We start from the raw sequence: 55,084 nt of genomic DNA on the forward strand, positions 1-55,084 counted from the left end.
TGAGGATGTGCTTTTGGAAGAAGTAGCTGATATCCTCGTGCAAGTAATTCTGTACGAGACTTAGAAACCGCTCGTCGGTGAATTTCTGGCCCGGCTGCAGGCAGGCTTGGCGCAGTTCACGCATCAAATCATCAAGGGAGCGGGTGTAATTAGACGTTCGCAGAATGCGGTTGTCAAGCCAGAAAGCAAACAGAGCGCCGCGGCGGTAAGGCAGCTTCTGGAAGGCGTTGCTTTTCCAGTAGTTATCCTTGATTAAGTAGTTGGGTTGATTTCGTTCGGCGTTGTTGTACAGGCGCTTAATGACGTCCGTGTTGAAGGCTTGCACCCACTGATCCATGGTAAGGTCGCCGCTGCGCAAACGGTTCTTGTAAGCGTAGTAATCGGTAAATCCTTCCGTAAACCAGTAGTTGAGCTCTTCGTGGGCTGCCCCGATCTGTCCCGCTATCCAATGGTGCATCATCTCGTGGTTAAACATAAAGCGCAGCAGGTCCCAGCTATTGAATGGGTTGTTGGAGGATTGCAGCACGAAGCCTTGATGGAGGGCCGCTCCCTTCATGCTCTGCCCACGCCAAGCACTGTCGGTAAGCGTCACGGTAGGACTCATAAACACGGTGTAAATGGACGGACCGGCATCGTGCCAGAAGTCGCGCTGGGCACTGAGGGCCTGCTGGATAGTGCTGAGCACCCGAGAGTCGTCATACTGCTGCCACTGCCCGCGCAGGACCACGTACACGGCACGGTTGGCGTATTTGAACTGGTGCACTCGGTAATCGCCGCCGACAAAGAGCGAACGGTAAAACTGCATCCATAGCTTGCCGCGGTAAGTTTGTTCGGCGGCGCCCGAGGCGAAGGTGTTGTGCAGCACGTAGTCTTTGGGGAAGCCCACCCAGCGGATGCGGGCCGTAATGTCGGGCGACGTTGGGGAACTGGTCACGTACTCCGGCATCATGAAAAGCGATTCGCCCAGTACGTGAAAATACGTGTCTGTGACCCGGGGCCGGTTGAACTGCTCGCGCGTGTATTCGGGAGCATCCTGCTTCACGCGGTAAGAAAAGCTCAGCTCGCGGGTACGCGGGTGGTACACCACGATGCGGCTGCTGTCGGGCACTACGCGGAAGCGGTAAGCGGCGCCTTCGCCCGTCAGCCCGCTCACACAGCGCAGTAGGTCTTTTTCGCCGAATACCTCGTTGGCAAAGTGGAAGTAGGTGGAGTCCGTTGCCCGGGGCGTACGCACGCTCACCTGCACTCGCAGGCCTTCCGTGCTCATGCGCGGCGCGTAGTGTACTTGGTACTCAACCCGGTTTTGAGCCCCGGCCAAAAACGGCAGCAGGTAAGCGAAAAACAGCAGGATCCTCATGACGACGGTATAGGTTATGCAAGTCGCTAAAGGTAGGCCTGCTGGTAATCAGGGTGTTTCACATAATAATGTGAGGATGCAGAAGCAAGCGGTGGCTGCAGGTAGCGTAGTGCGGAACCATCAGCCGCCGCAGCAGTTCCTCCGCTACGGTACGACGCAACTAGTCATCCCGGCATTGGGAAGCACCACGATGCTAATGCCGGCTAGGGAAAAAAATCTAATTCTAAGAGCCGCTATACCGCCCGCAAGCATGATAAGCCACACCAGAAAAAAGTGCAGCACTGATAATCCCAGCAGTAAAGCTCTGGCGGGCAACCCACGGCGGTACATACCCGCCAGCACCAGAGCTGTTAGCGCAAAGCCCGAACCGTAGTTGCCGGCTCGCTCACGAACTAGAGCTTGTTTATGGCAGGTAACAAATGAACTGTTAACAGGCTTGAGCTATCAGCCCCAGATGACACAGCGCTTTTCGTTTAGAACAGAAAATGGGCAACGCTACTGCGCCGTAACATGCTCGAAATTAAGCATCCAAGGCATGCCAAAACGGTCGATCAGCATACCAAAAGTGGCGCCCCAGAACGTGTCTTCAAGAGGCATGCTTACTTGCCCGCCTTCGGAGAGGTGCGCAAACCAAGTGCTGATTTCCTCGCGGGTGGTGCAGTGCAGCGACATCGTCATGGAGTTGCCCTGCGTGACGGGTTGCCCGTTGGTATCGGAAGCCATCAGTACTAGTGAGCCGCTGGTCAGGCAGGCGTGCATGATACCCTGCCGGGTGTGGGCCGGTACGCGCCCGGCTGCCGGTGCATCGGCAAAGGGCATCATGTGCAGTTCGCCGCCAAGGCACCGCTGGTAAAAGGTCATGGCCTCGCGGCAGTTGCCGTTGAAGGTCAGATATGGGGCTATTCTAGCTTGTTTCATAGAAGTAGATGGAATGGTGTTACTTGCTAACAAAATTAGTAAACCGTTTTGTAAAGCAAAGCATATTAGCTTTTTATAGTGGCGAGGATGGTAATACACATCTAAGGGGCTGGCAAGCAACGGGTAACTTAAATGGAGGAGTGTGGTGCGGCGAGTAACTAAGCTTGGTTTTCTTCCTCGGTTGCGCAGGTGAGCCTGCAAGGCGTAGTAGCTGGCAGTTGTTGGATAACTACTCCGGAATGTCGTATCGAGCGCAGATTGGGCAATCGACCGATAAAAGTCCTGGGGTTGGTGAAGCCGGCTTTATCTTCCGGCCATGAACTTCCTGCTCCACGTTGCGCCCGTGCTCTTGTTCCTTGGCCTCGGCATGGCGTACAGCTACCGGGCCCGCAAACTCACGCTGGCGGCCGTCTGGACGGGTGGCATCTTAGGTTTAGGCATCTTCCTGGGCGCAGGGTACTTAGGATTATCCTTGCTGGCGCTGTTCTTCGGGTTGGGCACGGCGGCTACGGCCTGGCGCGTGGCCGACAAGCGCCGGCTAGGCCTGGCCGAAGAAAACAGCGGCCGTCGCACTGCCGGGCAGGTAGTGGCCAATGCCGGCGTAGCCGGCGGCCTTGGCCTGCTGAGCTGGTTTTTTCCCGCCTTTACCTCTTTGGGCACGCTGATGCTGGCCGGCAGCTTTGCCGCCGCCGCCGCCGACACGCTCGCCTCGGAGCTGGGCAACGTCTACGGCAGCCGGTACGTGAACATCCTCACCTTCCGACCCGATGTGCGCGGCGAAAACGGCGTAGTGAGTGTGGAAGGCACATTACTAGGTGCGGCAGGCAGCACTATCATTGCCGCAGCTTATTGCCTGGTGCACGGCTGGGGGCCGTGGGTATGGTGGCTGCCGGTGGCCGGCACCGTTGGAAACGTGGTGGATTCGGTACTCGGGGCCACGCTGGAGCGGCGGGGCGTCCTGGGTAACAACACCGTAAACCTGCTCAATACGCTAGCCGGAGCCTGTGCTGCGGCGGCTTTCAAACTGCTGGTTTAGAGCTACTTATTTACTTGTTGTTCAGTCGTGCGGGTTTGTGGTTGGTCAGCAGCGCATTTACCGACCCTCAATATTTCCTGGCGAAGAAAACCGTTGTCAAAGTTGGGGCGATACACTGTCAGGCCAGTTTAGAGCTTTCTCTGAAGCAATGTGCCAATCATCAGTACTTTGACCATCGGATTATACAGCGGCCGTGGGGTCGCTTCTCAAAAAAAATTGCGGAGCTGGCTCTAGCCTCGCTCCGCAATTTGCTTTCGGTTAGATTTTGCAGGCTTTCACTTTGTCGGCCTCAAATAGGTAAATCAGCCCGTCCACCGGGTCGAAGATGTAGTCCGGCGTCCGGCTATTCACCTCTACCTGCCCCTCTACCTTCCCGTTGGCTTTGTTGAACTTCACCAGCTTGAAGCGGCCGTCATCGTTGCGGTCCGACTTCGTAAGCATGATCTGGTAGTTGAGTGCCTGGGCCGACTTCGAGTAACGTTTGCGCAAGTCCTGGCCCGCCACCTCGCCGGCGCCTTCAAAGGCTTTCTGCTTGGTCAGCCAATCGTTTTTGGTAGCGGTGCTGCCAGCCGACTTGGCTTGGCTACCGGCTGCATCGGCCAAGTACGCGGCGGCGGCCACCTGGGCCACGTTGCCGATGACGCGACCGGCCGATTGACCAGGGGGCGCGAAGTACTGGTTGTACACCAAGTTGCCCTTGAAATCCACCTTCGCTACCGACTGCGCCGCCAGCAGCAGCACACCGTCGTCGACCACTTCCAGTTCCGGTACTTCTTCCTCCTGCAGCTTGAGCGGTAGCTTGTCCTTGAGCAGCAAGGACTCTTCGCCCTTCTTCATATCCACCCGGCCTACATAGCCGCTGGCGTAGAAGTACGTGTCGTCATCTACGCTTGCCTTGGACGTGATATTGGGCGCGTAGTACTTCGTTTTGCTGACGGTGGCGTAGGTTTTAGGGTCGAAGAAATCCACCGAGTAAGCACTCAGCAGGCCGATGCCGTTGTTGGTGTTGATGATGTTTCCGTAATAGCCACCACCGGTTTTAAACGTCTTTTCCGCTTTCAAAGTCAGCGTGGTCAGGTCTACTAGCTTCACGCTGGAGCCACCCATCGTGGTGGTGCTGATGACGAACAGGTCGTTGCCCAAGTGCGTCATGGCGCCGCCGTTGGTAATGCTCAGCAGATTGGACTTTACTTCCTGGCAAGTGTTTTTGTCGATCAGGTGCATGCTGAGGCCTTTTTTGGCAGGGCTGCCGACCAGTAGGCGGTCTTGCTCCAGCTCGTGAAAGTTTACCTGCAGCCGCGGCAGCTCCCGCTCACCTAGTACCTGCCCGGTTTGCAGGTTCAGCGTGGTCAGGTAGCCGTCCTTCAGCACGCAGACCTGGCCGGGCTTCTGGGTCTCGAACAGCTGAAATGTGGGTTCCCCATAGACGGGCACCTCGCTCGGCTTCGTCAGCTTCTTCAGCGGTACTTTGTACAGCAGCGTGCCCGCTACGGGGTCGAGCCCCACCAAGCCTTGCGAGGTGAAAAACAGCAACTGCCCATCCGGGCGATGCACGACATTGCCCGAGCGGTAGCGCGAATCAGCAATCAGAATTTCACTGACTTTGGCACCGGTGTTTTGGTCGAAAACCAAAGCCTTCGTGTACGTGTCGGTAGCTTCCCACTGCACGATGTTGCCAGCGTAAACTACCCGGTTGCCGAGCTGCTTGGTGGCAGGGGGGCTGTAGAGCACCTTCCCGTTGCGCGTGTCTATCAGCGTCGACTGGGAGAATTCCGAAGTGGGCTTTTGGCTCGTTACTTCCACCATCGACGTCTTGCCCACGCGGGCGGCCTTTAAAGCCAGCTCGACATCGGTGCGCCACAGTTGCCGGCCGGTGCTGCGTGCTACGCACTGCAGCGAATTGCGGCGCAGCAGCAGAATGTTGCCGTCGGCATTCACGTATTTCTGCAGCACTTCGCCATCCAGCGTAGCGGTCCACAACACTTGGCCTGCGCTTAGCGCCGGCAAAGCCTCCCGGGGTGCCGGCCCCGTTTTGGCCGGCTCGGCGGGCTTGGGCGCAACTACCGCAGGCTCTTGCACGGCCACCGCAGCCGCCTTGGGCTCCTGAACTACTACTGGAGCGACAGGAGCTTCAGCCTGGGCTACCACTGGCGAGGCTCCCGCCGGTGCCGTCGCTGGGTTGTCCTGACTCGCCGGAGCTTCGGTCACTGGCTGTACTGCTACTGGTGTGGCCGGGGCCGGGTTTGCTGCCACGGGCGCCGGCTCTGCTGGCGTAGCTAAGGCCGGAGCGGCTGGCGTGGCTGCTGCAGCCGTTGTGGCCGCTGCTACTGGTGCCGGCGCAGCGGCCGGAGTTGTCGGCGTAGCAGCCAAGGCAGGCTGATTAAACTTCTCCCGGCGGCCTTTTTCGTAGATAATCATCCACACCTCCGCCTTCTGGATATTGTAGATTGGGCCATCCTGGTGGTCAAAGAGCCTGTACTTCACGTGCTCTTCGGTAATCTCGACCACTTTGGTGTTGATTTCGGACTTGTCGTTTTTGATAATAACGTCCTGACCTTGCGCTGAGCCGCAGGTTAGCGCCCCCAGGGCCACCGCGGCCAGCCCCTTCCGCAAGTCAGACATGCGGGAAGGCCCCTCGGCGAAGTTAGGACGGCCGTTAGCCGTGCGGGAAGGAAACAGCAGGGTAAAACGAGCTTTCATAAAAGGCTAACAGGTGTGTAGCACAGGGCAAAACAGGGCGAACAAGCGTCTCAAAACCCAATTGCCACAACGGCCCAACTTTGGACAATACAAATATAATGACGCGGTATGGGCTTGCCTGCTTTTGCCGTTGTTTCTCGAACGGTTTGCCTCGTTGGCGAGTAGGCTGTAGCTGACTAGAATAGCTGGCGCATTACCCGGTAGGCAACCTAACGTGCGCGTCACTACCCCACGCAAGGGTAGCCGGCAGAGTTTGGCGGGCGGGGAAACTTTACCCCCAGCCTCAATTTTTCAGGAGTTACTGGACAGCACCGCGCGGGAGCAGCGTCAGATTAGTTTTTCGCCTAATCGGGTGCGCGCTTTCAGGGCCGCGTGCCGGCAGGGCTGATGCTTATTTGCCTATCCGCAGTTATAATGGTGGTTCGTGGCTGACCTTTTACAAAGTCGAAGGGCCGCAGCACCAGCGCGGGCGCGTTGCGCTCGTGGTAGAGTACTTGCACTTCCAGGCTCCGGCTAAACAACTTCTGTGTTTCCGTCGCTTTCGGATCCAGCGTGAGCTTCAGGAGCTTGCCATCGTCGGTTTTTAGTAGCACCGTGGCGCGCTTGTCGTCGGTGCGGTTGGTGAATTCCACGATGGTGTGGTCGCCCGGGAACCCGCCGGGCATGGCTTCCAGCCGGAACGTGCCCATGACGCCGCCGAAGTCGTGGGTGACTTTGCGGCGGGGCGCCTCCGCCGGAGCCGCCGACCCGGTTCCAAACCGGTATAGGATCCAGCTGGCACTGTCCGTAAGGGTATTTTTATCCGGGCTCAGGTACAGCTGCCGCACCTCGGCCTTGGCCCAGTAGCCTTGGTCGCCGCTGGGGCCGACGCGGGGCCGCCAGCTGTTGCGCCGGGCACGCCAGGTGTTGTTGCCCACGTAGCGGATGCTGTCGTAGATGTGGCCGCCGACCATCACCTGGCTTACGCCCTTGCCGCTGACGGCGCGAATGGTGGCGGCCGAGCCCGTCACGTCGATAATAAACTCCGACCCAGCCTTGACCGTTTGCCAGCGCCCGTTCAGACTGCTGGCCTGGGAAGGCGCTTGTGCAGAAGCGGCGATGCCCAAAAGCAGTAAAGCGCACAAGAGAAGGAGGTGGGGCATGAGAAAGGAAGGGTTGAAGCCAGCAATGAGCAGACGCGGAGCCGCGCCCAAACAAGGCGTAAGGTACGCGCTGCCATTCAGCAATGAAGCACTAGGCATCGGGGGCGAAAGATGCAATGGCTCCGGACGCGCGTCGGTAGGTTCCGTTTACCATCTCACCCCGCGTCCGCCAACGAGCGAATCACCCAGCACGGGTTACCAGCGGCCACCACATCGGCCGGAATATCGCGGGTGACGACGCTGCCGGCCCCGATGACACTGCGGGAGCCAATGCTGACGCCCGGGCAAACCACCACGTTGCCACCAATCCACACGTCGTCGCCAATGGTGATGGGCTGACCTGCTTCCAGGCCGCTGGCCCGCACGCGGTGGTCAAGCGGGTGGGTAGCGGTATATAGCTGCACGTTGGGCCCGAGCAGGGTGCGGCTGCCGATGATGACCGGAGCCACGTCCAGCACCACGCAATTGAAGTTGAAAAACACCTGTTCGCCCAGGCGGATGTTGGTGCCGTAGTCGCAGTAAAAGGGCGGCTGCAGCCACAGCCCAGGCCCGGCCTGCGGCAGCAACTGCTGCAGGATGCGCTGCCTGTTCTCAGGCTCATCTTCCCGTGATTCGTTGAGTTCCTTCAGCAGCAAGCGCGCCTGCACCCGTTCCGCCGCCAGCTGCGGGTCCAGTGCGTTGTAAAGTTCTCCAGCCAGCATCTTCTCTTTCTCGGTTTTCATCTAAGGAAGATAGGAGCTGGGGCGCTGACGCAGTAACGAAGTCAGGGTGTTGCTCGGACGGCTGGGAGGTACAGTTCTCCGCTGTGCCCGACACGAGCGGCAAGCTCACACCAGTTGTGAAGTTTTGTCTTTGCCAGCAGCGGCATGGCCTGCCGACTGCTGTGGGGGCCGCGGGGCCAGCCGCAGCAATGCTTCTTCCACCGCCTCGGCGAAAAGCGCGGCGCCGTGGCGGTTCAGGTGTACGCCATCGATGGTCAGGTGCAGGCCGCGCTGCCGGCTGAGCGCGTCGCAGCGGCCAAGCAGGGCCTGCACCTTGTCGCCCAGGGCGGTATTCCAGAAGTGGTAAGTGAACGGCGCTGGCGTTGCTACCCGCCGCAGCCGTTCGTCGAAGCGGAGGGCTACTTCGGCCAGGGCGCACTGCCGGTCCGCAGCCACCCGCCGGATGGCGTCGTTGAAGATGTCGCGCTGGGGGTTGAGGCCGGCATGAAGGTCTTCGCCCATGCAGCCCATTGTCGTAAGCACTACTGGAGCCGGGGTGAGGGCCTGCACCTGCGTCACCAATTGCAGCAGCTCCTGCTCGAAGCCCACTGCATCGAGCGGCTCATGCCCTTGTCGCCGCATGTGGGCTAGGGCCTGCCGAAACCAGAAGCCCTGCCCGGCATAAGTAGGCAAACTGATGTCGTTGCCGCCGCCCTGCAGCACAATGATATCGTAGCGCTGCCCCGCTTGCAGCCGCTGGAGCAGGCGGCGGCCGATGCTGCGGATGGGTTCGCCGTTGATGCCCGCGTTGGTGATCTGCCAGTCGGGGTGACGGCGGGCTAGCGGCTGCACAAAGCTTTCCCCCTGCTGGCCGCGCACGATGCTGTCGCCGATGATAAGTACTTTCATAACTGCCGATGCTGAGGCCAGAACAAGTGTAATGGATCGACGCCGAGCAGATGCCGGACATTATGTTACCCGTGGCGGGCGGCGCTCCAAAGTGCTTCCGTCGTCGCTTGAGCAGGTCTGGGTGCCGGCTCAGGAGCGGCGGTGGCCCAAAACTACCTGCCCGCGTTAGTACTGCCGAAAATGACTCATCACATGATGATGTGGGCGGCACCAACTCGAAGCCGGAGCGCGTTTGCCTACATGCGAACAACAACCGCTGTTTCGCCCAGGGAGCCTCGGCCCACACCTTATTGAAGCTCATGCTAGCCCGCCCTTCTCTGCTTACATCAAAAAAGTAAACGGGCCGACGGCTGCCGTTGGGGCGGCGAGGAGGCGCAACTGCTGCCAAACAACCTACATGCTCGCGCTAGGTGAGGAAATACGATGCTCACTGACCAATGTCCGCAATGCACTCGGCGAACAAGGGAAGACGCTCTTATCAGCCGTAATTTGCGGGCTCATTAGGCAAGCGCAGCACGTGGTAAACGCAACGGAACAGGAAGAGCGGGAATACCTGGAAGAGGTGAAGGAAAAGATTACGCTGGCCATCCGGCGGGTAGATGATGCGGTAAAGCAGTTTTCCAGCGAACTGCGGCAGCAAAAGCAGTACCTCCACGAGCACCAGTCCGGGCTGGACGAGGCCGACATGGTGGCCGCCGACCAGTCCATCAACCGCATGGCCTTTACGGGCGAAGCGGCCGTGGCCCGTAAGCGCCGCCTCAACAAGCTGGTGCAGTCGCCTTACTTCGGCCGCATCGACTTCGCCACCGCGAATCAGGGCACCACGCCGGTTTACATCGGCGTGCACGCTTTTGCGGGCGAGGGGCAGCGTCAGAACCTGATTTACGACTGGCGGGCCCCCATTTCTTCCTTGTTCTACGACTTCGAGCTGGGCGAGGCTTCCTACGTCACACCCTCCGGCCGCATTCAGGGTCGCATCGAGCTGAAGCGGCAGTACCGCATCCGCGACGGCCGTATGGAGTTTTTGCTCGACAGCGACGTGAACATCCACGACGACGTGCTGCAGCGCGAACTGGCCAAGTCGTCGGACGACAAGATGAAAAACATCGTGGCCACGATTCAGCGCGACCAGAACGCGGTAATCCGCAACGAGGAGGCCTCGGTGATGGTCATTCAAGGCGTGGCGGGCTCGGGCAAAACCTCCATCGCCCTGCACCGCATTGCGTTCCTGCTCTACCGCTTCCGCGACACCATCGGGGCCAAGGACATCCTGATCATCTCGCCCAACAAGGTCTTCGCCGACTACATCTCGAACGTGCTGCCCGAACTGGGCGAAGAGCACATTCCCGAGATGGGCATGGACGAGCTGGCGGCTGACTTGCTCGGCCCGCCTTACACGTTCCAGACCTTTTTCGAGCAGGTGTCCCAGCTGCTGGAGCGCCCCGACCCGGCCTTCATCGAACGCATCCAGTTCAAGTCCTCGTTTGAGTTCCTCACCCAGCTGAACCAGTACCTGCTCCACGTCGAAAACCACTATTTCACTTTCACAGAGCTGCGGGTAGGCCGCACAGTGGTGCCCGCCGCGGTTATTCAGCAGAAGTTCCGGACCTACCACCGCGTGCCGCTGCTGAAACGTGCCCAATTGGTGGCCAACGACGTACGGGCCTACGTGCGCGACGCCGTCGGCCGCAAGCTCACCGGCGGCGACAAAAACGCCATTGCGGAGGGCCTGCAGCGTATGTTCCGCTTCCAGCACGTGCTCGACCTCTACCGCGACTTTTACCGCTGGATCGGCCGGCCCGAGCTGCTGAAGCTCAACCAAAGCCTGCGCCTGGAGTACGCCGATGTATTTGCCCTGATTTATCTGCGCCTGCGTCTGGAAGGCATCACCGCCTACGAACACGTGCGGCACTTGCTCGTCGACGAAATGCAGGACTACACGCCGGTGCAGTACAGCGTGCTGTCGCGCCTGTTCCACTGCCGCAAAACCATTCTGGGCGACGTGAGCCAGACGGTGAATCCCTACAGCGCGTCCTCGGCCGAAACCATCGAACGCGTCTTTCCGCAAGCCGACGTGGTGAAGCTCTACCGCAGCTACCGTTCTACCGTCGAAATCACGGGTTTTGCGCAGCGCATCAGGCCCAATCCCCACATCATGCCCCTGGAGCGGCATGGCCCGGAGCCGGCCCTGCTGTGCTGCCCCAGCCCCGACGCGGAACTGCAGGCCCTGCAGCAGCTGGTGCAAGACTTCCGACACGCCGGCCACCAGTCGCTGGGCATCATCTGCAAAACCCAGCGCCAGGCCGAACAAGCGCACCAGGCGCTCCAGGCTCCCGGCGTGCACCTGCTCACCGAGGAGTCCACCGCCTTTGCCGAAGGCGTGGTCATCACCACGGCGCACCTGGCCAAGGGCCTGGAATTCGACGCCGTGGTGGTGCCCTTCGCCTCTGCCCGCAATTACCGCACGGAGGTGGACAAGAGCATGCTCTACGTGGCATGTACCCGCGCCATGCACCAGCTCACGCTGACGTATGCCGGGAAGCTGACGGCTCTTATAGGTTCTTGAATAGGGTTATGGCTAGAATCAAAACTAGTTCCCCTCCTCAGATGGATTCCGCGTATCGAGCGGCGTGGGCTAGAGGTGGTTGAACAAGCGTTGTTTCCCAGAACGGTCCTGCTGAGCGCAGTCGAAGCATCTCTACCGCTTCGTTGAGGTCACTATCAGTAGAGATGCTTCGACTGCGCTCAGCAGGGCTCCCGTCCTAAACCTGAAATTTTTGTGGGCTGGAAAAAGCGTTAGGGCTCATTGGCAACACTCACTAGCTACAAGTCCGCGTCAGTCAGGGCAGAGGTCACCTTCAGCACCCCACATTGATTAGGGAGTCGGAACAGTCAGCTTTTTCAACAATCCTTCCGCCACCGTGCGGCTCCAGGTGTTGCCATTCGGCTCGCCGGCGTTGGAAAGCACCACAATAGTTAGCTCGCCTTGCATCACGGCAAAGCTGTTGTGCCCCAGCCAGTCTTCGGCGCCGGTGTGGCGCAGCAGGGTAGGGCGGCCGGGCTGCCGGACCACCACCCAGCCGTAGCCGTAATGCACCTGCGCTTCGCCTTCCTGCCGCACCGGTACGCTGGGCGCAAACAGCTGTTCCAGGCTGGCCTGGCTCAGCACCCGGCCGCCGCGCAAGGCTTGTAGCCAGCGGTAGAAATCAGCAGTGGTGCTGTACATGCCGGTGGCGGCGCGGTAGCCGTAGTTGGGCTGGCTGCGGCCGTCTTTGTACACCTTGGCCGAGACTCTGCCGACCCGCTTGGCATCCTGCACCGGAGCCAGGGTCACGCCGCTCGCTATTTCCTCGCCCCAGAAACCAGTTTGCTGCAGCCCGACCGGGGCGAGCAGCTGCGTGCGCAGGTACTGTTCGTAAGGCACGCCGCTGGCCTTTTCCACCACCAGCGCCAGCAGGTTATAACCATCGGAGGAGTAGCGGTAACCGGCCCCCACGGGGGCTACTAGGGGCTTGCTCAATAGTACGGCGGCCGCTTTGTCGGGCTGGGTAACGCCATCGGCAGAATTCTGGTCGGCTAGGCCGGCGCTATGCGTGAGCAGCTGGTGCAGGGTAATGCGTTGCTTGTCGGCCGGCGTGTTGGGGAAAAACTTGGGCAGCGCGTCGGTGAGCTGCATGCGGCCTTGCTCCGCCAGCTTCAGCACGGCCGCTGCTGCGAACTGCTTGGAGGTAGAACCCAGCCAGTAAGCCGTGGGCAGGGCCGAAGCCGCGTTGGGTCCCGTCTGCTGCTGAAGCAAGACGGTGTTGCCGCGGGCCACCAGTACCGCCCCGGCAAAGCCGCGCTCCACCTGCTGCTGCACGTAAGCCCGCAAGGCTGCTTCCGTTGCCTGTCGGCTGGTATCCGTTGGGGCTGCCTGCGGTAGCGTTGCGGCATGCGTGCTAGCCGGGCCACAGCCGCCGAGAAGGGAGATGAACAACAGGTAGCGCAATGTCATGGGGAACGGGGAATAAGCAGGATGGCAGGGTTGCGGGTGTCTGCCGAACAAGATAAGGAAACCGGGCCTCGCCCGCCTTTCTTTGGGTAAGCTGGGCGCGATTTGCAGCCGCACGCCAGTTGAGGAGACAGGAATCCGGACGGGAGCGACAAGCCGCCGGACCGAGCGGCGAGAACGGCCCGGAGCGCGGCAGCGGCGTAGCTTACTCCGTGTTGTGGACCCGGCCACTGGCGAGGCGAGTGCTTTGACTTGCTATGTATATATATTAATATTGATACTTAATACACTTATCCACCTATTCTGCTGCATGATAAAACAGCTTTACCCCCTTCTGGCTACCCTGTTTATTGCCTCCATCGCCACCGCCCAAACCACGCCCGGCGGGGTACGCATTGGCACGGCCGGCACCCCCAACGACAAAGCCATCCTCGACTTGGACGCCACCGGCAAGGGCCTGCTCATCCCGCGCATGGACTCCGCCACGCGCGCCCGGATTGGCACCCCACCCGACGGCCTGATGGTGTTTCAGACCAACGGCCGGCAGGGCTTCTGGTACGCCACGGGCGGTACCTGGCTTTACATTCCCGACAAAACCAAGTCCGGCGACAACCTGGGCAACCACACCGCTACCCAGGAATTCAACCTGAACAACAAACGCTTATCTGCAGTAGCGACCAGCGCGCTGGGCGACTCCGTGGCCCAGGTGGAAATCCGGTCGCTGGTGCCCTCCAAAAGCGTGGCCCTCATGACGCGCAGCCTCTACGGGCGCCACTACACCCGCACCATGCTCTCGGGCTACGGCACCGGCCCCACCGGCGTGGATATCGACTACGCCGTGTGGGGCAATGCCTACCGCTCCGATGGCTGGGCCGGCATTTTCACGGCCGGTCGGCCGGGCCAGACGCCGCTGCGCTGGGTGGGCCTGGCCGGTCACCCCGGCTACGTCAATGCCAACGCCGCCATTCGCATCGTCGACGGTACCCAGGCTGCGGGCCGGGTACTTACTTCCGACGGCGTGGGCAACGGCAAGTGGCAGCCCATTACCGCCGCCGGGGGCAACTTCAACCTGGGCGCTTTCAAACTGGTGGGCAACGGCGGCAGCCAAGGCCTGACCATCAGCAGCGCGGGCGAGGTGGAACTGGGCGGCATGGCCACCCCCTCGCTGGTGCTGCACTCCAACGCCAACAACAACGTAAATGGGGCCACGCTGCGGTTTCGCGAAGACAACCTCAACTACGGCTGGAACCTGCGCCATAACACCGGCGGCAGCGAGGGCGGCACCAACGCCGACCGCCTGATTCTGGACCGCCTCAACGGCGGCGGGGCCGTGCCCGTGATGAGCTGGGACCAGGGCACCGGCAACGTGGGCGTGGGCACCACCAACCCCGCCTATAAGCTGGACGTGAACGGCGTTATCCGCGGCTCCAACGTGTCGGCTTCCGACGCGCGCTTTAAGCAGGACGTGCGGCCCCTGGCCGGGGCGCTGGCCGCCGTGCGGCAGCTGCGCGGCGTGCGCTACCACTGGAACGCGCTGGGCGTGCAGCACGGCGGGGTAGCCGGCGCCGAACAGCTAGGGTTCCTGGCCCAGGAGCTGGAGCGGGTGTACCCCGAGCTGGTAAGCACCGATGCCCAGGGCTATAAGGCCGTGAACTACGCCCTGCTCACGCCCGTGCTTCTGGAGGCCATCAAGGAACTGGAGGCCGCGCTGGCTGCCCAAACCCGCCGTGCCGAGCAGGCTCAGGCGGCCCAGCAAGCCGACCACGCCTCCCTGCTAACCTTGCAGGAGCAAGTGGCGGCTTTACGCGCCGCAATGGTGCCCGCCGCGCAGGTCCGGCGTTAAGCTAACTTTTTGTATGTAAAAGAGTCGGTTTGAGCACGTGCTGCGCTATCCGGCCGAAAGCCACAATTGCGAAAAGGCCGCCGTAGACAGCCTGGGGTTATAACGGCCGGCCGGCGTCACCTTATCCGGCCTTCTTCGCTTTCCAAGGCAGAGCTGCGGGTACGAGGACCTTTCAAGCTGCTGTTCACGAAGGCGTAGGTGAAGTTGAGCCGCACTTGCCGGGTTTCGTAATAGCCGTAGTTATTCAGCTCAAAGTCGGGCATGCGCTGCGTGGAGCGGACCCAGCTGCCCTTGTATACGTCGTTGACGACCAGCCGGATCGTGGCGGCTTTGTTCCAGAAGCTGCGCTGCAGACCCAGGCTCAGCTGGCTGTTGTTGCGCGTGAACACGTTGGCCCCGGTCAGGCGGCGCGAGACGTAGAACCCCGAAACCTCGCCGGTGAACCCCCACGGCAAGTCGATGGTTTGTTGCACGTTGATGCGGGCGGCTACTTGCTGCAGGTCGAAGCGTCGGTAGCCTTCCCAGTTCACCCGGTTGCGAAGCTGGTAAAGCGTGCCGTTGAGGGTAAGCTTACTCCAGTCGGCGAGCGTCGCGGTGTGCGACACCGTCAGGGCCACGTGGCGCTGCTGGCCCACATTGCGTTGCATCATCACCAGCCTTCGCGCCGCCAGCGTATCCGTCACCCGGGCGCTGAACTGCTCGGTGTGCGCCAGCGTCAGGCCAACCACGGTGGTGGCTTTGCGGGCGTACTGCAGCGTGGCGCGGTGCGTGAGCTGCGGTTGCAGGAGCGGGTTGCCCTGCCAGAAGGAGAGTTCGTCGAGCAGGTAGACGAAGGGGTTCAGGTCCTCGTACGCCGGGCGGTCGATGCGGCGCCCGTACGCCAACGAAAACCGATGGTCGGCGTGCGCCCGAAACGACGCGCTAAACGAAGGAAACAAGTTCCAGTAGTTGCGGCGGATGGCGGTGGTAGAGTCGCTGCCCTGGTGGACAAACTGCAGGGTGCCGCGGGCGTGGGTGTTTTCGAGCCGCAAGCCCGCCTGCAGCGTCCAGCGGGTCAAGGGCCGTTGATAAGTGAGGTAGCCGCTGCTGATTTGCTCGCGGTAGTCAAACAGGTTGGAGCGTCGCTCGTCGAGGCTGTCGCCGCGGGGCCCGACGTGCCAGAACCTACCGTCGTTGGCCGTGCCCACCTGCGCGTATTTAGCCCCCGCTTCCAGCGTACCGGGCCCGACCTTGCGGGTATAATCAGCTTTCACCGCGCCCAAGTCGATGTCGATGTCGTTGATGGTGCGGTAGGTGCGCTTGGTCAGCAGGGCGCGTTCGGGCGTGAGGTAGGCGTTGTTTTGCAGGTTCTTGTTGCCCTTGCGAAAGAAAGCGTAGTCCGCGTCCACGCTCAGGGCGGTGCCCACTGAGTCTTCGTACCGGTAATTCAGGTTGACGTTCTGGCGGCTGGTGCGTTGGAAGTAATAGTCGTTGTCGGCTTCCAGCAGCTGCTCGATGCGGTCGGCCGCCGGAGCCCCGATGGCCGTGCGGGTAAACGTATAACCACCGCCGAACACGGCGTTGCGGGTCAGCAGCAGCCCCACGGTATGCTTGCGGTTGAGCTGGTAGTCGAGGCCCAGCCGGCCACCGGCGTTTTGGCGCTTGTCGGTGTCGTCGGTGGCGCTTTGCAAGGCGGTGCCTTGTTGCAGGCGGTCGGAGCCGTAAGTGTAGTAGCGATAGCCGAAAAAGTGGTTGTAGCTACCGAATGCGTAGAGCTTGTTGCGGCGGTGGTTGAGGTTCGCGTCGAAGTTGTGCTTGGGGCTCTCGCCGTAAGCCACCCCGGCCGTAGCCGTGCCGCTGAAGCCCTTTTTCCAGGCCTTGGCGGTTTTGAGGTTGATAATGCCCGCCGAGCCCGCCGCGTCGTACTTGGCCGAGGGGCTGCTGATGATTTCGATGGCCTGCAACGAGGACGCCGGCATCGACTGCAGCAGGTCGGCCAGTTCGCGGGCGGAAAGAAAGGTTTGTTTGCCGTCGAGCAGTACCAGCACGCCCGGCTTGCCGTTCAGCGCAATGCTCTGCCCGTTGTCGACCTCCACGCCGGGGGCCTTCCGGAGCATGTCCAGCGCGCTGCTGCCCTTCGCGTCGATGCTGCGGGCCACGTTGAATACGATGCGGTCGTCCTTCAGCTCCACCAGATCTTGTTTGCCCTGCACCACCACGCCCTGCAGCACGCGGGGCGCCGGCGTCAGGGTTATCACTCCGACGTCTTTGTCAGAGGTCAGTGGGAACGGCGCCGAGCGGTAGTTCTGGTAGCCCAGGTAGCGCACCACGAGGTGGTACTCACCGGCCCGCCCGAGGCGGATGATAAACCGACCCGTGGCATCGGCCGTGGTACTGGCGTGTTCCGTGCTTTGCGGGTCTACCAGCGAAACGGTAGCGAATGGCAGCGGCGCCTGGGCTTCTCCCACAATCTGGCCTTGCAGGCTCCAGGCCGGAGCCTGAGCATACAGCTGCCCAACGATACCCAGCAGCAAGAATGCCAGCGCCGTTACATATCGGGTATTCAGAGCCGAGCGGTGCGGCAAAGCCTCGCTAACAGACCAAATACATTCCTTGTCCGGATCCATGTTGCTGGTGAAGCGCGGCGCTTCATTAGAAAACAACAAGGTACACCAATGCCGCGAGCAGATTACGCTTTTGCAGAGCCACGCTTTACCAGCAACATTGAGCTAGGTATTCTGCGCCGCTTACTTGCATTCGGCCACCAACATCGAGGAGTTGGTAATGTGGCTGCGCAACGGGGAGCGGAGCAGAAAATGTACCTCAGCGGCGGCGACATAGACTTCGCGGCGGGTGACACGAATCCCAACGCTGGTGCCATGCGCCTCGACATGCGTGGCCTGCACGTTAACACCCGTGACACGAACCGCAACGCGCGTGACTGGGGCTTCCCAAGCGGCGGCGAGATGCTTGCGCAGGGTGGTTGCTTCTGTTACTCCACCATTAAAGCACAGGCGATGCGCTGATTGCCGGATCGTACCTGCAGCCTATACAGTCCTGGATTGAGCCCCGTGATGGACAGTTGTTCTGCAGTTCCGTTGGGTAGTAACCAGCGGCAGCACACGGCCACGGGGCCGGATGCTGCGTACCACGGTAGCTCGTGCCGCCGGGAAAGGCTCGGCGGGCGACCTGCTTGTTTCGCACTGTATCCCATGGAACTACACCACATTCGTCGCGGCAGCGGCCGGTCGCTGCTGCTCATTCACGGCATCGGCAGCAGCTGGCGGGGCTGGCAAACCATCCTCGATGATTTGGCCGCTGAGCGCGAAGTCATTGCCATCGACCTGCCGGGCCACGGCCAGACGCCTGCCCTGGCGGGCGAAAACTCCATCTACACCCTGGCCGACACCCTGGAATCCTGGTTGCGGGCGCACGAGCTGGTGGGCGTCGACTGCGTGGGCTCGTCGATGGGGGCGCGGCTGGTGCTGGAGCTGGCCCGGCGCGGGGTGCTCGGCGCCGCCGTAGCCCTCAATCCCGGCGGCTTCTGGGAGGGTTGGGAAAAGACGTTTTTCTACTACACCGGGGCCGGCGCCGTGCGCCTGATTCGCTTGCTGCAGCCGGTGATGCCCGCCATTACGGGCAGTGCGCTGGGCCGTACGCTGCTGCTGCCGCAGTACTCGGTGCGCCCGTGGCGCGTGCCCGCCCAGGCTGCCCTCGACGAAATGCGCACCTACGCCCGCACCACCAACTTCGACGAGCTGCTGTGGCACCTCGCTTACGGTCAGAAGCAGGAAGGAGCCCCGCGCGGCAGCATCCGCCACCCGCTGGTCATCGGTTGGGGGCGGCAAGACCGGGTATGCTTCCCGCACCAGGCCCGCCGGGCGGCGGCCGCTTTCCCCGACGCGGCCCTGTACTGGTTTGACCGCTGCGGACACCTGCCGCAGTGGGACCAGCCCGCCGAAGCCGTGCAGCTGATCCTCTCCGTAACGGGGCGGGATAAGGCATCCGTCGCGGCCGCCGCTGGCGCGGCCGCCAGCGGCGCGTAAACCTCAAGTCGAAGCGCCCGGCTTCCTTGCATCTGGAACGCCGGGCGCTTCGACTTGGGGGCATGTGCTAGCGTTGGGCCTGCGGGGCGAGTTGGGCTTCGAGGCGGCGCAGGCGCTCTTCCAGGGCTGCGGTAGCCGCTGCAGCCTGTTGGGTTTGCGGTTGGGTGGTGGGCCGCTGCACTTGCCGGCGCAGCTGGGCGTTTTCGGCTTCCAGGGCCAGCACGCGGCGGTACAGGGCCTGGATGGCAATCAGGTTCACGCCGTCGAAGTCGGCTTGGTTGATGGTGGTGTCGTTGCCGATGGTGCCGACGCCGTCGTGGCCGAAGGCAGTGTGGAAGTCCTGGGCCATGGGGCCGTAGTGGCGCAGGGTGCGGGAATCCTGGCCGCGGTAGTTCCACGAGCCCAGGCGCATGCGGTTAATACGCTCCAAAAACAGGTTGCCGTCGGCCAGGCGCAGGCTCTCCTTCTTCGTGGAGTCGGACACGGTAGCCCAGGCGTTCTGGTTGGCCGTGATGGTGACGCCCGAGGTCAGGCTGGAATTGGTAAAGATGCGGAAGCCGCCCGCCACGCGGAAAGTTGCCTGGTTGTTGGCGCCGGACAGGATATTGTCGGGTGTGCTGAAGTCGCCGAAGACGAAGGAGCCAGGCCGGGCGTTGGAGTGCGCCCTGAAGCCCAGGGTTACGGAGGCGTAGGCGTTGGAGGTGTTGCTTTCGCCGATGGCTACCGCCGAGCCCTGGGAGGCCACGCTACCGGGTCCCATGGCAATGGTGTTGTCGCCGCTGGCGCGGCAGTTAAAGCCCAGCGCGACGGAGTACATGCCCACGTTGTTGTCGTTCCACTGCACGCCGTTGACGCGTCCGGCGCGGAAGGCGCCCTTGCCCGGGTACCACATCAGGCGGGTGCCGGGGCCCTCCTTCGGAATGTTGCCCACGAAGTCGTCGCCCTCGGTCAGCAGGCCGTTGCGGTCCACGCGCAAGCGCTCCTGCCAGCCCGCGCCTTCCCCCGTCAGGATGCGCAGGGCACCCGAAGCTCCCACGCTGCTGCCGGCATATATATCGAGGTTGTTGCCTGTGTACTGGACGATTTTGGCGCCGTCTGCTCCGTCGGGCGTAAAGTGGATTTTGTCCCCGTCGTAGGCGCTGTACTGCAGGGTGCGGGTGGCGGTGTGGTTGCCGAGGTTGTCGCCGGCTGTGGCGGCATTGGGAATATTAAGCCAGCTGCCGCCGAAGTAGTACCAGAAGCCGGGTTGCGTGCCGTTGGTCTGGAACACCATCAGCCCGTCGGGCACGCTGGTCATGGCCGTGCGCTGGGCCTGCGTCAGGCGCGGAATGAGCAGGCCTTTGTCGGTGCTGCTGATGTCCAGGGCTGCTTTCGGGTTGGGCGCGGTAGTGCCGATGCCCACCGAGCCGGGGATTTGGGCTAGCAGGGGAGAGGTAAGCAGGGCAGCGGCGGCGGATAGGAATAGCTTTGTCGTCATCGATAGGGGAAGGAAGGAGGGGTAAAATTAGAAGTTCTGCATACAAAGCGTTCAGCGCTGAATCGGGTAATGAAAGAGGCGAAGAAGAATGGGCCCCCGACGGAAAGCCGAGCGTAACGTGGGCCCCAACGGCGGGAATACCGACCTCAACGCAGGTGACAGGAACTTCTCAAGCGGCGGCGAGACGCTGGGACGAAGTGGCGAGGCGTAGCGGCAGCGGCGCGCTGAAGCGGCTAAGGATTCTGATGAAGCTAGCAGAGAGGGTAGGGTTGCATTTCCCTGCATGGGGTCTTGCAAACCCTGCTGATGCCAGTCTTGCGGATTTACCTCTGGTATAATATGCCCAGGCTTTACCACCACAACTATCCTTTTGGACAGGGCCGCCATTGGTTACACTCCTAATCAGCCGCAAAACAGTTGTCACACTTCAACGCGCGGCGCCGACGCTTCAACCGCCGGGAATTACGCTTCACGCCAGGCAGGCGCAGCCAGGCGGGCCGCCGCAGAATCTATGCAAGCAAAATCCTCCAAAAGTGGCAGCAGTTGCCGCTTGAGCGCACCATTCTCTGCTTGCTATGCGAAACATCCTTCCCCTGATCTGCAGCTTGCCCTTGCTGCTTACGCCCGCCGCTGCCGCGTGGGCACAGTCCCCACCCGCCGCGGCACCCGCAGCCCGCGGCACCTTGCGGCTGCAAGGCCAGGTGCTGGACGTCCAAACGGGCCAGCCCGTCCCTTTTGCCACCGTGGCGTTGCTGCCCGCCGGCGGCGGCCCGGCCCTCGACGGCGCGCTTTGCGACGAAAAGGGCCAGTTCAGCCTAGCCCGGCTGGCCGCTGGGCGCTACGAGCTCCACGTCAGTTTCCTGGGTTACGGCCGGCACGTGCGCCCGGTCGAGCTGGCGGCCGGCAAGGCGGAGCTGGACCTAGGCGTTATCGAGCTTAAGCCGGAAGCCCGGCAGCTGAGCGAGGTAACCATAACCGGCGAGCGGCCCGTGGTGGAAGCCCAGCCCGACCGCCTCGTGTATAACGCCGCCCAGGATGCCACCAACCGCGGCGGCACCGCCGCCGACGTGCTGCGCAAAGCCCCGATGGTGACTGTGGACCCCGACGGCAACCTGCAGCTGCGCGGCGCCGCCAACGTGCAGGTGCTCATCAATGGCAAGCCTACCGCCGTGGCCGGGGGCGTGGGCGACTTGCTGCGCCAGCTGCCCGCCGACCAGATCAAGTCGGTGGAAGTCATTACCTCACCCTCGGCCCGCTACGACGGCGAAGGCTCGGCCGGCATCGTCAACATCGTGCTGACCAAGGCCACCCTGCGCGGCCTCAGCGGCACGGTGGGAGGGGCGGTCGGTACGCGCATCAGCAACCTGAACCTGGGCTTGAACCTGCGCCGCGAGCAGTTGGCCCTGACCTCGGCCCTGAACGGGCAGGGCTTTTACATTCCCGGCCGGCAACACGTGGACCGCACCGACCAGCTGCCCAACGGCGGCTGGGGCCTGCTCACGCAGCGCAACACCGGGCGCAGCGACGGCGGCCTGGGCAGCGGCCGCCTCAGCCTCGACTACGACCCCGCGCCAAACCACGCCCTGAACCTGACCTGGCAGGGCAGCACCTTCCAGAACCGCCTGCTCACCGATGCCGATACCCGCTACCAGGCCAGCAACCCGGACCTGGAGCAGGCGTTCCTGCGCAGCTTCGTGGACCGCGGGCGCCGCCTGAGCTACGACCTGACCGGCTCCTACGTGCGCACCTACCCTGGCAGCCGCCGCGAGTGGACCGTGCTGGCCCAGCACGCCCGCACCCAGAACCGCCGCCGTTACGACATCGAGCAGTTTGCCGCCGACCCGAGCACACTCCGGCCTTACTACCAGGAAAAGGGCCGCAACCTGGCCCGCAACGTCGAAAACACGCTGCAAACCGACTACGTGCACCCGCTCACCGACAAGCAGACCGTGGAGCTGGGGGCCAAGCTGATTCTGCGCGAGGTGTACAGCGACTACGGGGCCGGCGTGTTCGACCATGCCACCGGAACCTTTGTGCCCCAGGGTGCCGTCACCGGCGAGTTTGACTACGCGCAGCGCGTGGTGGCCGGCTACGCCACCTGGGCCACGCCCCTGGGCCAGCACTACAACCTGCGCCTGGGTGGCCGCCTCGAGCACACCAACGTAGCCGGTCGCTTCCAGGACCGCCCCGACCGCATCCGGGATACCTACTTCAACGCCCTGCCCAACGTGGCCCTGACGCGCAACCTGAAGCAGCCCGGTGCGGCCGTGCGCCTCAGCTACTCGCGCCGCATTCAGCGCCCCGGCTTGTTTTACCTCAACCCCTTCGTCAACCGCCTCGATCCGCGCAACGTGCAAACCGGTACGCCCGCCCTGGCCGCCGAGGTGACCGACAACGCCGAGCTGGGCTGGACCACGTTCGTGGGCACTTCTACCGTCAACTTCGGCCTGTACACCCGCCAGACCAACAATGCCATTGAGGGCGTACGCGTCACCGACGCGCAGGGCGTGACCACGCTCACCTACCAGAACGCAGCCCGCAACCGTACCGTGGGCCTCACGGCCTTCGGCTCGGTGAAGCCTCTGCCGAAGTGGGACCTCAGCGGCAACCTGAACGTGTACTATGCCCGCCTGCACAGCCGGGCCCTGGGCATCCGCAACGACGGCGTGGCCTACACGGCTTCGCTCAACTCCAGCTACAAGTTCGATCGGGGCCTGAGCCTGCAGTTCTTCGGCCAGCTCAACTCGCCGCGGGTGCTGCTGCAGGGGCGGCTTTCGGCTTTTCCCTTCTACGCCCTGGGCTTGCGCCAAGACCTGCTCAAAGGCAAAGCCGACCTAACGCTGAACGCCGACAACTTCCTGCGCAGCCGCTACCGCTTCGTCAACGACTTCGAAACGCTGCAGTCGGTGCAAACCAACCACCTGTTCATCTATAACCGCGGCGTGCGCCTGACCTTCAGCTACCGCTTCGGCAAGCTCGATAACAAGCAGCCCCGCCGCCCGCGCCGCAGCCTGCGCAACGACGACGAGAAACCCGCTGAAGTGACGGGGCAGTAAAGGCCATGCAGTGCGTATGGCCAGGGAAGCGGGGCCGGTTCGTGGCAGCTGCAGTCTGCCGAGAAGCGCAGAGTGGTTCGAAATGTCCGCTGTTTGGCTCTTTAGTTAATTGACGCAAAAGCAATTAATGGTGGCCGGGCGGCGCGGGCTATTAGGAGGCGGGGGAGCTTCAGTAGCTGTTGAGAAGCGGGATTACCGCGGCAGCTTGGGTACTACCGTCCAGATTACGGTATTTGATCCGTACTCGAACTCCGCAACGGCCAATATGCTCAACACGGCGAGGTTCTCGAGCTTGGCTGGTATGAGCTGAGCAAGTTCTTCGTGCCGGAGCCGGTCTTCCGGCAGAGCTGGGTGCAGCTCCTGCGTGGCGCGTCCTTCCTCGTGTGCGGCGCGGTAGCGCAACGAAATGGCCCAATCCTCCATCAGCAACTGGTAGGTTTCATCATCGAGGGGCGTCAGCCAGTAAAAGGCCGATTTGTCAAATGGTTCGTCGTCGGCTAAGCAGCGGTAGTGGTAAGGCTGGCCTTGGTAGTCAGCCACTCCCTCGCGCGGACCGTCGTACCAATCAGTGATGGTGTAAACCTTGTCTGATGGAGGAGGCATAAGCTTGAAGTGATGCTGACTTTTCATTGAGAGGCGGTAAGATACCCCGCATTCTGAGCTACTAACTATATGTACGCGCCAGCAGGATGCTTGTCTGCCTAAGTATTAACTCCCGCCCGCAGGTACCGCCTGCTTGCGTGCCGGCCAAGTGATGAACAACAGGAGTAAGCCCGCCGCCACGAGTACCACACCAGTTACCCCAAGTCTAATCTCAAGGCTAAACGCATACAAGGGACGACACAGAAAATGAATTGTTTCCACGAGCCAGTCAGCATTGTAAAAGCCGTATCGGTACAGTAGTATGCCAACCAGGCAAACGAGCAGCGGTATGACGCGCCGCTCCCGGCGGACGCTCACAATTAGCCACGACAAGACGCAGCCACCTACCAAGGCAACGAGCGTGGCCTTGGCTTCCCACGTGTACAGATCCGTCATTAGCTCACCCACGGAGAGCTGCTGCCATTCGTCGCGTTTGAGGAAGTTCACGCCGTACTGCTCATAGCTGCGCGCCAAGCCTGTGTACTGGATAAACCACAATTCGCGTATTCCGATAACCAAGCAGAACACAGCCAGCTGATGCAGAGCAAGGAGCCGCCAGTTGATAATGTTCTTAATAGAGATACTCGGCATACTGATAGGCAAATAGGAGGCGTAACGCGGCAGCCCCAAAGATATGTGCAGCCCAAGGAGGTGGCCAAGGCCGCCGGAGCCAAGCACCGCTACCACTTCGTCGCGCTAAGTACCCTCTAGCTCTGCCTGGCACCCGTGGAAGTCTCGACGCGTGTGCCTTGAGCTTCTGTAGCGGCGGGGAGAAGATGGGGTGGCAGGGCGTGGCGGCAGCGGCGCGCTGAAGCGGCTTAGTTTTCTAGTGAAGACCAAAGCAAGAGTAGGACAGCCATGCAAGGGCGCTCAAGCAGGTTATAAGCTTAGGATGATGCCCTGTTGTTCAAGCTCGGCTGCACCCGGTAGAATGCCGATGCTCCCTAGCTTCTTGACAGCGCGCTTGGAATGTAGCAGGTGCTTCAGCTTACGAGAAGTGAGATTTATTTCTGACCAATTCCAAGCCCCTACCATACCTAGACGGGAGCTATAAGCATCCTCTTGTGCCAACGCCCCTTTCTCGTTGAAATGCCCAAGTTCGGACTGAGCTAACCTTCCGTTCTGCTGACCGCCGAGATAAAGTTGAATCAAGCCCCAGCCTTCAGTAGCGTAGCGGAAGGTGTGACCTTGGCAGCTTTGCGGATTAAGTTCTATTCTTCTGAGACTTGGTGTAGCACCGAAGCGAGGTGACCAAAGTTTGAAGCAGGCGGCGTATTGACCGCCGTACTCCATGTCATAATCAGCAACTACAGTTGTGGTGCTGCTGTAGGCCTTGACTTCCGTGTCAAAGGCTGAACTGAGTTCATATAGGCGTAGGTCTGTCTCTGTGAATAGGTAGTCCAGTAGCGCCAACTTATCAGCTTTGCTGGCAAAGAAATTATAGTTCATGTCTTTAGATAGCGAACGAGTCGCGGAACCATATTTAGGCGACACTTGCCTTTGAAAGGCAGGGAGGCTGTGCCTTCCTGCCAAGCTGGGTACGAGCTATAAGCTCGCGCCAGTTGTACAAGTTCTTGTACACTTTTTACTCACGCTCATAAGTGAGTGTCAGGGGCTAGTTCAAGGATGATGCAACTTTATAGACGGTTTTTGAAAAGCTGACTTTGAACGCTTTATATTCTTATTTCTCTACATAAGTAGCAAATCCGCCGCTTACACATCCTCCTCATCATCCGTGACCGTGGCCGCTACCACCGGCGGCATGGACTCCACGCTCAGCTCGTTCATCAACTCGCGGGCTTGCAGCACGTTGCCCACGCCTTCGATGGTGATGATGAGCTGCTGCTTGTGCTCCTTCATGCGGGCCGAGCGCGGGTGCGTCTGCACGTAGTTCAGAATCTGGCCGAACTGCTCGCCCTGGAAGTAGGCTTCGCGGCCTTCGCCGGCGTCGAGGTAGCCCTTGAGCGTGCCTTTCTTGAGGGTGAGCTTGCTGAAGCCCACGCGGGAGCCCTGCCAGCGCAGGCGCACGATGTCGGCCAGCTGCTCCACCTCGGGCGGCAGCGGGCCAAAGCGGTCCGCCATGCTCACCAGCAGGCGGCGCAGCTCCTCGGGCTCCTTGGCGCGGTCGAGCTTGGAGTAGAGGCGCAGGCGCTCCGAGACGTTGCTCACGTAGGCATCGGGAATGAGGATTTGCAGGTCCGTTTCGATGCTGCACTCGCGGGGGCGGGCAAAGTCTGCGGCTTCCTTGAGGCGGCCGGTCGTGTCGCCCAGGAACAGGTCGCGGAACTCGGTTTCCTTCAGCTCCTGCACGGCTTCGTCCAGAATCTGGTGGTAGGTTTCGTAGCCCAGGTCGTTGATGAAGCCCGACTGCTCGCCGCCGAGCAGGTTGCCGGCTCCGCGGATGTCCAGGTCGCGCATGGCCACGTTGAAGCCAGCCCCAAGGTCGGAGAATTCCTCCAGGGTGCTCAGGCGCTTGCGGGCGTCAGAGGGCAGGCCGGCCACGGGCGGCGTGAGCAGGTAGCAGTAAGCTTTCTTGTTGGAGCGGCCCACGCGCCCGCGCATCTGGTGCAGGTCGGAGAGGCCGTGCATGTGGGCGCGGTTGATGATGATGGTGTTGGCGTTCGGAATGTCCAGGCCCGATTCGATGAGGTTGGTGGACACCAGCACGTCGTAGTCGTGTTCCACAAACTTCATCATGCGCTTTTCCAGCACGTCGCCTTCCAGCTGCCCGTGGATGCTGGTGATGCGCGCATCGGGCACCAGGCGCTGAATCAGGGCCGCCTGCTCGTCGAGGTCCTTCACGCGGTTGTGCACGTAGAATACCTGCCCGCCGCGCTTCAGCTCCCGCGCAATGGCGTCGCGCACCAGGTGCTCGTCGAACACGGCCAGCTCCGTCTGCACCGGCTGGCGGTTGGGCGGCGGCGTGCTGATGACGGATAGGTCGCGGGCGCCCATCAAGGAGAAGTGCAGCGTGCGCGGAATGGGCGTGGCCGTGAGCGTGAGCGTGTCCACGTTCACTTTCAGCTCCTTGAGCTTGTCCTTGGTCTTGACGCCGAACTTCTGCTCTTCGTCGATGACGAGCAAACCCAGGTCCTTGAACTGAATGTCCTTGTTGGTAAGTCGGTGCGTGCCGATGAGGATGTCGGTTTTGCCCTCGGCCACCTTGCCCAGCGTTTCCTTTACCTGCTTCGTGGTTTTGAAGCGGTTGATGTAGTCCACCGTCACGGGCAGCTCGCCCAGCCGGTCGCGGAAGGTTTTGAAGTGCTGCATGGCCAGAATGGTGGTGGGCACCAGCACGGCCACCTGCTTGCCGTCGGCCACGGCCTTGAAGGCCGCCCGGATGGCCACTTCCGTCTTGCCGAAGCCCACGTCGCCGCACACGAGGCGGTCCATGGGGTGGGGCTGCTCCATGTCGTTCTTTACGTCCTCGGTGGCCTTGGCCTGGTCGGGCGTGTCCTCGTAAATGAAGCTCGATTCCAGCTCGGCTTGCATAAACGAGTCCTTGGCGAAGGCATGGCCCGGCGCGGTTTTACGCTTGGCGTACAGCCGAATAAGGTCGGCCGCAATGTCCTTCACCTTCTTCTTGACGGCCTTCTTCTTGTTTTCCCACTCCGGCGAGCCGAGCTTGCTCATGGTGGGCGGCGTGCCCTCCGAGCCCGAGTACTTCGCGATTTTGTGCAGCGCGTGAATGCTCACCGTCAGCACATCGTCGTCGCGGTACACCAGGCGGATGGCTTCCTGCAGGTGGCCGTTTATTTCGACCTGCGTCAGGCCCACAAAACGCGCAATGCCGTGGTCCTGGTGCACCACAAAGTCACCGGGCTGCAGGTTGCGCAGCTCCTTCAGCGTGAGGGCCTTTTTCTTGGAGAACTTCCGCTTTTCCTGGGCGCGGTAGTACCGTTCAAAAATCTGGTGGTCGGTGTACACCAGCAGGCGGCGTTCCTCGTCGATGTAGCCTTCGCGCAGCCCCAGGGCCAGGTGCTGAAAGCGGATTTCGCGGCCCAGCTCGTCGAAGATGGTGCGCAACCGATCTAGCTGCCGCATCGATTCGGCGGTGATGATGGTGGTGAAGTCGCGCTGCTGGTTTTCGAGCAGGTTCTTTACCAGGCGGTTGAAGTCCTTGTTGAACGAGGGCTGCGGCTTGCTCGTGAACTGCACCTGCTCGGCCTCTTTGTAGTAGAAACGCTTGCCGAATTCCAGCACCGGAAAGCGCTCCAGGTGCTTTTTTAGCGTCTTGGTCGTCTCAAACAAGTCTTCGGGCGAAGACTTAATCTGCACGCCGTGCGCCTCCTGCATCATCTGCTTGAAGCCTTGCTCGGCCTTGTCGAACTGCTCGCCCACCACGTCCAGCAGCTGGCGCACGTCCTTGGTCCAGATGGCCGTGTTCGGGGGCAAAAACTCCAGAAACGACTCGCGCTTTTCCGTCAGCAGCTTGGTTTGCACGTTCGGCACGATGCTGATCTGCTCCTTTTTCTCCACCGATAGCTGCGACTCGGGGTTGAACGTGCGCATGCTCTCGATTTCGTCGCCGAACAGCTCGATGCGGTACGGCAGCTCGTTGGCGTAGCTGAATACGTCCACGATGCCGCCGCGCACCGCGTATTGCCCCGCCTCGTACACGAAGTCGGTGCGCTCAAAGTCGTACTCGGCCAGCAGCTCACCCAGGAAGTTCACGTCCAGCCTATCCCCGATACGGCAGCTGAAGGTGTTCTGCACCAGACTCTGGCGGTTAATCACCTTCTCGCTCATTGCCTCGGGGTAAGTCACGATGAGCGCGCCCTTCGGCGGCTTGTCGGCATCCTTCTGCTCGTCGGCCTTTTTGGCGGCCGCTTTGCCGTCGGCCGTCTTGCCTTTCTCCCCCGATTTGCCCGAGAGGCGGTTCAGCACCTCGGCGCGCATCAGCACGTTAGCGTTTTCCGTCTCGTCGAACGCGTAGGCGCGCTTGTAGGAGCTGGGGAACACCAGCACTTCTTCCCGGTCGCCCACCAGGTGTTGCAGGTCGGAAGCGAAGTAGGTGGCCTCTTCCTTGTCGTGCAGCACAAACACGAGGTGCTCGTCGGGGCGCTCCAGGTGCACCACGGCGGCCACCACAGCATCCTGGCTGCCCACCAGGCCGCGCAGGTGAAAGCGCTGCCCGCCCGCTGTCCCGTTGCCGGGCTTCAGGTTCAGGGCCAGCGTCTGGATATCGGTATCGAGCGAGTAAAGGCGGAGAAATTCGGAGGTCTGCACGGGGTATCGGCTTCGGCGAGGAGCAAAGGTAGAAGCCCGGCCGAATGGTATTTCGGTCGGGCATGCGGTAAGCAATACCACCGCAGCGCCGCGAAAGTTTCCGAGCTGCGGCGAGGATTAAGCCACGAAATGCCTGGTTTCGGAGAGGAATACTAGCTTCCGGTCCAAAAAGCCGGCGCTGCTCCGAAATGCTTGCTTTAATTTCGCAGCCTTTCTCCATTCCGGATTTGCTGTGCGCGGTTCTTCTCACTTAGCTATTGGCCTGATTACCGGCGCCGGCATTGCCGCCGTGGTGCCCGATGTGCGGCTCTCGCTGCCCGGCATTGCGCTGGCCGGTTTTTCGTCCCTGGCTCCTGATCTGGACCATCCCAGCTCCCGCCTGAGCAAGCGCCTGGGTTTTGCACAGAACTACGTTCGTTGGGCTTTTGCGGTGGGGGCAGTGTTGCTGGCCGTATACACCCACTTGAACCTCGTAACGCCCGGCCCCGAGCGGCGCATGGGCTTTACGGCGGCCATGGCCATGTTTCTCATCGGCATGGCCATGCAAAACCAGTCGGCCCGCAAGCTGGCCCTGCTCTTTACCGGGGTAGGGGCGGTGCTGAGCGGCTTGTACTGGGAAATGCTTTGGCTAAGCCTGCTTGGCGCTTTCGTAGCCACCGCGCCCTTCACCTCGCACCGCAGCTGGACGCATACCCTGTGGGCCGCCGCACTCTGGACCTACATCGGCTACCTCGCCGACCGCGACCTGGGCTGGCAGGGCATTGCCGTGTACGCCGGCGCGGGCTATGCCTCGCACCTGCTCGCCGATACGCTTACCAAGTCGGGCGTGCGGTATTTTCTGCCGCTTTCCGACAAAGCCCTGAAGCTGCCGCTGATTTCTACCGGCTCCACGGCCGGGAACCTAATTGAGTTGGGAATTTGTACCGCTTATGGGCTTTTGGTAGCCTTATTATGGTGGCAACGATACAATTTCGCTTAATCCTTAAATCATTGGTATGGCATTAAAAAACAGCTGATAACGCAGCTTTCCGCATTAAATTGTTCTCATAACGTTGCCCGCTTAGCTAGGATTTGTAACATTGCAATCCTGATTGAAGCATCAAGTGCGCTGCCGAGAGCACCGCGTCTGCCGGGGCGTTGGTTTTTTCTAAGGCACTTGCAACGACCCTGCTTCTGATGTGTCACTGCTGCATACACATCCAGCAACGGAAGCTATTTTTGGTATATTTTGTAGATTGAAAATAGCTATTTCGTTGATTTCCTTGTACATTAAATACATCTAAAATCAACTATGCCTTTGTACCTTTGGCCACTCTCGGCTGCCGGGCCCGGAGTAACCGTCCTCTTTTCTTCCCCTTTTGCACACACTCAGTAACATGAACCAGATCAATAGCCCACTGATCCGGATCGGCGTCTTTTACGACGGCAACTATTTCCTTAAGATCAGTGATTACTACTACTTCCAGCACGACCGTAAGGCCCGTATCAGCCTGGAAGGCCTGCACGATTTCATTCGGCACCAAGTAGCCGAGGATGAAGACGCCGATGTGCGTCTGTGCCAAATCACGGAGCCCCACTTCTTCCGCGGCCGCCTTTCGGCCACCGAAGCGCGGGATAAGGACCGTCTGTTCCACGACCGACTCCTCGACGACATCCTGATGAACATGTCGGTGCAGACGCACTACATGCCCCTCAAAACCCGCGACGGCCGCCTGCAGGAAAAAGGCGTGGACGTATGGCTCGCCCTCGAAGCCTTCGACCTCGCCCTGCACAAGCACCTCGACGTGGTAGTGCTCATCGCCGGTGATTCCGACTATGTACCCCTGATCAAGAAGCTAAACACGCTGGGTACCCGCGTAATGCTGCTGAGCTGGGACTTCAAGTACACCGATTTCAAAGGCGAAAGCCGCGTAACGCGCCCCTCACAGCTGCTGCTCGAGACGGTAAACTACGCTGTAGCCATGAACGAAGTAATCGACGGCCGCGGTGGCGACCTGGTCGATGCCCTGTTCGTGAACCAGCCCGAGCCGTCGGCTTATGTCAACGTGGCTACGCCGCGCCCGGCATACCAGCCCACTGCTGCCGGTCCCGAAGGTTCCATCGGCATCAGCACCATCAAGAACCTCAAGAACGGCTACGGCTTCGTGGTGATGCCGCCCAACAACCTGTTCTTCTCGTACGCTGACATGGCCGAAGGCCAGGACTTCAACGAGTTGCACGAAGGCGACTGGGTGGAGTTTACCGTTGGTCGCAACCACCGCAACGAAGACTGCGCCCGCAACGTGCGCAAGGTGGAAGCTCCCGCTGAAGGCGAGTACCAGCACGAGCCCGAAGGAGCCGAGTCGGAAAGCCTCTAAGCTGACTGCCTGCAATCTATACGGTGCAATCTGCCGCCGGACCGGCCGCTTCCTCGGAAGCAGCCGCGTCCGGCGGCGGTGTTTTTAAGGAAATTGGACGAGGAACCCTGTATGACCAGCAGGACTTGTTCAAAAACGCTGGGAGCGGCGTGGATGAGGGTCGGTGATAATCTTTGTATCCACTAAAACGTTCTGTCGAGCTTGTTGAGGCTGATGTCCGAGAGTGACTTAACTCGGGACATTACCCAATCGGATGTTTCGGTTGCGCTCAGAAAGCAAGCAACCACCAGCCAGCGCCTCCTAAGGAAACTGGCCATGGCCCTGCATTACAGCTCGGGTTTCCTAATCTTCCTCCTGTGACTTCAGCCCTAGCTGACTACTCATAGCCTGCACAAATTCTTGCTTAGTGGCAGGATAGCGGTTGAACGTGCCTAGGCCCAGGGCTACTACCTGCTCACGTGCCGGGCACTCGATGCGCCCGTGCACCACTACTAGGCTTTTGCCGTGGTGTTCCACTTCAGCGTAGGCCAGCAGCTCGTCGTGCAGGCGCACGGGGTGCAGGAAATTCATTTTGAACTCCACCGTTGAAACCAGTTCCCGCTGGGTAAAGGCCTGCGTCAGGGCAGCGGCTCCCAGGGCCGCGTCCATAAGGCCCGCAATAATGCCGCCGTGGGCCGTGCCAGGGGAAGAAAGGTGCTGTTCCAGCACTTTCATGGTGTAGCTCACCTTGCCGGGCTGCTGCAACGAGAGCTTCATGCCGTTGGTACGGCCGTAGTGGTTGATTTTATCGTAGAGTGCCAGCAGCGTGGCTACATCGGGCATTTCGGTCATGCGAATCGGGCTTGGAAGTAGCAGAAAAGGTAGGTTTCTTTCCTCAGAAAGAAAGCAACTCTTAAGTATGGCTACCCAACTTCCTGCCCAGCCCACATTTCAGCAGTTTTACCCTTATTACCTGCGGGAACATCAGCTCCGCGGTACGCGGGTGCTGCATTTTGTAGGTACGTCGCTGTTTCTGTTGAGCGTCCCAGCTGCCGTAGGGCTGCGCAAACCCGCGCTGCTACTCGGAGGCATTGCGCTGGCTTATGGCTTTGCGTGGGTGGGGCACTTCTTTGTGGAGCGCAACCGCCCGGCCACCTTCCAGCATCCGTGGCTGTCATTGCGCGGCGATTTTCGGCTGTACTGGGACTTGCTGCGTGGCCAGCAGGGGTTTTGATTTGGGCTCGAAAGTCGCAGGCTAGGTTTCTTTAAAAAGGAAGCCGACCCAAATCCACATTGCCGCCCGAGAGGATAATGCCGATGCGGCATCCCTGATAAGCCGTTTTGTGTTTCAGCAAAGCGGCCAGCGCAACTGCGCTGGATGCTTCCACCACTATTTTCATCCGCTCCCAGATCAGGCGCATCGCCGCTACTATCTCGGCTTCGCTTACTAGCAGGATGCTTTCGACTCCGGTGCGGATGATGGGGAAGTTGATGTCACCCAGCTCGGTTTTTAAGCCGTCGGCAATGGTGTCACCGCCTTGGTTGCTTTCGATGATGCCGCTTTCGAGGGAGCGGTAGGCGTCGTTCATGGTTTCCGGTTCGCCGGCTACTACGCGGCAGCCCTGCCCAAAGTGCTGCGCTGCCAAAATGGTACCAGCCAGCAGCCCACCGCCGCCTACTGGAGTGAACAGGTAATCTAAGTCGGGCTGCACCTGCAGCAGCTCCAAAGCCGCCGTGCCCTGCCCCAGAATAACGTGGAGGTCGTTGGACGGATGGATAAACGTAGCACTCCGCTCTTCTACAATCTGCTGGGCGGCTTGCTCCCGGGCGCTTAGCGTCGGCTCACAATCCACTACTTCGCCGCCGTAAGCCAACACGGCTTCCTTCTTGACCCGGGGCGCGTTGTTCGGCATCACTATGTAGGCCCGCACACCCAGGCTCCGCGCGGCCAGGGCCAGGGCTTGCGCAAAATTGCCCGAAGAGTGCGTAACCACGCCGGCCCGCTGCTGCTCGCCCGACAGCCGCATGATGGCGCTGACTGCCCCACGCATCTTGAAGGCGCCCATGCGCTGGAAGTTCTCGCACTTGAAGTACAAGGTGGCACCGGCTAGTTCATCAAGCAGGTGCGAAGTCAGCACCGGGGTGTTGTGGATGTAAGGCCTGATGCAGTCGTGCGTGTGGGCCAGCGCTTCTTTGAGCGAATGTTGTACGTGCATCATAGTGGGGCAGACTCAGATAAAGAACTTGGCAGCGGCTCAAATTTCGCTAAACATTCACTGCCGGAACAGCACACGCACCACCGGAGCACAAGGGCCCGGCAAGCAGTGCCCTGCTACTCCGCACGAGCCGTGGCACATAGCTAAGCTCGCCGAAAGAAAGGCGGAATAAATCGGCTCGAAACTGCAGCCTCAAGGGGCATTTGGGCGTTTAGGCAAATTCGTCAACCTTTGGCGCCCCAAGTTCGCTAAGCGGACTGCATTCCTTCTCTCACCCAACTGCCTTCGCTGCGCATGGCTTCATTTGATATCGTAAGCAAAGTAGATCCGCAAACGCTGGAAAACGCTGTAAACAACGCCAAAAAAGAGTTGCTGACCCGCTATGACTTCCGCGACACCAAAGGCGGTATCGAACTGGATAAGACCAACAACGTGATTACTATTTCGTCAGAAAACTCCATGAAGATTAAGTCATTGGAGGATATCCTGATGGGCCGTATGGTAAAGCAGAGCATCGACCCCACCAGCCTGGACTTCTCAGCCGATGAAGAGCCATCCGGGGCCTTGGTAAAGAAGAAGCTGAAGGTGCGTGCCGGTATCGATAAAGACTTGAGCCGCAAAATCCAGAAGTTGATCAAGGACAGCAAGCTCAAAGTGGAAGCCCAGATTCAGGGTGAGCAGCTGCGTGTAACCGCCAAAAAAATTGACGATCTGCAGCAGGTCATTGCCTTGCTGCGCGGTAACGCTGCCACCATTGGCCAACCGCTACAGTTCGTAAACATGAAAAGCTAACCTAGTGTGCTGATGCGAAAACTGTGCTTATCAAAGACGACCATCAGCTCGCTTTCCGCACCAACACATACAACCAGATTCACCACATTAGCACACTAACCACTGTGTTCGACCTCTCCGTCTTCGCCAACACCCAAGCTTGGGTAAGTTTGCTGACCCTCACGTTCATGGAAATCGTGTTGGGTATCGACAACATTATTTTCATTTCCATTATCGTCAACCGGCTGCCGCCGGAGCAGCAGGCCCGGGGCCGCACCATTGGGCTTATGCTGGCGTTGCTGTTTCGCATCGCGCTGCTGCTGAGTATTTCGTGGATTGTGGGGCTTAAGACGCCGCTTTTTACTATTGACCTGCCTTGGGCGGAGGCCGATTTCGGCGTCACGGGCCGCGATATTATTCTGCTGTTCGGCGGCTTGTTTTTGATCGGGAAGAGCACCACCGAAATCCACACCAAGCTGCAAGGTGAGGAAGAACACGGCGAAGAGGGGCCGGTCTACAGCACCATGGGTCGTATTCTCTTTCAGATCATCCTCATCGACATCGTTTTCTCCTTCGACTCCATCCTCACCGCCGTCGGCCTCGTGGATGAAGTGATAATTATGATCGTGGCCGTGATTCTGGCCATGGGCGTGATGCTGGTCTTCGCCGGTCTGGTGGCCGACTTTGTGAACCGCAACCCCACCATCAAGATGCTGGCGCTGTCGTTCCTTATTATGATCGGGGTGATGCTGGTGATGGAAGCCTTCCACAAGGAAATCGAGAAAGGCTACATCTACTTCGCCATGTTCTTCTCGCTGCTGGTGGAACTGCTTAACATGCGTTTGCGCAAACATGTCAAGCCCGTGCAGCTGCGCGACTCGCGCTACGACTAAGCCGGCACAACACTTCTTTGAAAGGTCAAATGCCCGCTGCTTTCAGGAAAGCAGCGGGCATTTGACCTTTTATATCATCAGATACAGCACAATCGGTAGTAAGAGCATGGCCGAAACGGCGCTATCCACGATGCGTTTGGGCGGGGCGCCCGGCCATGCTCCGGTGCCGGCCAAGCCAGCCATCAGCAGAGGGAAAAAGAAAAAGGTGCCATAGAACATGCCCGTTGGGTAAGGGTGTTTACGGGTGTGCGCCTCTGCAGCCGGCAGGAAAGAGCGAACCTGGTGGAAGATTACGCTGCGCTGCACGTTAACCAAGTCGCCCGTTGCAAAAGGAAATTCGCTCTGAAATTCAGTGAGAGGCGTTTTGACTTGAAAGTAATGCGGCCCATATCGGCGGGTGCGGGCAAGTTGCTTGTCTACAGTCAGCACGCGTTCTGATGGCAGAGTCTCCGTCCAACGCATATCTATCAGCATCAGACCAAAAAATGCTAGCAAAACCCAGCAAGCGCGACGGGCAAGCGGGGCATATTCGGCGTAGTACGCGGCCAGCGGATCGGCGCGGCGCGCCGGGCGCTGTCCGCGTACACGGGCATCGTGCGGGATGCGCAGGCGCGGGTCGCGCAGGGTCGCATAAGCGTGCTCTACATCGCGCAACAGCTGGCGTAGCGCGGGGTCTACAGTGTTGGCCTGCAAGACGGTACGTAGCCGTTGGTAAGCCTGGTCGATGTGAGCTAGGGTCGCCGAATATGGTACGCGCAGCACTTGATAAGCATTACCCGCAAATGGCTGGGCATAAGCATAAACGGGTGCCATTTCCTGTACCGGATTACGCATAGTAGCTAGGCGCGCATCGTAGTAGGAGCGCTGCTCTGGCTTGCTGAGGGTATCGTAAGCCTCGTTGACGAGCAAGTAGCGTTGGTGCGCGGCTGGGTCCGGAGTGCGGTCGGGATGGGTAACACGTACCAGGCGCAGGTAAGCCCGGCGAATTTCGGCGGCAGAAGCCTGCTCGGATAACTCTAAAATCTGGTAGTAATCAGGTCTCACGCGGGAGCAGGGGCTTCGGCTACTAAAGCTACTACTTCGGAGGTTTGGGACAATACCCGTTGGCGGGTCAAATCGAGTAACCGGCGGTTTATTTCGGGGCGGTGCTGGCGGTAGAATTGGTACTCGGCTTCGGTAAACAGCGCCGTGACCAAGCCCGTGAGCGTATGCTGCAGGCGGGCGTTGCGGCGTAATAGCTCGTCGAGCAGGCGCTGCTGATCGGTAGGAGCGGCAGTGGACAGTGGCAGGCGGTAGTCGCGGGCATAGTCGGCCACTAGCTCCAGCAGGCGGCGGTTGTGCAGCTTCAGAATAGGACGCAGCGTACGGTGCAGCAAATCATCGGCCGAGGCAGTAGGCGCGGCGCTCAGTTCCGCTGCGATGCTAGGGCGCAACGCCAGCAGGGCGGTATCCTGGAGGGAAGACGTATCAGGCATGGATCAAAAGTCAGGAGGGAGGCCAGGGCCGGAGTATAAACAGTGCAGATCAAGTCCACGTTCTTAAATCGACCCCAAGCAGACTAAAAAACAAAACGCCCGGCCGAAGGGCCAGGCGTTTGTTAAACGAGCGAATGGCGGGCCTAGTGGCGCACCACCAATTTTTGCGTGGCCGTGCCCGTGGAGCCCGTCAGGCGCACCACGTACATGCCCGCGGGCAGGCCTGCCGTGTTCAGCTCCACGCCTTCGCGCTGCAGTTGAGTAGCAGCGGCCGTAGAGCGGTGCACTACCTGGCCGATGTTGTTCACCAGCTCTACCTGCACGGGCTGTTGGCTGTTGGCAAACATGCGCACCGTCACGCGGTCCTGCGCCGGGTTTGGGAACACCGCCAGGTCAGCGGCGGCGAGCTTGGTTTTGGCCGCTAGCACGGCCGGGAGGCTGTAGCTGATGGTTTGGTCGCTGAGGCTATTCGAAGAGCCCTGCGAAGCGCCGGCGCCCATGCCGCGGCGGGCAAACACCTGCCAGATCAGTGCCGAGTTAGCGGCGTTGTTGTTGATGGAGTCTGCCTTCAGAATACCATCGCGGCCGGAGATAAAGCCGGGCGAGCAGCCTTGGTACTTCATGCCATCGATGACCAGCTTCAGGGCAATGTTGTTGCCGCCGGTGCTGCCATACATGTCCGCGTTGTAGCCGTGTCGGGCAATCAGCGCCCAGTTCAGGTCCCACAGTGTGGAAGCCCAAATTTCGCCAATGGCGTGTACGCCGGTGTAAGGCGCGGTACCCACGTTGGCGTAGGTCAGGTTGTTGACCGTGAAGTTGGTAGAGTAGGGCTTGGTCCGAATGCCGGGGCCGTTAGCTGCCAAGTTGGAGGCGTAGTTGCCAATGCCGCGGGGCGTGGTACCCACGTCGGTGGGCTTGGTCGTCATCCACAGACCGAAAAAGTCGCTCCAGCCTTCGCCCATCTGCTCGGCATTGCCCAAGCAGCCCGAGCCTATGCCCGTAAGGCGGTTGCTGATGCCGTGGCCGTATTCGTGGGCGATGATGCCGTTGTCGAAGTCACCGTCGCGGTCGATAGCCGAGGCGCTGATCGTTACGGGGCCGTTGATAGCGGCCAAGCGCAGCTGCTCGCCGTCGGCCTTGCTAACGAAGATGGCTGGGATGCGGACGTTGTTCGTGTCGGGAGCCGAACCGCCCATGTTCACCAGCGTCGTAGTGTTGGGGATGCTGTCCATCACGATTACCATACGGGCACCGGCGGCCTCCGCGGCCTTTACTTTCAGGGCAAAGGCGCAGTTGCCGCGCTTTACCAGCGCGATTTTACCAGCCAACGCAGCCGCATTCGGCAGTGGGTTGGTGCAGCCGTCGCCGGCGTACACGATCTGCCCGCTCATGGGCGTCACGGCGGCCAGGCGGCGGCCGAAGCTGGCCACGGTAAATTCCAGCGGACCGATGGTAGTGGTGCCAGCAGTAGCTGTCAGCGACTTCTCGTTGGTATCCCACAGGTACATCTGCATGCGTGGCTGGTTACCTTCGGGCGGGGTAGCCATGTTGGCATTCGACAAGCCGCGGCCGTCCTGGGCTTCGGCCTGCACAAAGTCATTGCCGCGGCCCTGGCCGGAATAGTTGGTCATCTGGAAGTTGCGCGCTGCTTCCGTGAAGCCGTGACGGGCCATCACGTCGTGCATGAGGTTGTTCCAAACGAACAGGTTGGTGATGGCTGCATCCTGATTGACGCTGGCCGCCACATTGTTCTGTACCGGGTGGTCGAAGATCAGCTGCGCCCCACCGTCAGGGTTATAGCCCGGGATGTAGTTATTGGAGCCCACGCCAGTGGTGCTGCCCATGCCCGAGAAGTTTCGGTCGCGGCGGTCTTCGTAGGCGTGCACGTTGTTGCCGCGCGTGATGGTGTACTCGGCACCGGCTGCTCCGTTGGTATCGTGCCAGCCGTAGGGCGAGGCCAAGGTATTGGCGGGGTCGCTGATAACTTGCCGGGCGCCATGAATCGGGCTTTCCACGGTCAGCGGCCACACATTGTAGCTATTGGGGGTATTGGTACGGCTCGCGGTAGGGGCCGGCGTGGCGGGCGTAGTCTGGCGAGCGGTAGCGGTGGGCAACTGCGCATGCTGCTGAGCCAGCGCCGCGAAGGAAGCTTGCTCGTGCACTACAAAATCGGTGCGGTCGAGCAGCTGACCGGTGTTGGCGTCGATGCGTGCGTCCCAGTAGTGCTCTGCATCGAGCGGGTACAGCGTTACGTTCCAGGTCAGGGCCAGTTCGCCGTTGGGGCGCAGCCAGTACATCAGCTTCACCGGAATCTTGGCCAAGGAAATACCGCCGTCCGAGAAAGTCATGCCTTCGGTAGCGGTGCCTTCCTGTTCCAGGCGCAGACCCTGCGGAGCAGGCATCTGCAGCGCGCGGGCGGCGGCGGCTACGGCCTGCGCCGGCGAAAGCGACGGCACCGGGCTCTGAGCTTTGCTGGCCGCGTTGGGCACGAACGCATTGTGCGAAGCCACCACGCGACCGTTGCGGTCAAAGTGTACTTCAATCACGGCACCGTAAATCTCAACGCCCTGATGACGCTGACGCAAGTACAAGTGCGTTACGCCGTTGTCAGCGTCGGTGTATTCCGAGGGCACGGCCGGGTTGCGCAGGTCGGCTTCGGTCAGCCCGAGCTTGGCCTTGCGGGCGTTCAGGTACTCCAGGCCACGGTTCAGCGAGGAAGGCGGCGTTTGTTGAGCTTGGCTGATAGCCGGTAGCGCCAGCATTGCGGCTAAGCCTAGCGCCCGGCTGTAGTGCGTAAAAGTGTTTGTCATGCAGTAGATGGGGAATAAAAGCAAACCCGCACTGACGAGCTGCAGAGCGGGCTACTAAAAATAGCTAAGCTTTTGAATTAATCCTAACAGGCGTTAGCGTAATGGCTCTAGAAGACCGGTTTGACTAAAAAAATCTTAAATCTGGCCCGTGGTCAGCCCCCACTTGCTGAGCACATCCCACACCAGCACGCCCACCGTTACCGACACATTTAAGGAGTGCTTGGTACCGAACTGCGGAATTTCCACGGCCGCGTCGCAGTGGGGGAGTACGGCATCATCCACCCCGAATACTTCGTTGCCAAACACCAGTGCCAGCGGCTTGTCGGGGGCAGGCTGAAACTCGGGGAGCGGTACCGAACCGGTGGTCTGTTCCACGGCTACCACCTGCCAGCCTTGCTCTTTAAGCTGCGCTACCAAAGCGGGCACGTCGGGCGCGTGCTCCCACGGCACCGATTCTGTGGAGCCCAGCGCCGTTTTGGTGATTTCGCGGTGCGGCGGGCGGCCCGTGATGCCGCCAAGCCACAGCTTACTCACCGCGAAGGCGTCGCAGGTGCGAAAGGCGGCGCCCACGTTGTGTAGGCTGCGCACGTTGTCGAGCACCACGCACAAGGGGAATTTCTCCGTATTTTTGAAGTCCTCGACTGTGAGCCGGTTCAGCTCGTGGATGGTTAGTTTCCGCATGATTGTAGACCCACGCCGCGGCGCAGGCGAGCAATAGAACGATACTGCCCGAACGAGATGTTCAGACGAAAGCGCAAGCTACGGCTTGCGCTGCTTTTTTGCCGGTCGCCCCGTTTGCGCCCCGGCGCAGACTAACCCGGCTTTGCAGCCGGCCCTACTTATTGCAGCTCCCCCGCAGGTGAAGACGACTACCGCTAAGAAACCCGTTCGCACGCACGGCACCCTTGGGCCCGCTCCCGTGGCCGATACGCCCTTGATGAAGCAGTACTACCAGCTCAAGCAGCAGCACCCCAGCGCGCTGTTGCTGTTTCGGGTAGGCGACTTCTACGAAACCTTCGGCGAGGATGCCGTGACGGCCGCCCGCATCCTGGGTATCGTCGAAACCAAGCGCGGCGCGGGTACGGCCTCCGAAGTAGCCTTAGCCGGCTTTCCACACCATTCGCTGGATACCTACCTGCCTAAGCTCGTGCGGGCCGGGCAGCGCGTGGCCATCTGCGACCAGCTCGAGGACCCCAAGCAGGCCAAAGGCCTCGTGAAGCGCGGCATCACGGAGCTCGTCACGCCCGGCGTGAGCCTGCACGACAACGTGCTGGAACGGCGTTCTAACAACTACCTCGCCGCCGTGCATTTCGGCAAAAACCAGCAGGCCGGCATTGCTTTCCTCGACATCAGCACCGGTGAGTTCCTGGTGGCGCAGGGCGACCTGGGCTACCTCGGCAAATTGCTCCAGAATTTTGCGCCGGCCGAAGTGCTGCACTGCAAAACCAGTCGCCAGCACTTCGAGGCCAGCTTTGGCCCCGATTTCTGCACCTATGCTTTGGATGAGTGGGTTTTCGGCTTCGATTACAGCCACGAAACGCTCACGCGGCACTTCAAAACCACTTCGCTTAAGGGCTACGGCATCGAGGCCTTGCAGGAAGGTATAGTGGCCGCCGGCTGCATTATGCACTACCTGGCCGAAACCAAGCACGACGATATCGGCCACATCAACGGCATCGGGCGCTTAGAGGAGGACAAGTACGTGTGGCTGGACCGCTTCACCGTGCGCAACCTGGAGCTGCTTTCGGCCCAGCACGCTGGCGGTGTACCGCTCATCGAGGTGCTGGATCAAACCCTCACGCCCATGGGTGCGCGCCTGCTACGCAAGTGGGTGGTGCTGCCCCTGAAGGAGCCCGCCCAAATTCAGCGCCGCCTCGATACCGTGCAGGCCCTGCACGAGCAGCCCGAGCTGCTGGAAGCCGTGCGCGACCAACTGCGCCAGATCAACGACCTGGAGCGCCTGATTTCCAAAGTGGCCGTGCGCCGCGTCAATCCGCGCGAGCTGCTGCAGCTCAGTCGTGCCCTCGAAGCCCTGGCGCCCATGCGTGAGCTGCTGCAAGCCAGTGGCGTGCGTGCGCTCCAGAAGCTGGCCGAGCAGCTAAACCCGTGCGACTCGCTTCGTCGCGAGATTCAGGCTAAAATCCGCCCCGATGCCGGCGTGCTCACCAACCAGGGTAACCTTATCCTGGACGGCATCGATCAGGAGCTGGATGAGCTGCGCGCCATTGCTTACACCGGCAAGGACTACCTCTTACAACTGCAGCAGCGGGAGCAGCGCAACACCGGCATCAGCTCGCTGAAAGTGGCTTATAATAAGGTGTTTGGCTACTACCTCGAAGTTACCAACGCTCACAAGGACAAGGTGCCCACTTCCTGGATCCGGAAGCAGACGCTGGTCAACGCCGAGCGCTACATCACCGAGGAGCTTAAAACCTACGAGGAGAAGATTCTGCACGCAGAAGAGCGTTTGTTCGTCATCGAGCAGCGCATTTACGACGAGCTGGTGCTGACCGCCAACGAATACGTGACGCAGGTGCAGCAAAACGCTCGTACCGTAGCCGTACTCGACTGCCTGTCGTCCTTCGCTGCCACTGCCCGGCAGTTCCGCTACGTGCGCCCCGTGGTCGACGACTCACCTACATTGGACATCAAACAGGGCCGCCACCCGGTCATCGAGCGGCAGCTACCGCCCGGCGAGCAGTACATCCCCAACGACATCTGCCTGAACCGCGACGAGCAGCAGATCATCGTCATTACCGGCCCGAACATGGCCGGCAAATCGGCCTTGCTACGCCAAACGGCCCTGATTGCCCTGCTGGCCCAGATTGGCTCCTTTGTGCCCGCCGCCGCCGCGCACGTCGGCGTGATTGACAAGATATTTACCCGCGTCGGCGCTTCCGATAACTTGTCGAAAGGCGAAAGCACCTTCATGGTGGAAATGACCGAAACGGCCTCCATCCTGAACAACTTATCCGACCGCTCCTTGGTGCTGATGGACGAAATCGGCCGCGGTACCAGTACCTACGACGGCATCAGCATCGCCTGGGCCATTGTGGAGCACCTGCACAACCACCCCAAGGCCCGCGCCAAAACGCTCTTCGCCACCCATTACCATGAACTGAACCAACTGGCCGAGCAGTGCGAGCGGGTGCGCAACTACAATGTGGCCGTGAAAGAAGCCGACGGCCGTATTTTATTCCTGCGCAAGCTGCAGGAAGGCGGCTCGGAGCACTCGTTCGGCATTCACGTGGCCCGCATGGCCGGCATGCCGCCCGCCGTGGTGCTGCGCGCCAACGAAATCATGCACCACCTGGAGCAGGAGCGCGCTCAAGTAGCCACCGGTGAATCCGAGATAGAAGAGCTAGTGGAGGCCGAGGTGCCGCTACCAGGATCTAACGCGCAGGCCAAGCGGCAAGCGCAGCCCCAGGCGCGCCCAGTAGCCACGGCCAGTGCCCCCCGGCCCACCTTGCAGCTCAGCATGTTTGAGCCCTCTGACCCAGTGCTGGAAGGCATCCGCGAGGTGTTGCAGCACCTGGATGTAAATACCCTAACGCCCATTGAGGCACTGCTCAAGCTGAATGAGCTCAAGGTAGCATTAACCCGCAAAAGCTAAGCTCATGGTTTTGCCTGACTCCAGGCTGGTAGGGCCGCGCCCGACAGGAGTATTCATGTGTAGCTGACTTATGTTCAGCTATTGCTGTATGTCATTGTACAGCCAGTAAATAAGGTTGTTTAGAAAAAAAAGTCTCTGAAAATGAATTAGAAGTAGTTTTTGGGGTCTTTTTTTCAAGCAAGGTCTTGACTTCTTTTACCCAAATTGTACCTTTGTGTCATCAATCGCCGCTACGGCGGATGACCTCAAGCGAGAGTAGCTCAGTTGGTAGAGCGCGACCTTGCCAAGGTCGAGGTCGCGAGTTCGAACCTCGTCTCCCGCTCAAAAGAGGATGTTGCTTCGGCAATATCCTCTTTTTCGTTTTAACTGGCCCTGGCATCAGAATTTTTGTTTGCCTATTGACTTCGAAAATTCTTGTTGTACCTTTGTGCCACCAATCGCCGCCACGGCGGATGACCTCAAGCGAGAGTAGCTCAGTTGGTAGAGCGCGACCTTGCCAAGGTCGAGGTCGCGAGTTCGAACCTCGTCTCCCGCTCAAAAAAGGATGCTGCTTCGGCAACATCCTTTTTTACTTTAGTGCAGGACTGCTGCACCAGCCGGAGTGGTGGAACTGGTAGACACGAGGGACTTAAAATCCCTTTTCCGCAAGGAAGTACGGGTTCGATTCCCGTCTCTGGTACTAAAAGCCTTCTCAGCTCAATGCTGGGAAGGCTTTTTGCTTTTACACGGTACTCGCGACGTTGGGTTGAATTAAGTGGCTGAAGTGCGAGATTGTAGGTAGCCGGGCCTGAGGCTCGGTATGCCGGCGGTCTGAACGTACTGCTGGTAGGGGAGGTATGCTTCGCTTGCGAGTAGCTAACCGCAGATAATATGACTAGCGCAGTTGCATATCCGCTTGAAACCAATTACTTGCAGGGGTTAACAATTCGGTAATATGGAAGTTGAAACCCTAAAGTACCCGGCGGTGCGCAATTATGTAGCAGGCCGGTTTGTGGCGGAGGACGGTGCACGGACGCTCGATGTGTTTAGCCCGCTCAGCGGGGCGGTAATCTCCACGGTACCTCTCTCTGGCGCTGCGGCTCTTGACGAAGCCGTAGCTGCCGCGAAGGCGGCCTTTCCCACTTGGTCAGCTATGCCGATCAAGGAGCGGGTGCAGGTATTCTACCGATACAAGACACTGCTCGAAAAGCACATTCAGGAATTGACCGAACTCGTGCACGAGGAAAACGGTAAGACCTTGGATGAGGCCCGGGCCGAAGTAGAAAAAGCTATCGAACTAACCGAGTTTGCTTGCTCGCTGCCACAAATGGTAGCCGGCGAACTGATGGAAGTGAGCAAGGGCGTGGAATGCCGCGTGGAGCGCCGGCCGCTGGGCGTGGTTGCCAGCATTGCGCCCTTCAACTTTCCCAATATGGTGCCGCACTGGACCATCCCTAATGCCATTGCCCTTGGCAACTGCATGATCCTAAAGCCATCGGAGCAGGTGCCCATCAGCTCCGGACGCATTGCCGAATTACTGAAAGAGGCCGGCCTGCCCGATGGGGTGTTTAATGTGGTAAACGGTGACAAGGAAATCGTAGAAGCCATCTGCGACCACCCCGACATCCAGGCGGTGTCGTTTGTGGGCTCTACCAAGATTGCGAAGGTGGTGTACCGCCGGGCCGCCAGCAACCTAAAGCGCTGCGTGGCTCTGGGCGGTGCCAAGAACCACTTGCTGGTGCTGCCCGATGCCCACGAAGAAATGACGGCTTCCAACGTGGCCGCATCTATGTCGGGCTGCGCGGGGCAGCGCTGCATGGCCGGCTCGGCCATGGTGGCTGTGGGCTCCGTCGACCACATCATCCGTCGCTTGGTAGATGAAGCCCGCAAGATTGTGCCGGGGCAGAACCTGGGCTCGGTTATCAGCCGCGAAGCCAAGGAGCGCATCGAACGCTACATCACCGAGGCGGAGCAGGCCGGCGCCACCGTGCTGCTCGATGGCCGCAGTGCCACCGTGGCGGGGCAGGAGGACGGCTACTACGTGGGGCCGACGGTAATTGACCACGTGACGCCCGACATGGCCATTGCCAAAGAAGAGGTATTTGGGCCGGTGCTGGCCATCATCCGGGCCGAAAATCTGGATCAGGCCTTGGCCATTGAAAACAGCTCCAACTACGGCAACGCCGCCGCTGTGTTCACGCAAAGCGGCGGGCTGGCGCGCTATGTAATGGAACATGCTTCCGCGGGTATGATCGGCGTGAACATCGGCGTGCCGGTGCCACGGGAGCCATTTTCCTTCGGGGGCTGGAACGAGTCGAAGTTCGGCTCCTGCGACATCACGGGTAAAAGTTCTATCGAGTTCTGGACGCAACTGAAGAAGGTTACAACCAAGTGGAACCCGGAGTCAAGGGTGAACTGGATGAGCTAAACTGATGGCCAGCTTTCTGACCTCTGACCGAGTTAAGAAAAGTACGCTCTGAAAGGGTGTTTAATTCAGAAAACAAGCGGTAAATAGGTGCCTTGAATTCGCCTGAATGCTGTAAGGCATAATTATCGGAAACACGCCTTTTGTCGCCTACAAAAAGGCAGTGAAAACGTGTGTCGCACTTCCCTCTTTCCCACAACCAAAAATGGAAACATTTACTGAAATAGATAAGGAGCAAATCCTGCACGATAACCTTGAATACACGTTATTTTCTTGGTCGAAGCAAGCAGGATTAAATCCGATAAATGCCGAGCGTGCCGAGGGGGTATATTTGTGGGACCGGGACGGCAAACGTTACATCGATTTCAGCTCGCAGCTGATGAACGTGAACATCGGCCATGGCCACCCGAAGGTGACTGAGGCTGTGGCCGCGCAAATGCGGGAGCTGAGCTACGTGTACCCCGGCATGATTACCAAGGCCCGCGGCGACCTGGGGCGTAAGCTGAACGAGATTACTCCAAAGAACCTGACCAAGGCTTTCTTTACCCTAGGCGGCGCCGAGAGCATCGAAAACGCCATCAAGCTGGCGCGGCTCTATACCGGGCGGCACAAGATTGTGACGCTGTACCAGTCGTTTCACGGAGCCTCGTACGGGGCCATTAGCGCCGGCGGCGACCCGCGCAAACTGCCCGTGGATAGCCAGGCTATGCCTGGAGTGGTACACGTAGAAAACCCCTACTTCTACCGCTGCCCCTGGCACAGCCAAACACCCGAAGAGTGCGCTCAGCGCGCCGCCGATCACCTGGAGCGCATCATCGGCTATGAGGGGCCGCAGAACGTGGCGGCCATTATGCTGGAAGGCGAATCGGGTACTTCGGGCTGCATCAAGTACCCGCCCGGCTACTGGCAGCGGGTGCGCCAGATCTGCGACCGGCACGGCATCCTGCTCATTGCTGATGAGGTGATGTCGGGCTTCGGCCGCACCGGAAAATGGTTTGGTGCCGACCACCACGGCGTGAAGGTGGACATGATGGCCATGGCCAAGGGTATTACGGCTGGCTACCTGCCACTAGGCGCCGTGATGGTAGACGAAGCCATTGCCGCCCATTACAATGACCGGCCCCTACCGCTGGGCCTGACGTACTCGGCGCACCCGGTGTCGTGCGCTGCCGCGGTGGCCGTGCTGGACATCTACGAAGAGGAAAACCTAATCGAAAACGCCGCCGAGATGGGCCGCTACATCGAGCAGCGCGTGGCTGAAATGGCGGAGCGGCACCCCAGTATCGGCGACTTCCGCAACACGGGACTGCTGGGCTGCATCGAACTGGTGAAAAACCGTGAGACCAAGGAGCCCATGGCCCCTTGGAATGCCGCACCCGACCAGATGGGCGTGATGAATCAGGTGATGGCCAAAATTCGCGAACTGGGCATGTACACCTTCGTGCGCTGGAATTACATTTTCATCGCGCCGCCGCTGAGCATCACCAAAGAGGAAGTAGACGAAGGGCTGGAAATCATTTCCCAAGCCATCAGCATTGCTGATCAGCACGTGCAGTAGCGCGGCTTTTTTAGACCGCGTTCTTCGGATAGTAATCTTCTGAATTGTAACGGCCAGGCAAACACTGACTACAGTCGGTGCTACCGTTCGTGCCTTCACGTGACCTAACGCGCAGCATACCATGGCCGAAATCATCGAACTGCAGGAAGATGTCACGGGCTCGCGCCTGTACAATACCGATCTGGCGCCAGTGCCACCGAGCGGCCGTACCTGGAACAAGTGGCACCTCGCGGCGCTGTGGGTGGGCATGGCCGTGTGCATCCCGACGTACATCCTGGCCTCGTACATGATGCGGGCCGGGCTGAGCTGGCAGGCCGCGCTGATCATCATCGGCGTGGCTAACCTCATCATCACGGTGCCCATGGTGCTAAACGGACACGCCGGGGTGAAGTATGGTATTCCGTTTCCGGTGCTGGGTCGGGCGGCGTTCGGAACCAATGGCATCCACGTGGTGGCGCTGGTACGGGCCGTGGTGGCCTGCGGCTGGTTTGGCGTGCAAACGTGGATTGGCGGCCTGGCCATTTATGCCATCTGGAATGCCGCCACTGGTCAAACGGGCTCCTTCGAGCTGGATGCGCCCAAGTTTGTCTGCTTCGGGGTGTTCTGGCTGATCAACATCTACTTCATCTGGCGCGGCACAGAGAGCATCAAGTGGCTGGAAAATCTGTCGGCGCCTTTTCTGATTCTGATGGGTCTGGTGCTCATTGGCTGGGGCCTGGTGCGGGGCGGTGGTTTGGCCACGGTGCTGGCGCAGGGGCCGCAGCTCAGCCAGCCGGCGGCGGTGCTGCAAGCAGATAATGCAGGCCGGCTCACGTTGCAGCTGACGCCCCTCAAGAACGCCGACGGAAGCCACAAAGCCGCTGAGTATCAGCTGAGCCTGCCCACTACTGAGGGAAAAACGGTCAAAACTGCGTGGGAGGGCCTGCCTGCCGCCAATGCTTTTCGGGCCTTGCCCACGCTACCTAGTCTGGACGAGGCCAGCTTAAGAACTGGTAATAAAACGCTAGGCGTGCAGTACCGCGCGCCCTTTTCCCAAGCTGCCAGCGGCTTGACCAAGCCCCGCAAAGGCTATCATTCTTCGAGCGTTGCGCAGATCAAGCTGGCCGTTCCATCCGATCAGGGCACGGGCGCTACCATTTGGCAGTACTTGCTGTGGCTGACGGCTATGGTCGGCTTTTGGGCCACCATGTCCCTGAGCATTGCCGATATCACCCGGTACGCCGCCAGTCAGCGCGACCAGGTGGCGGGGCAGTTTCTGGGCCTGCCGGGCACCATGGTGCTATACTCTTTCGTGGGCATTTTCGTGACCTGCGCCACCGTGCTGCTGTTTCCCGATCTGCTCATTGCCGACGATGCGCCCTGGGACCCGGTGTCGTTGCTTTCGCGCTTCGACAATCCAACTGTGGTGATTTTGGCGCAGCTGGCTATGCTGGTGGCCACGCTCAGCACCAACATCGCCGCCAACGTCATTGCCCCGGCTAATGCCTTCGCTAACCTCGCACCGGGGCGCATCAGCTTCCGTGCTGGCGGCGTGGTGGCCGGACTGATCGGCATTCTGATCTGCCCGTGGTGGCTGCTCAGCGAGATTAGCGGCATCCTCACTTTTGTAAGTGGTCTGCTCGGGCCGGTGCTTGGTATCCTGCTCTGCGACTACTACCTCGTGCGCCGCAAGCGTCTGCTGCTGGCTGAGCTTTACCGTCCTGACGGCATCTACAGCTACGGCGGCAGCGGCTTCAATCCCGCCGCCATGGTCGCGCTGGCACTAGGCGTGCTCACGGCCTTGGTCGGTTATTGGGTGCCGAGCCTTAGCTTCCTGTACACGCTGTCTTGGTTTACGGGCTTTGGAGTAGCTTTTGTGAGCTATTATTTTCTGTATTCGCGGCTGGCGCTAAAACAAGAAAAGCCTATGCCGGTAGTAGCTGCTTCGGCTGATTTTTAAATATCGATTGGGTATTCTAAAATATTGGCGTCAGAGTAGCTGAACGAGTGGGTGGTTATTTTCTGTTTTGGAAGCAATTGTATTTGCTGGCTTATTGCTTTTTGAAATAAATTATCATAGATTTTCTGCCTACACTCCATTCTCTTTTTCTGCTTGATGCCATCTTTACTAATTAAGAATGGCCGCGTCGTAACGGCCGATTTCGATAGCGTGTGCGACGTGCTGGTAGAAGGCGAAACCATTGCGGCTATTGGGCGCAATCTGCCGATGCAAGCTGACCAGGTTATTGATGCGACGGGGAAGGTAGTAGTGCCTGGCGGCATCGACCCGCACGTGCACCTGGACATGCCTTTTATGGGCACTTTCAGCTCCGATACCCACGAAACCGGCACCCGCGCCGCCCTGCACGGCGGCACTACCACCGTCATCGATTTCGTGCTGCAGAAGCAGGGTCATTCGTTGCGCGAGGCGCTTACGGAGTGGCAGGGGCGCGCCACCGGCAACGCCGTGGGCGACTACTCCTTCCACATGGCCGTAACCGATTTCAACCCGAGCACCAAAGAGGAAATTAAGGAAATGGTGGCCGAGGGCATCACTTCCTTCAAGACCTTCATGGCCTACAAGGGCGCTTTGATGATTGATGACGCGCAGATGGTGGGCCTGATGCAGGAGGTTCGACGGCATGGGGGCCTGGTGACGGCCCACGCCACCAACGGCGACATGATCGACACGCTCATTGCGCAGCACCGCGCCCAGGGCAAGCTCACCCCGCGCTACCATTACCTCTCGCAGCCTGAAGTAACCGAAGCCGAAGCATCCGGGCGCTTTGCCGACATAGCTAACTACACCGGCGTCAACGCTTACATCGTGCACCTGACCTGCGAAGGAGCACTGAACCAAGTACGCCGTGCCACTGAGCGCAACCAGCGCGTGTTCGTGGAAACCTGCATTCAGTACCTGCTGCTCGATGCTTCCTTGTACGGCGACGAATTCGATGGTGCGAAGTGGGTGATGTCGCCGCCGTTGCGGGAGAAGAAGGATCAGGAAACGCTTTGGGCCGGCATTAACCAAGGCTTGGTACAAGTAGTGGGCACCGACCACTGTCCCTTTATGTGGAAGCAGAAGCAGATGGGCGCCGACGACTTCTCTAAGATTCCGAACGGGCACCCGGCCATCGAACACCGTATGGAACTGTTGTTTTCGGAGGGCGTCAGCAAAGGCCGCATCAGCCTGCAGCGCTTCGTGGAAGTCACGAGCACCAACGCGGCCAAGATCTTCGGCATGTTTCCGCGCAAAGGCACCATCAGCATCGGCGCCGATGCCGACCTGACCATCTTCGACCCCGAGCGGAAGCACACCATCTCAGCCGATACGCACCACATGAACGTGGACTACTCCGGTTACGAAGGCTGGGAATTGACCGGCAAAGTGGACACTGTGGTGCTGCGCGGCCAGATAGCCGTGCAAGATGGCGAGACGAAGGTGTCGCGTGGTTACGGTCAGTTTATCCGCAGAGGGCCAACTATTTACTAACTTATAAAAAGGCTGAAAGGCAAGAGAAGCTAAAGCTAGTTTCCCTCCTCAAATGAGGAGGGGTTAGGGGTGGTTGACCAGTCGTTGAACGACTACCCCAGCACGTCATGCTGAGCTTGCCGAAGCATCTCTACTGATGGTACTTCAACGAAGCGGTAGAGATGCTTCGACAAGCTCAGCATGACACAAGCCATAAGTAACTCTAATCTTTCAACCACCCTCAACTCCTCTACATCCGAGGAAGAATCTAGTCTAGCACTAGCTCACTGCCGACACTCTTTTCCCAACCAAATAACCGCGTACCCACAATGCCACGAATCATTAAGTCGGGGCTCATTCAGATGAGCTTGCCCATGACCGAGGGCGAAGGCACAATTGAGGAAATCAAGGAAGCCATGGTGCAGAAGCACATTCCCTTAATTGAAGAAGCTGGTCGGCAGGGCGTTCAGATTCTTTGTTTGCAGGAAATTTTTAACACGCCATACTTCTGCCCCGGACAGGACAAAGCTTGGTATGCCTCCGCCGAATCTGTGCCAGGGCCAACTACGGAGCGCATGGCCGAGTACGCCCGCAAGTACAACATGGTCATGATTGTGCCCATCTACGAGAAGGAGCAGGCGGGCTTCCTCTACAACACGGCGGCTGTGATTGATGCCGATGGTACCTACTTGGGCAAGTACCGCAAGAACCACATCCCGCACACGTCGGGGTTCTGGGAAAAGTTCTTCTTCAAGCCCGGCAACATGGGCTACCCCGTGTTTCAAACCAAGTACGCCAAAGTGGGCGTGTACATCTGCTACGACCGGCACTTCCCCGACGGCGCCCGCGTGCTGGGCCTGAACGGAGCCGAAATTGTGTACAACCCCTCGGCCACGGTAGCGGGCCTCTCGCAGTACCTCTGGAAGCTGGAGCAACCCGCTCACGCGGCCGCCAACGGCTATTTCATGGGGTGCATCAACCGGGTGGGGGAGGAGAAGCCCTGGAATCTGGGCCGCTTCTACGGTACCTCGTACTTCGTGGACCCGCGTGGGCAAATCATTGCCGAAGCCGATGAATACAAAGACGAGCTGCTGGTAGCTGAGTTCGACCTGGACATGATTGACGAGGTGCGCGCCACTTGGCAGTTTTTCCGCGACCGTCGCCCCGAAACCTACGAGAAGCTGGTGGAGCTGTAAAGGCCTACTTTAGGCAGCAAAACTCCACCAACTGACTGTGTCAACACGAGCCGAAATTATAGGGTACTATAGAAAGGCAACATATAGCTACGCTATGCCCTTTCTGTTGCTGCTGCTCGGGTTCGTGGTGCAATTCTTCTTCTCGCTGGCGCTGTTAGCTCTGCTGCCATTTGCTGTGGCAGGGCTGTACTTCACCAAACGCGGTCTGGCGCTTGCCGTGAGCAACGGCGACCTAGAGAAGAAGGACGTGGGCTATGCTAATCTGATTCTGGGAGCCATTGTACTTGTGCTTGGCTTGCTCGGGCTAGGGTTTGCTTATGTGATGACAAATTAGCCCGGCTGCATTGCTGAGCAGTTCCGCCGCCACTTAATTCATTGGTAGTTACCACTTGTGGGGCACAGGCGAAATATCTCGCCTGTGCTCGACGTGCTTTTCTCTCCTTCCGCAACCAACGCCACTCCCCATGGCCGAGTACCATACCCCCACCACCGAGCAGGAGTTTGCGGCGAATTTTGCCCAGATCAAGCCCCTGATGAGCAACACCGAGGCGCTTTACGAAAGCTCCCGCTGCCTGTTCTGCTTCGATGCGCCCTGCATTAAGGCCTGCCCCTCCGGCATCGATATTCCGCAGTTTATCCGGCAGATTAATACCGGCAACACCACCGGTGCGGCCAAGACCATCTACGAGGCCAATTACTTCGGTAACGCTTGCGGTAAGGTGTGCCCCACGGAAGTGCTCTGCGAAGGCGCCTGCGTGTACAACCTGAATGACCAAAAGCCCATCGAGATAGGGCGGCTGCAGAGTCACGCTACTCGCAAGGTTATCGACAGTGGACAGAAGCTGTTTGGCCCAGGAGCGCCGAATGGCCGCAAGGTGGCCATTATTGGGGCCGGGCCGGCGGGCATCAGCTGTGCCTGCGAGCTGCGGGCCTTGGGCTACGAGGTGGAGGTGTTCGAGGCCCGCGAACAGCCTTCGGGGCTGACGATGTACGGCGTGGCGCCCTACAAAATCACCAACGAGGAAACGCTGGCCGAAATGGACTACTTGGAGGCACAGTTTGGCTACCGCGTGCATTACAACCAACCCATTAATTCCCGCCGTGAATTGCAGGCATTGGAAGAGTCTTACGACGCAATTTTCCTCGGTATCGGGCTGGGCAAGACCAATGCCTTACTGCTGCCGGGCGAGGAACGGCATAACTGCGTAGGCGCGGTGGAGTTTATCGAGCAGCTGCGCGTGCAGCACCACCACGTAGCCGTTGGCCGGAAGGTTATTGTGCTCGGCGGCGGCAACACGGCCATGGACGCCGCCTCAGAATCGGCCCGCCTAGGCGCCGATGATGTAATTCTGGCCTACCGCCGCGGCAAGGACGAGATGGGCGCCTACGGCTTCGAGTACGAGCTGGCCAAACACGCCGGCGTGAAGGGCCTGTTCAACGTGGCGCCGGTGGAAATCGTGGGGAATGGCCGCGTGGAAGGCGTGCGGTTTATCCGTACCGCAATCCAGGATGGGCAAGTGCAGATTGTGCCCGGCAGCGAGTTCGTGGAGTCTTGCGACATGGTCATCAAAGCAACTGGCCAAGCCAAGCAGACTCACTTTCTGAACCAGATTCCCGGTTTGCAGCTCGATGGCAAAGGCCGCATCGTGGTCGATATGCGCACTGGCCAAACCACCAATCCCAAGTACTTCACCTCCGGCGACGCTCTAAACGGCGGTGCCGAAGTAGTCAATGCCGCGGCCGAAGCGAAAGTAGCCGCCCGGGGCATTCATGAGTACCTCTCAAATCAGCTGTAGTCATGCCAGATCTGTCGATAAACTTTGCCGGCATCAAGTCGCCGAACCCGTTCTGGCTGGCATCGGCGCCGCCTACTAATTCGGGCTATCAGGTAATGAAAGCCTTTGACGCGGGTTGGGGTGGTGCCGTGTGGAAGACGCTGGGCGTGCCCGTGGTGAACGTATCGAGTCGCTACGGCAGCGTAAACTACCGCGACAAGCGCATGGTAGGCTTCAACAACATCGAGCTGATCTCGGACCGTCCGCTCTCAGACAACCTGCGCGAAATCGAGGAAGTCAAGAAGCGCTTTCCCCATCATGCCGTCATCGCCTCGCTCATGGTGCAAAGCCGCGACGAGTGGCACCAAATCGTGCGCGACGTGCAGAACGCCGGCTCCGACGGCATCGAGCTGAACTTCGGCTGCCCGCACGGCATGTGCGAGCGGGGCATGGGCTCGGCCGTGGGGCAGGAGCCGGAAGTGCTGCGCACCATTGTGGAGTGGGTGATGGAGGTGGCCCGTATACCGGTCATCGTGAAGCTTACGCCCAACATCTCCGACATCACTGAACCGGCCCGCGCTGCTCGGCTAGGCGGTGCCGACGCCATTTCGCTCATCAATACGATTCAGAGCATCGTGGGTGTGGATCTGGATAAGTTCGCTCCCTATCCGATAGTGGACGGCAAAGGTACCAACGGCGGCTATTGCGGCCCGGCTGTAAAGCCCATCGCGTTGAACATGATCAAAAACTGCGCGCAGGATCCTGATGTGCGCCTGCCTATCTCGGGAATTGGCGGCATCGAGAACTGGCGCGACGCGGTGGAGCACATGCTGCTTGGGGCCTCGTCGGTGCAGGTATGCACGGCGGCCATGCATTTCGGCTTCGGCATCATCCGAGAGATGACCGCCGGCTTGGAGCAGTACATGACTGAGAAGGGGTTCAACACAATCTACGACTTTGTGGGCAAGGCCCTACCGAATGTGAAGCATTGGGAAGAGCTGAACCTGAAGTACAAAGTCACGGCCCACATCCACGAGGACAAGTGCATCGGTTGCCAGCTATGCTACACAGCATGCGAAGACGGCGCCCACCAAGCCATTGCCCTGCGCGAAGGTACCCGCGTGCCCGAAATCATCGACGAGAACTGCGTAGGCTGCAATTTGTGTTCTTTGGTGTGCCCAGTGGAGCAGTGCATCACCATGGAGCGCACCGATGCCGACACCGAGCACCTGACCTGGCAGGAGCGCACTGTTGCGGGCGACATTCCGACGACGTTCAATGACGAGCGGGCTGGCGGCCTGCACCACTGGGTGCCCGAGCCGGCCGCCGCGCTTGGCAAGGAGCGGCACAAAACGTTGCCTGGCAAAGCCCGCGCCCTGGGCAGCCCCGCTGAAGCTGCGGCTGCTTCCGACGTGTTGAGCGAGTCTTAGTGCTTGTCTGGGTTCTGACTAATACGCCCAAGAACGTCATGCTGAGCTTGCCGAAGCATCTCTACAGAACAACGAGGCAGTAGAGATGCTTCGGCAAGCTCAGCATGACCTAAATCTTGAACCCTTCAAA

General features: G+C 60.0%; 39 protein-coding genes and 3 tRNA genes (1 of these 42 cut by a window edge). 23 read left to right on the plus strand and 19 right to left on the minus strand.

The features are described from left to right. On the minus strand, positions 1–1,357 hold the 5' portion of the coding sequence (locus AC5FXY_RS15825) for a M61 metallopeptidase family protein (protein ID WP_493557673.1). 161 nt of this gene lie to the left of the window's left edge; only the first 1,357 of its 1,518 coding nucleotides appear in the window; it begins with the start codon at positions 1,355–1,357; the stop codon falls past the left edge of the window. Between the two features lie 495 nt (positions 1,358–1,852). Further along, on the minus strand, positions 1,853–2,275 hold the full coding sequence (locus AC5FXY_RS15830) for a VOC family protein (protein ID WP_493557674.1): 423 nt from the start codon (positions 2,273–2,275) through the stop codon (positions 1,853–1,855). Between the two features lie 316 nt (positions 2,276–2,591). Here AC5FXY_RS15830 and AC5FXY_RS15835 point away from each other — a divergent pair, with 316 nt between their 5' ends. Further along, positions 2,592–3,311 (plus strand): DUF92 domain-containing protein, encoded by a 720-nt coding sequence (locus AC5FXY_RS15835; protein WP_493557675.1) that lies wholly within the window; start codon positions 2,592–2,594, stop codon positions 3,309–3,311. A 258-nt stretch (positions 3,312–3,569) separates the two neighbouring features. Here AC5FXY_RS15835 and AC5FXY_RS15840 read toward each other — a convergent pair whose 3' ends face one another. The 4 genes from AC5FXY_RS15840 to AC5FXY_RS15855 all read right to left on the minus strand — a co-directional run bounded on the left by AC5FXY_RS15840 (position 3,570) and on the right by AC5FXY_RS15855 (position 8,763). Next, positions 3,570–6,011, minus strand: a complete 2,442-nt coding sequence (locus tag AC5FXY_RS15840; protein ID WP_493557676.1) for an outer membrane protein assembly factor BamB family protein — start codon at positions 6,009–6,011, stop codon at positions 3,570–3,572. A 362-nt stretch (positions 6,012–6,373) separates the two neighbouring features. Further along, positions 6,374–7,153 carry a hypothetical protein gene (locus AC5FXY_RS15845; protein WP_493557677.1) on the minus strand — a complete coding sequence of 260 codons (780 nt, stop codon included), beginning with the start codon at positions 7,151–7,153 and terminating at the stop codon, positions 6,374–6,376. A gap of 155 nt (positions 7,154–7,308) precedes the next feature. After that, positions 7,309–7,875 (minus strand): sugar O-acetyltransferase, encoded by a 567-nt coding sequence (locus AC5FXY_RS15850; protein WP_493557678.1) that lies wholly within the window; start codon positions 7,873–7,875, stop codon positions 7,309–7,311. 105 nt (positions 7,876–7,980) lie between these two features. Beyond that, the gene (locus tag AC5FXY_RS15855) at positions 7,981–8,763 is read right to left on the minus strand and encodes an SGNH/GDSL hydrolase family protein (RefSeq protein ID WP_493557679.1); all 783 of its coding nucleotides are present in this window, start codon (positions 8,761–8,763) and stop codon (positions 7,981–7,983) included. A gap of 517 nt (positions 8,764–9,280) precedes the next feature. On the opposite strand from AC5FXY_RS15855, the gene AC5FXY_RS15860 reads away from it, so the two are divergent. Continuing rightward, positions 9,281–11,329, plus strand: a complete 2,049-nt coding sequence (locus tag AC5FXY_RS15860) for a HelD family protein (RefSeq protein ID WP_493557680.1) — start codon at positions 9,281–9,283, stop codon at positions 11,327–11,329. A gap of 309 nt (positions 11,330–11,638) precedes the next feature. Here the strand turns inward: AC5FXY_RS15860 and AC5FXY_RS15865 are convergent, their stop codons facing one another. Beyond that, complete coding sequence (locus tag AC5FXY_RS15865) at positions 11,639–12,757, minus strand: serine hydrolase domain-containing protein (protein WP_493557681.1); 1,119 nt, start codon at positions 12,755–12,757, stop codon at positions 11,639–11,641. Positions 12,758–13,064: 307 nt separating this feature from the next. Between AC5FXY_RS15865 and AC5FXY_RS15870 the strand changes: the two genes are divergently transcribed. Beyond that, positions 13,065–14,597 (plus strand): tail fiber domain-containing protein, encoded by a 1,533-nt coding sequence (locus AC5FXY_RS15870; RefSeq protein WP_493557682.1) that lies wholly within the window; start codon positions 13,065–13,067, stop codon positions 14,595–14,597. Positions 14,598–14,713: 116 nt separating this feature from the next. Here AC5FXY_RS15870 and AC5FXY_RS15875 read toward each other — a convergent pair whose 3' ends face one another. Further along, positions 14,714–17,203 (minus strand): TonB-dependent receptor domain-containing protein, encoded by a 2,490-nt coding sequence (locus tag AC5FXY_RS15875; RefSeq protein WP_493557683.1) that lies wholly within the window; start codon positions 17,201–17,203, stop codon positions 14,714–14,716. Positions 17,204–17,251: 48 nt separating this feature from the next. On the opposite strand from AC5FXY_RS15875, the gene AC5FXY_RS15880 reads away from it, so the two are divergent. Both AC5FXY_RS15880 and AC5FXY_RS15885 read left to right on the plus strand, forming a co-directional pair. Further along, positions 17,252–17,602 (plus strand): hypothetical protein, encoded by a 351-nt coding sequence (locus tag AC5FXY_RS15880; RefSeq protein ID WP_493557684.1) that lies wholly within the window; start codon positions 17,252–17,254, stop codon positions 17,600–17,602. Between the two features lie 186 nt (positions 17,603–17,788). Then, positions 17,789–18,622: an alpha/beta fold hydrolase gene (locus tag AC5FXY_RS15885; RefSeq protein ID WP_493557685.1), complete on the plus strand. Its 834-nt coding sequence runs from the start codon at positions 17,789–17,791 to the stop codon at positions 18,620–18,622. 67 nt (positions 18,623–18,689) lie between these two features. Here AC5FXY_RS15885 and AC5FXY_RS15890 read toward each other — a convergent pair whose 3' ends face one another. After that, the gene (locus tag AC5FXY_RS15890) at positions 18,690–20,099 is read right to left on the minus strand and encodes a phage tail-like protein (RefSeq protein ID WP_493557686.1); all 1,410 of its coding nucleotides are present in this window, start codon (positions 20,097–20,099) and stop codon (positions 18,690–18,692) included. Positions 20,100–20,674: 575 nt separating this feature from the next. Between AC5FXY_RS15890 and AC5FXY_RS15895 the strand changes: the two genes are divergently transcribed. Then, complete coding sequence (locus tag AC5FXY_RS15895) at positions 20,675–23,155, plus strand: TonB-dependent receptor (protein WP_493557687.1); 2,481 nt, start codon at positions 20,675–20,677, stop codon at positions 23,153–23,155. Positions 23,156–23,347: 192 nt separating this feature from the next. On the opposite strand, the gene AC5FXY_RS15900 is transcribed toward AC5FXY_RS15895, so the two are convergent. From AC5FXY_RS15900 to mfd, 4 genes are all read right to left on the minus strand, one after another. Next, positions 23,348–23,758 carry a hypothetical protein gene (locus AC5FXY_RS15900; RefSeq protein ID WP_493557688.1) on the minus strand — a complete coding sequence of 137 codons (411 nt, stop codon included), beginning with the start codon at positions 23,756–23,758 and terminating at the stop codon, positions 23,348–23,350. Positions 23,759–23,863: 105 nt separating this feature from the next. Beyond that, a complete protein-coding gene (locus AC5FXY_RS15905) occupies positions 23,864–24,388 on the minus strand; it encodes a hypothetical protein (protein ID WP_493557689.1) in 525 nt (174 codons plus the stop codon). 288 nt (positions 24,389–24,676) lie between these two features. Next, positions 24,677–25,246, minus strand: coding sequence for a hypothetical protein (locus AC5FXY_RS15910; protein ID WP_493557690.1), 570 nt, complete (start codon positions 25,244–25,246; stop codon positions 24,677–24,679). Positions 25,247–25,510: 264 nt separating this feature from the next. Further along, positions 25,511–29,026, minus strand: coding sequence for a transcription-repair coupling factor (mfd, locus tag AC5FXY_RS15915; RefSeq protein WP_493557691.1), 3,516 nt, complete (start codon positions 29,024–29,026; stop codon positions 25,511–25,513). 232 nt (positions 29,027–29,258) lie between these two features. On the opposite strand from mfd, the gene AC5FXY_RS15920 reads away from it, so the two are divergent. Together AC5FXY_RS15920 and AC5FXY_RS15925 are read left to right on the plus strand one after the other, a co-directional pair. Next, complete coding sequence (locus tag AC5FXY_RS15920) at positions 29,259–30,005, plus strand: metal-dependent hydrolase (protein ID WP_493557692.1); 747 nt, start codon at positions 29,259–29,261, stop codon at positions 30,003–30,005. A 379-nt stretch (positions 30,006–30,384) separates the two neighbouring features. Further along, a complete protein-coding gene (locus tag AC5FXY_RS15925) occupies positions 30,385–31,383 on the plus strand; it encodes an NYN domain-containing protein (protein WP_493557693.1) in 999 nt (332 codons plus the stop codon). A gap of 342 nt (positions 31,384–31,725) precedes the next feature. Here the strand turns inward: AC5FXY_RS15925 and AC5FXY_RS15930 are convergent, their stop codons facing one another. Next, positions 31,726–32,214, minus strand: coding sequence for a PaaI family thioesterase (locus AC5FXY_RS15930; protein ID WP_493557694.1), 489 nt, complete (start codon positions 32,212–32,214; stop codon positions 31,726–31,728). A 67-nt stretch (positions 32,215–32,281) separates the two neighbouring features. Between AC5FXY_RS15930 and AC5FXY_RS15935 the strand changes: the two genes are divergently transcribed. Beyond that, complete coding sequence (locus tag AC5FXY_RS15935; protein ID WP_493557695.1) at positions 32,282–32,596, plus strand: Mpo1-like protein; 315 nt, start codon at positions 32,282–32,284, stop codon at positions 32,594–32,596. Between the two features lie 31 nt (positions 32,597–32,627). On the opposite strand, the gene AC5FXY_RS15940 is transcribed toward AC5FXY_RS15935, so the two are convergent. After that, complete coding sequence (locus tag AC5FXY_RS15940) at positions 32,628–33,581, minus strand: pyridoxal-phosphate dependent enzyme (protein WP_493557696.1); 954 nt, start codon at positions 33,579–33,581, stop codon at positions 32,628–32,630. 291 nt (positions 33,582–33,872) lie between these two features. Between AC5FXY_RS15940 and AC5FXY_RS15945 the strand changes: the two genes are divergently transcribed. Then, positions 33,873–34,370 (plus strand): YajQ family cyclic di-GMP-binding protein, encoded by a 498-nt coding sequence (locus AC5FXY_RS15945; protein ID WP_493557697.1) that lies wholly within the window; start codon positions 33,873–33,875, stop codon positions 34,368–34,370. A 104-nt stretch (positions 34,371–34,474) separates the two neighbouring features. Continuing rightward, a complete protein-coding gene (locus AC5FXY_RS15950; RefSeq protein WP_493557711.1) occupies positions 34,475–35,242 on the plus strand; it encodes a TerC family protein in 768 nt (255 codons plus the stop codon). 69 nt (positions 35,243–35,311) lie between these two features. Here the strand turns inward: AC5FXY_RS15950 and AC5FXY_RS15955 are convergent, their stop codons facing one another. From AC5FXY_RS15955 to AC5FXY_RS15970, 4 genes are all read right to left on the minus strand, one after another. Then, on the minus strand, positions 35,312–36,286 hold the full coding sequence (locus AC5FXY_RS15955; protein WP_493557698.1) for a J domain-containing protein: 975 nt from the start codon (positions 36,284–36,286) through the stop codon (positions 35,312–35,314). Further along, positions 36,283–36,717 carry a hypothetical protein gene (locus tag AC5FXY_RS15960; RefSeq protein ID WP_493557699.1) on the minus strand — a complete coding sequence of 145 codons (435 nt, stop codon included), beginning with the start codon at positions 36,715–36,717 and terminating at the stop codon, positions 36,283–36,285. Before AC5FXY_RS15960 ends, AC5FXY_RS15955 begins: the two co-directional genes overlap by 4 nt. Positions 36,718–36,860: 143 nt before the next feature. Next, a complete protein-coding gene (locus AC5FXY_RS15965) occupies positions 36,861–39,527 on the minus strand; it encodes a T9SS-dependent M36 family metallopeptidase (protein ID WP_493557700.1) in 2,667 nt (888 codons plus the stop codon). 135 nt (positions 39,528–39,662) lie between these two features. After that, entirely contained in the window at positions 39,663–40,208 is a 546-nt protein-coding gene (locus AC5FXY_RS15970; RefSeq protein WP_493557701.1) for an RNA methyltransferase, read from the minus strand. Between the two features lie 178 nt (positions 40,209–40,386). Between AC5FXY_RS15970 and mutS the strand changes: the two genes are divergently transcribed. The 12 genes from mutS (at position 40,387) to preA (ending at position 54,954) form a co-directional block, all read left to right on the plus strand. Further along, positions 40,387–43,140 (plus strand): DNA mismatch repair protein MutS, encoded by a 2,754-nt coding sequence (gene mutS / locus AC5FXY_RS15975; protein WP_493557702.1) that lies wholly within the window; start codon positions 40,387–40,389, stop codon positions 43,138–43,140. 249 nt (positions 43,141–43,389) lie between these two features. Further along, positions 43,390–43,462 (plus strand) — tRNA-Gly (locus AC5FXY_RS15980). A 140-nt stretch (positions 43,463–43,602) separates the two neighbouring features. Further along, positions 43,603–43,675: transfer RNA gene (locus AC5FXY_RS15985), tRNA-Gly, on the plus strand. A 60-nt stretch (positions 43,676–43,735) separates the two neighbouring features. After that, positions 43,736–43,819: transfer RNA gene (locus AC5FXY_RS15990), tRNA-Leu, on the plus strand. Positions 43,820–44,074: 255 nt separating this feature from the next. Beyond that, complete coding sequence (locus AC5FXY_RS15995; RefSeq protein WP_493557703.1) at positions 44,075–45,547, plus strand: CoA-acylating methylmalonate-semialdehyde dehydrogenase; 1,473 nt, start codon at positions 44,075–44,077, stop codon at positions 45,545–45,547. A gap of 202 nt (positions 45,548–45,749) precedes the next feature. Next, complete coding sequence (locus tag AC5FXY_RS16000; RefSeq protein WP_493557704.1) at positions 45,750–47,102, plus strand: aminotransferase class III-fold pyridoxal phosphate-dependent enzyme; 1,353 nt, start codon at positions 45,750–45,752, stop codon at positions 47,100–47,102. Positions 47,103–47,223: 121 nt separating this feature from the next. After that, the gene (locus AC5FXY_RS16005) at positions 47,224–49,041 is read left to right on the plus strand and encodes an NCS1 family nucleobase:cation symporter-1 (RefSeq protein WP_493557705.1); all 1,818 of its coding nucleotides are present in this window, start codon (positions 47,224–47,226) and stop codon (positions 49,039–49,041) included. A 156-nt stretch (positions 49,042–49,197) separates the two neighbouring features. Continuing rightward, complete coding sequence (gene hydA / locus AC5FXY_RS16010) at positions 49,198–50,574, plus strand: dihydropyrimidinase (protein WP_493557706.1); 1,377 nt, start codon at positions 49,198–49,200, stop codon at positions 50,572–50,574. Positions 50,575–50,882: 308 nt separating this feature from the next. After that, positions 50,883–51,749, plus strand: coding sequence for a nitrilase-related carbon-nitrogen hydrolase (locus AC5FXY_RS16015; protein WP_493557707.1), 867 nt, complete (start codon positions 50,883–50,885; stop codon positions 51,747–51,749). 94 nt (positions 51,750–51,843) lie between these two features. Beyond that, on the plus strand, positions 51,844–52,083 hold the full coding sequence (locus tag AC5FXY_RS16020; protein WP_493557708.1) for a hypothetical protein: 240 nt from the start codon (positions 51,844–51,846) through the stop codon (positions 52,081–52,083). Between the two features lie 130 nt (positions 52,084–52,213). Further along, a complete protein-coding gene (locus AC5FXY_RS16025; RefSeq protein ID WP_493557709.1) occupies positions 52,214–53,545 on the plus strand; it encodes an FAD-dependent oxidoreductase in 1,332 nt (443 codons plus the stop codon). 2 nt (positions 53,546–53,547) lie between these two features. Then, positions 53,548–54,954 (plus strand): NAD-dependent dihydropyrimidine dehydrogenase subunit PreA, encoded by a 1,407-nt coding sequence (gene preA / locus AC5FXY_RS16030; protein WP_493557710.1) that lies wholly within the window; start codon positions 53,548–53,550, stop codon positions 54,952–54,954. The last annotated feature ends 130 nt before the right edge of the window (positions 54,955–55,084 follow it).

The sequence above is a fragment of the Hymenobacter sp. FMD4 genome, from assembly GCF_058932745.1.

Coding starts and splice junctions, on each gene's coding strand:
- AC5FXY_RS15870 (WP_493557682.1), top strand. CDS start 13,065: ATGATAAAACAGCTTTACCCCCTTCTGGCTACCCTGTTTATTGCCTCC.
- AC5FXY_RS15995 (WP_493557703.1), top strand. CDS start 44,075: ATGGAAGTTGAAACCCTAAAGTACCCGGCGGTGCGCAATTATGTAGCA.
- AC5FXY_RS15880 (WP_493557684.1), top strand. CDS start 17,252: ATGCCGCGAGCAGATTACGCTTTTGCAGAGCCACGCTTTACCAGCAAC.
- hydA (WP_493557706.1), top strand. CDS start 49,198: ATGCCATCTTTACTAATTAAGAATGGCCGCGTCGTAACGGCCGATTTC.
- AC5FXY_RS16020 (WP_493557708.1), top strand. CDS start 51,844: ATGCCCTTTCTGTTGCTGCTGCTCGGGTTCGTGGTGCAATTCTTCTTC.
- AC5FXY_RS15965 (WP_493557700.1), bottom strand. CDS start 39,527: ATGACAAACACTTTTACGCACTACAGCCGGGCGCTAGGCTTAGCCGCA.
- AC5FXY_RS15960 (WP_493557699.1), bottom strand. CDS start 36,717: ATGCCTGATACGTCTTCCCTCCAGGATACCGCCCTGCTGGCGTTGCGC.
- AC5FXY_RS15855 (WP_493557679.1), bottom strand. CDS start 8,763: ATGAAAGTACTTATCATCGGCGACAGCATCGTGCGCGGCCAGCAGGGG.
- AC5FXY_RS16025 (WP_493557709.1), top strand. CDS start 52,214: ATGGCCGAGTACCATACCCCCACCACCGAGCAGGAGTTTGCGGCGAAT.
- AC5FXY_RS15910 (WP_493557690.1), bottom strand. CDS start 25,246: ATGAACTATAATTTCTTTGCCAGCAAAGCTGATAAGTTGGCGCTACTG.
- AC5FXY_RS16000 (WP_493557704.1), top strand. CDS start 45,750: ATGGAAACATTTACTGAAATAGATAAGGAGCAAATCCTGCACGATAAC.
- AC5FXY_RS15885 (WP_493557685.1), top strand. CDS start 17,789: ATGGAACTACACCACATTCGTCGCGGCAGCGGCCGGTCGCTGCTGCTC.
- AC5FXY_RS15930 (WP_493557694.1), bottom strand. CDS start 32,214: ATGACCGAAATGCCCGATGTAGCCACGCTGCTGGCACTCTACGATAAA.
- AC5FXY_RS15845 (WP_493557677.1), bottom strand. CDS start 7,153: ATGCCCCACCTCCTTCTCTTGTGCGCTTTACTGCTTTTGGGCATCGCC.
- AC5FXY_RS15935 (WP_493557695.1), top strand. CDS start 32,282: ATGGCTACCCAACTTCCTGCCCAGCCCACATTTCAGCAGTTTTACCCT.
- AC5FXY_RS15890 (WP_493557686.1), bottom strand. CDS start 20,099: ATGACGACAAAGCTATTCCTATCCGCCGCCGCTGCCCTGCTTACCTCT.
- AC5FXY_RS15865 (WP_493557681.1), bottom strand. CDS start 12,757: ATGACATTGCGCTACCTGTTGTTCATCTCCCTTCTCGGCGGCTGTGGC.
- AC5FXY_RS15830 (WP_493557674.1), bottom strand. CDS start 2,275: ATGAAACAAGCTAGAATAGCCCCATATCTGACCTTCAACGGCAACTGC.
- preA (WP_493557710.1), top strand. CDS start 53,548: ATGCCAGATCTGTCGATAAACTTTGCCGGCATCAAGTCGCCGAACCCG.
- AC5FXY_RS15875 (WP_493557683.1), bottom strand. CDS start 17,203: ATGGATCCGGACAAGGAATGTATTTGGTCTGTTAGCGAGGCTTTGCCG.
- AC5FXY_RS15850 (WP_493557678.1), bottom strand. CDS start 7,875: ATGAAAACCGAGAAAGAGAAGATGCTGGCTGGAGAACTTTACAACGCA.
- AC5FXY_RS16015 (WP_493557707.1), top strand. CDS start 50,883: ATGCCACGAATCATTAAGTCGGGGCTCATTCAGATGAGCTTGCCCATG.
- AC5FXY_RS15905 (WP_493557689.1), bottom strand. CDS start 24,388: ATGCCGAGTATCTCTATTAAGAACATTATCAACTGGCGGCTCCTTGCT.
- AC5FXY_RS15940 (WP_493557696.1), bottom strand. CDS start 33,581: ATGATGCACGTACAACATTCGCTCAAAGAAGCGCTGGCCCACACGCAC.
- AC5FXY_RS16005 (WP_493557705.1), top strand. CDS start 47,224: ATGGCCGAAATCATCGAACTGCAGGAAGATGTCACGGGCTCGCGCCTG.
- AC5FXY_RS15895 (WP_493557687.1), top strand. CDS start 20,675: ATGCGAAACATCCTTCCCCTGATCTGCAGCTTGCCCTTGCTGCTTACG.
- AC5FXY_RS15900 (WP_493557688.1), bottom strand. CDS start 23,758: ATGCCTCCTCCATCAGACAAGGTTTACACCATCACTGATTGGTACGAC.
- AC5FXY_RS15945 (WP_493557697.1), top strand. CDS start 33,873: ATGGCTTCATTTGATATCGTAAGCAAAGTAGATCCGCAAACGCTGGAA.
- AC5FXY_RS15835 (WP_493557675.1), top strand. CDS start 2,592: ATGAACTTCCTGCTCCACGTTGCGCCCGTGCTCTTGTTCCTTGGCCTC.
- AC5FXY_RS15840 (WP_493557676.1), bottom strand. CDS start 6,011: ATGAAAGCTCGTTTTACCCTGCTGTTTCCTTCCCGCACGGCTAACGGC.
- AC5FXY_RS15970 (WP_493557701.1), bottom strand. CDS start 40,208: ATGCGGAAACTAACCATCCACGAGCTGAACCGGCTCACAGTCGAGGAC.